The sequence below is a fragment of the Paenibacillus sp. S-38 genome, assembly GCF_049942825.1.
In the GTDB taxonomy this organism is placed as follows: domain Bacteria; phylum Bacillota; class Bacilli; order Paenibacillales; family NBRC-103111; genus Paenibacillus_G.
The window spans coordinates 3,435,093-3,492,763 of sequence record NZ_CP187970.1 but is presented as its reverse complement, the minus strand read 5'-3'; the positions used below and the strand labels follow the sequence as shown (position 1 = coordinate 3,492,763).

The following is a 57,671-nucleotide window of genomic DNA, read 5'->3' as shown; positions in this document are numbered from 1 at the left end:
TCTCCTCCGCTCCGCTGCGGACGCGCACCGGGATCGTATTGATGAACAGTCCGATCATCGTTTCGATACCCGGGATGTTCGCCGATCGGCCCGACACGACGCTGCCGAATACGACGTCGTCCGTGCGGTTATACCGCTGCAGCAGCACACCCCAAGCCGTTTGAAGCATCGTATTCATTGTCACCTGAAGCCGGTTCGCGGTGCGCTTCAGATTCTCGGTCAGCGGCTTCCCGAGGCTGCTGACCAGCTTCTCTGGCGTATATCCGTCCGTTTTCCCCTCTTCATGAGACTTCGCCGGCGGGAGCTCCGTCTGGCTGTCATACCCGGCAAGGTACGCCTTCCAATAACCGGACGCGGCTTCGCTGTCCTGACGCTCCAGCCACTCGATATAGCGGCCGTACGATCCGGCGGTTCCGAACTCCGGTGCGCTCTCTTTCCGGAAGGCGGCATAAGCGTCGAACGCTTCCTGGATCATCAACGGCAGGCACCAGCCGTCCATCACGATATGATGGAAGCTCCAGAGGAATTGGTATTCCTCATCGGCAAGGCGCACAATCGTTACCCGCAGGAGCGGATCCCGCTCCAGATCAAACCCTCTGGCCTTATCGGCTTGGACCCGTGCGTCCACCTGTGCTTGACGTTCCCCCGGCTGCAGTCCGCGAAGATCCTCATAGGCAAAACCGGGCTTCCGGCTCCGGTATACAACCTGCAGAGGCTGATCGCCCCGGCCGCTGTAGAAATTCGTCCGCAAAGCATCATGCCGCCGGGTCAGATGGTCGAGGCTCTGCCGGAAGGTGTCCGGATCTAAGTCGCCGTTCAAGGTAAAGGTAACCTGCTCGAAGTACGCATGAGACCCCTCATCCAGCCTGCGGTGGAACCACATGCCCTTCTGCATCGGCGTCAGCGCGTATACATTCTCCATCTCACCGATCTGCTGCGTCTGCTCCTGAAGGCGGTCCAGCTCTTCTACCGTGAGCCCCTTGAACAAGACATCGCTCGGCGTCAGCTCCGACCGTTCTTTCGCGGTGCAGTGTGCGATAATCTCCTGCAGAGCGGCCTGGAAGCATTCGCCCAGCCGCTCCACGCTTTCCCGCCGATATTGAGTGGTGCTGTAGCTGACCGTCATGACCAGTTCTCCGCCGGTTACCATGCCGTTCATATCCAGAACATAAGGCCTTGCGTTCCGTTCGCTCCGGTCGGCCCCGCCGGCATAAGGCGACAGCTTCAAGCCGCTGGTCTCCAGATCCCGGTCGAACTGCCCCAGATAGTTAAAGCTGATCTCCGGTTCAGCCTCAAAGCGGACGGCAGACGGCTTCTCCGCAGGTGCGGACAGATAACGAAGGATGCCGTATCCGATCCCCTTATGCGGAATGCGGCGCAGGCTTTCCTTGACCCGCTTGATCCGTGCACCAAGCTCTTCCGGCGCTTCGGTGTTTTCTTCGCCCGGCTCCAGCAGCACGGGGAATTGGCTCGTGAACCAGCCGACCGTTCGCGTCACGTCCACATCCGGAACAAGCGGTTCCCTGCCATGGCCTTCCAGATTGACAAGCACCCGCTTAAGGCCCGTCCAGCGGTGAATCGCCAGGCCCAGTGCCGTAAGCAGCAGATCGTTCATGTCCGTGTTGTAAGCACGATGCGCCTGTTTCTGTAAGCGCTCCGTATCCTCCTTCGACCAGCGGACGGTTACCAGCTCACTGTCCCGCAGGAGCGGACGCCCGCGTTCAGGCTCATGCGTACGCCCCGCATCGCCCCCCTGCCCGGAGAGCTTGCTTCCGGCTGCCTGATCCTGCTCCGGTGCTTCCGGGCTGTGGCCGCCGTAATCCAGAGGCAGGCGCTCGGTATGCGCCTGCTCGATTCCCTGCCAGTAGGCCCGCTGCGCTTCCATGGCCGGACTGTTCGCATAGGCGGCGAGACTCTCCGACCAAAACCGGAAGGAGTCGGTTTTGGCCGGAAGCCGGATAGGCTGTGCCTGTACCGCCTGCTCGTACCCTGCCGCCAGATCCTCGAACAGGATGCGCCACGACACCCCATCCACCACCATATGATGGATCGCGATCAGGAGATGATCCCCATCTGCGCAGCGGAACAGACCCAGCTTCAGCAGCGGGCCGTTCGTCAGGTCCATGCAGCTCTGGATTTCGTTCGCCTTCTCTGCCATCGCCTGTGCGATCCACGACGGCTCGGCGGTCTCGGCCGCAGCCTCCTCCCGGAGATCCACCGTCTCCAGACTGTACAGCTCCCCTTCATCCACACTCCGAATCCTTGCCCCATAACCGTCTTCACGGGGAACCATGACCATTCGCAGGGCATCATGATGCTCGGCGAGCTTTTGAACCGTCAACCGCAGTGCCGCTTCATCAAAACCCTCCTCGCGGTACAGCAGGAATGCCTGATTAAAGTGATGCGGAGCCGCAAATTCCCGTTCAACAAACCAGTGTTGAATAGGGATCAAAGGAGTTTCACCCGCGACTTCCCCTTGATCAGCCGTCCGCGTAAGCGGCTGAACGAACGTGCTCAGCTCGGCCACCGTCCGGTAGGTGAACAGGTGCTTCATGTCCAGCTTGTACCCCGCCTGCTGCAGCCGGGAAGAAACCTGCATCGCTTTGATCGAATCTCCCCCCAGCTCGAAGAAGTGATCGTGAATGCCGATCGTCTTCATGCCGAGAACCGATTCCCAAACCGAGACCAGCGCCATCTCCACCGGCGTGCGAGGAGCGGCGTATTCCGTGTCCGCATGCACGTTTCCTGTTACAGCCGGCAGCGCCTTGCGGTCGATCTTGCCATTCGGGCTCAGCGGCATCTTCGCCAGCTGGATGAAGTACGACGGGATCATGTACTCCGGCAGCTCCAGGGACAGCGCCTTTCTCAGCTCACTGACCGTAAGCTCCCGGTCGGCTACCAGATATGCGCAAAGATGCTTCTGTCCGTCCTCCTTCTCCCGAGCGATCACGACGGCTTCTTTCACGGCATCGATCTCCATGACCTTTGCCTCGACTTCGCCGAGCTCGATCCGGTACCCGCGGATCTTCACCTGGTGGTCGATCCGCCCCAGGTATTCGATCTGGCCGTCCGGCAGCCAGCGCGCCAAATCCCCGGTGCGGTACATTCGCCCGCCCGGCACAAACGGATTGTCCGTGAACTTCTCCGCCGTGAGCTCGGTCCGGTTCAAATACCCCCGCGCCACGCCGACTCCCGCAATGCACAGCTCTCCGGGCACACCGACCGGCTGCAGCTGCTTCGTTCCTGCTCCTGTTATGTATAGCTGAATATTCGAAATCGGTTTGCCGATCGGAACGGATGCATGCCCCGACAGATCCTCCGTGCACTCATAATACGACACGTCGACCGTAGCTTCCGTCGGACCGTACAGGTTGATGAGCTTTGCCCCCTGCACCGGCGCGATGAACCGCTGGAATCTGGACGCCTGCGGCAGCGTTAAGGCTTCACCGCTTGCGAAGACCTGCTTCAGCGAGATCAGCTTGCCGGCACGCTCCTGCCCGGGCAGACGCTCGATATGATCGAGGAAAGCCTGCAGCATCGCCGGCACAAAATGCATCGTGGTGATATCCTGCACCGCGATCGTATTCAGAATGAGGTCCGGGTCCTTCTCCCCTCCCGGCGGCAGCAGGTACACCTTCGCGCCCGCCAGCGCCCACCAGAACAGCTCCCATACGGAGACGTCGAAGGTAACCGGCGTCTTCTGCATGATGGTGTCCGACGAATCCAAAGGATACGCCTCCTGCATCCACAGCAGCCGGTTGATGACCGAGTGGTGCTCGACCATTACCCCTTTGGGGCTGCCTGTAGAGCCCGACGTATAAATAACGTAGGCCAAGTGATGAGGCCCCGCTGTCAATGACGGGTTCGAACGGTTGTCCGCATAGACCGACTCGTCATCCAATTCAACGAGCTCTCCGGCAAAAGCTATAGGGACGCTGTAGCGCAAATGGCTCTTCAGCAGGAGCTGCCCTGCGCCGGAATCCTCCAGAATATACCGGATGCGTTCTTCCGGAAAAGAAGGGTCAATCGGCACATAGGCGGCACCGGCTTTCAGAATGCCGTAGATGCCCACGATCATTTCGAGAGAGCGCTCGGCCATGACACCTACGAGACTATCCGGCCCCACTCCCTTGGCCCTCAGCGTATACGCCAATTGATTCGCACGTTCGTTAAGCTCGCGGTAGGTCAGACGCTCGCTGCCGAACGTTACGGCTGTCCTCTCCGGAGTTCGCGCAGCTTGTTCCTCGAACAGCTCATGAATCGTTTTCTCCTTCGGATACGAAGCCGCCGTGTCCGCCCATTCGGTCAGGATCAGCCTTCGCTCTTCTTCACTGATGAGCGAAATCTCCGCTATCGTTGAATGCGGACTGCGGATCAGCCAGTCCACAGTAAGAAGAAGCCTCCGAATCAAACCTTCGATCTCGCTCTCCTGAAAGACATGGATCCGGTAATCCACATCGAGATCAATCTGGTTCTCATTGATCGATTCCTTGATGTGAATCACAAAATCATTCATTTCATGGCCGCAAAAATCGGGCTTGGTCAGCAGCTTGAGGTGGTCGACTTCAGGAAAGCTGAGCACCTGGTATTCCATTACAATCCCGAACAGCCGTTGAATCGAATGGTTGTGGTGCTGATCTCGGAGGTTCTGTATCAAGTGGTTATACGGATACTTCTGGTGACGGAGAATCGACTGCTGCTCCTTGGCGACTTGCTGAAGGAACGAAAGCAGATCCGTCTCGGGATCAACGTTCATCCGGGCCGCCACCGTACTGACGAACATCCCGACCATGTCCTTCTCCTGCCTCGCGGTCCGGTTGGCAAAGTTCGTTCCGACCGCCACGTCCTGCTCATTCGTTACTTTATGCAAGTAGATATATAAAGCCGCCAGGAAGATGCTAAAAACACTCACGTTATGCTGCTCACCGAACGCTTTGATGTGCGTAAAGAGCTCGCGGTCAAGTGTGAAGGTTTTCCGCTCCGCCGCCGTACTCGTTAAGAACGGATCATACGATTTCAGACCGGTCAGATCCGGGAGCGTGCTGAACTTCTCGAGCCAGAACGCCTGATCCTTCCGGTATCTCTCCGAACTCTCGTAAGCTTGGTCCGAAGGAATATAATCGACATAAGAACCCCGCTTGACATCCGCAGCAGCCGGGTCTCCGTTTACGATAGCGGCGTAATTGTCCGAGATTTGGTTGACAACCAGATTGAGGCCGATCCCGTCGGCGGCAATGTGATGCATGTGAACGTTATATTGAAAATAACCGTCCTTGATTTTGAGGATCACAAACCGGAATAAGTCCGATTCCAGAAAAACCAAAGGTTTGCGGTTATATTCATACAGCCACTGCTGAGCTTGACGCTCGTCCTCCGCATCCGAGAAATCGACATATTCAATTTCTTTATATGTATAAGGTTCGATATACTGCATCGGTAGGCCATCCTGCTGAGTCAGTCTAATCCGAAAAGCGTCGTTGTTCTTGATCGCGCATTGAATGGCCTGCTTGAGAATCTCCGGCTGAAACGGACCTTCGATGCTGACCGTCGCGGAGAGCAGACAGGCCGTGGTGTTAGGGTATAACATCTCTGTATACCAGATTCTTTGCTGTGCCTGGGTGAGAGGAAATAATTCGCGGGAATTCGTATTCAACACAAGTCACTCCTTGCATGAGTAGGATTGAGGTTAGGTGTGTTCACTCACTAACGGAGGCATGATTGCGTATGTGGTCACAAGGAAGGATAGGGAGTGCAGAGACTCTTTTGAGCGGATTTCAGCAGAGAAGAACTCTTTATCCGACGGTCAAAATCGCCCGGGTATGGACAAGGCCCGCATTCATCGTGTCAAGCTCATCACACGGTTTACGGGTGAAGATGAACAACGCCGGCCTCTGTATTTGTCATTGCAGAGCGTTTCACCCCCCTGCTCAACATTCGATTTTTAAGAAAATAATCAATAAATTATGACTTTATAATCTAAAAATATACATTATTGTACAATAAACGCTTGTTATAATCATACACCGATCCCTTAATTTAGTAAATAACAAATGAATTTGGATTATAACCCTTCTTTTTGAATGCACAAAAAAATCCCCTCCGGTGAGCAGTGAGGCAGTCCCTGGATCCCAAGAACTTCATCTTCCGCTCTACTCAAAGGGGATTTACTTTCCATTTATTTCCTATTCATTTCCATTTAATCCTTATCTTTTTCCATTTCTTCTCTTTATATTACCAATTAATCTCCGTATACCATTTTCGTGTAGTTCTTGCTGATGCCGATGTAAAAGGCGATCATCAGTACCGCGAACAGCCCAATGCCCAAAGCGATTTGCAGGAAAAAGCTTGCATTCATGATGTCTTCCAGCATGTCCATGGCTGCGACACTGTGGACGATGCCGACAACGACGGGCAGCAGAAAGGCCATTCCTACCTGAAGGTAGACGGAGCGCTGAATTTCCAGTTTGCTCATACCCACCTTTTTGAGAATTTCATACTGCTCCTGGTCCATGAGCGCATCGCTCAGAATTTTAAAATAAATCGTGCTGAACGTTGCCAAAACAAACACCAGCGACATGATCAGCCCCAAAAAGAAGAATGTATTCAGCGTGTAGTAATCCTGAACATACTGCGTGCTGAACCCGTTCACCCTGCCGCCGGGAACCAGGGAGGTCAGAGTCTTGACCAGCTGTTCGCTGTGTTCCTGATCGGTGATCCGCACTCCGTTCAGCGTAGTTTCGGAGGTGGCCGCGGCCATCTTGTTATACTGCTCATCCGGCAGTACGTAGATGTTTTTGCTGCCGAAGCCCAGCGCATTCCCCGTGACCGGAACCTGGCGGCTTTCTTTCACCGTATACGTTCCTCCGTTCAAGCGGATGGAATCGCCTTTCACACGGATAGGCGAAGCCAAGGAACGGGCGTTCAGGATGAACGAAACCTCATGGTCCTGAGGCTTCAGCTCCGCAAGCAGCGATTCCCGGTCTTCAACCTTCAAAAATTCCAGCGTCTTTACCAGTTCGGAATAACGGATGGCAAACGCTTCGTTGTTGATATCAATTTTCTTATTCCCCTCGTACTCGACTTTCACTGCCGCAAGCCGCACTTCGTTCCAGCCCGCAAGCTGATGTCCCGACGCCTCAATCGCTTCCGTTACCTCCTCTTTCACCCGATCATTCGCCGTCGCGTCACTGCTTACATAGCTCAGGCTGTACGGTACCTCAATGACCTTGTGATCCTCTGCATACTGTTTGAAAGAAAGACTGACGCTGAAGGCCGTCACCGTAGCCGCGGCCAGAATCGCCGTCATGGCAAGACTGCGGTAATTGGCTTTTAACCGGAAGAAAATGTTGCTGATGCTCACCAGCCGGACACTTCTGTAAATCATGCGCTTCGACTGAATCAGCTTACTGAACACAATCGTCAGGAAGCTGCCGAAGAACAGGTACGTCCCCAGGCTGACCAGAACCAGCGTCGCCATCGAGGAGAGCAGCAGATCCCAGCGCCAGTCCGCGAAACCCGTCGCCACGACATAGCCGACCAAGATAAAGACCACCCCTGAGAAGCCTTTGAAGTAATTGGACTGGGGCACGGTGGGCTTGACTTTCGTTGCATTCAGCATATCGATCAGCTGGCTTTTCTTCACTTCCCTGTAATTCTTAAACCCGAGGACGATGAAGATGAGACCGAACACAATCACGAGCTGAATAATCGCCTTTATCGAGACCGAGAACGCAATATCCACGTCCAGATACATCGCTTTGCCCAGGAACATGAAGAACAGCTTGGAAAACAGAATCCCCGCCGCCAGTCCGAGAAGCAGAGACAGGACACCGAGCAGAATGCTCTCAAATGCAAACACTCTTCCAATCTTGGACGTACTGATGCCGGCCAGCATGTAGATTCCGGTTTCCTTCTGCCGCCGCTTGAAAAAAAATCCGTTGGCATGCCACATGAAGAAGACCACCGTACACAGCAGCACAAACCCGCAGGTCATGCTGGCAACCGAGGCAGACTGAATCCGCTCCGCAATCTGCTCGAAGGTTTCATTGTATTGAATCGCAGCAAAATTATAGTAAGTGGCCACGGTGACCACGAGGACGATCAAATAAAACTCATAAATCTGGAGATTGTTTCTTAACAGCTTGTAGGCGATTTTAATGGAATTCATGATTCGTTCCCCCCATCACCGCGAGCATGTTCAGCACTTTCTTGAACAGCTCCTGCTTGTTGCCGTCGCTGTCGATCCGGCCGTGAATCGAGCCGTCCTTCAAGAACATGATCCGGTCGCAGTAGCTTGCGGCAGCCGCGTCGTGGGTGACCATAATGATGGTCGTTCGCAGCTGTTTATTTACATTTTTGAAGCATTCCAGCACCTCCGAGGACGACTTCGAATCGAGCGCTCCTGTCGGTTCGTCCGCAAAAATGACACTCGGCGATGTGATCAGCGCCCTGCAGATGGCCGCCCGCTGTTTCTGGCCTCCCGACAGCTCATACGGATATTTGTCCAAATGCCCGGAAATGCCAAGCATCTGCGTGAGCTCTTGAATCTTACTCAAAATCACCTCCAGCTTTACATTGTTCAGCGTAAGCGGCAGGGCGATATTGTCGCGTACCGTCATATTATCGAGCAGGTTGAAGGCCTGAAACACAAAGCCGATGGTATCTCTGCGGAACCGCGCCAGCCCCTCGTTCCTAATGGACGTAATATCGATACCGTTGATCGTGATGTTCCCGGAGGAAGCTTTGTCGATCGTGGACATGATGTTTAAGAGCGTGGTTTTGCCCGATCCGGAAGGCCCCATGATCCCGACAAATTCACCTTCCTGAATGTCCAGGCTGATTCCCTTCAAGACCTGGAAGGCATTGGTCTTTTCACCGTACTGCTTCGTGACGTTCGTTACTTCTACCATTTTCATTTCCAGCTCCTTCTCCATCCATTCCGATGTGGCAATTGAGATACTTTCATTATAAGTGAATTGATTTTTGCCTTTCCATGGCTCCAGGTTACATTTCAGGGCCCCAAAGTGACATTCTTGTCACATCAGAAAAAATCGCCGCCCCCCGGCGGCTCTTTGCATAGAAAAAAGAACCCCCGCCGCCTTCACGGCAAACGGGGGTCCTTGTCTGAATAGTGCTTCAGGCCAGTCCTTGATGGCATCCTATCTCGATTCCACGAGGTCCGCCAGCTCTTTCACCACATGCGGCGGCCGGCCCCCGGTAAGGGCCTCCACCAGGTTGCGGGCGGCGAGCATCGCCATGTCGAAGCGCGTCTTCTCCGTCGCCGAGCCGATATGCGGCAGCGTGACGACGTTCGGCATCGACAGCAGCGGGTTGTCCGGCTGCGGCGGCTCGGGGTCGAAGACATCGAGTCCCGCCCCGCGGATGCGGCCGCTGTGCAGCGCCTCGATCAGCGCTGCCTCGTCCACCGTCTGCCCGCGCGATGCATTAATGAAGAACGCTGTCGGCTTCATGAGCTCGAAGTGCTCCTTACGGAAATACAGCTTCGTCTCCGCCGTCAGCGGTGTCATCAGCACGACAAAATCGGAGCGGCGCAGGAGCTCCTCCACAGTGACGTACTGCGCCCCGAAGCGCTCTTCCGCCTCCGGCTTGCGCGTGCGGTTATAATACAGCAGCTCCATATCGAACCCATGCACCGCCCGCTTCGCGATCGCTTCCCCGATGCGGCCCATGCCGATGATCCCGATCGTGGCATGATGCACGTCCATGCCGAAGAAGTCCTCCTCCTTCAGCCCGCGCCCCCGCTGCCACCTGCCTTCCTTGACGAAGGCATCCAGCTCGGGAACACGCCGGGCGGACGCCAGCATCAGCGCCAGCACGAGGTCGGCCACGGTATCATCCAGCACATACGGGGTGTGCATCCCTAGAACCCCGCGAGTCCGCATCGCATCCAGGTCGAAGTGGTTATAGCCCACCGAAATGCTGCTCACAGCACGCAGCTTCGGCGCATGCTGGAGCAGCTCGGCGTCGATCGGACCGCCGGTGGTCAGCAGTCCCTCCACGTCCCCCAGCTCGGCCAGGAGCCCCTGGCGGGAAGCCCCGCCGCTCCCGTCCCACATCCGGCATTCGCAGTGCTCCTCGAGATAACTCAGCACGGGCGCCGGTATTTGTTTGGATATGTACACCTTCGGTTTGGCCACTGCTTCCACCGCTCCTCTCATCGGTCGCTTAAGGTTGTTAGTTCGCCGCGCCTGCGCCGGCCTGTACCGCCTGCTGATCGGCCGGCAGCACCTCGTTCAGGGAACCGGAACGGTAGCCCTTGAGATCGAGCGTCACGTAGGCATAGCCGATCTCCTTGAGCTTGGCATGCACGGTCTCCGCGACCGGCAGCAGCTCGCCGAGTTCCGACGCCGGCACCTCGATGCGCGCCAGATTCTCATGCTGGCGGACGCGCACTTGGCGGAAGCCGAGCTGTATCAGGAAGTCCTCCGCCTGGTCGATCATCGACAGCTTCTGGGCCGTGATCGCTTCGCCGTAAGGAATCCGCGAGGAGAGGCAGGCGAACGACGGCTTATCCCAGGTCTTCAGCCCGAACTTACGGGAGAGATGCCGGATCTCCGACTTCTTGATGCCCGCTTCAAGCAGCGGCGCACGGACGCCTTGTTCATGAGCCGCCTGCAGCCCCGGACGGTGCTCGCCGAGGTCGTCGGCGATGGCGCCGAACACGACATGCGCGTACCCGCGTTCACGGGCGATCGGGATGAGGTGGTCGAACAGCGAGTTTTTGCAAAAATAGCACCGGTTCGTCGGATTCTCCGCATAGCCCGGGATGTTGAGCTCGCTCGTATGGATCACTTCATGGGGAGCGTTCAGGTCCTTCGCCAGCTCAATCGCCTCGAGCTTCTCCCGGACGGGATACGTCTCGGAATCCGCGGTAATGGCCAGTACGTTCTCCGGCCCCATGAACTGGAGGGCCGCCTTCAGCAGGAAGGCGCTGTCCACGCCTCCCGAGAATGCGACGACCACCTTGCCCATCGAACGGAGAATCTCCCCGAGACGCTCGTACTTCTGCTCTATCAATAGCTCCATGGATTCCATGTGCATTCCTCCTGGTCTGTTATCTTCCGTTGTAGGATGTGTAAAAGTTCGAGGACCGCGCCGGTTCACGCGGCTGCCCTGCGAAAGGCCGGTTACGGCAAAGCGCTTTTCCCCATGCCGGAGGACGGCTGTTCCAGGCCAAAGCCTGATAGGTAAGTGCACACGTTTGCAATAAGTATGCCGCCCCCCTTCCCGCTTATTATAGTCGCTTTTTCCCGGGAGCACTAGGGGGCATTGCAGAAAAGCTGCGTCAGGGCGTCCAAAGTCTTAGCTCCGGATCACATTTCATGATAAAAAGAGCGTCTCCCAGGCCTGCTTTCATCCGGGCGAAAGCCGTGGGAGCTGCAATGGTGGCTCTCTTCCCGTCTGTCTTTGGCCTGCGGCTGAACAGGAGAGCTGCTTCCCCCTTTCGTTCTCCGGATGAAAAAAGGCAGCCCGCCCCCCTTCCGGGAAACGGACTGCCGCTGTCGGCTCGTCTTATGTATACCTTGTTACCCGAGCAGCTTCTCGATGTCCTCCCGCAGGGCCGACGGCTCGGTACGTGCGCTGAACTGCTTGACCGGTCTGCCTTCGCGGTCGACCAGGAACTTCACGAAGTTCCACTCGATGTCGCCTGTACGCGTGTCTTCCGGCACATTGCCGACCAGGTACGTAAAGAGCGGGTGTGCGTTCTCCCCCTTGACATCCACCTTGGAGAACATCGGGAAGGTCACGTTGTATTTCAGCTCGCAGAACTGCTTGATCTCTTCTTCAGTGCCCGGCTCCTGCCCGGCAAACTGGTTGCACGGGAAGCCCAGAACGACCAATCCCTGATCCTTGTAGTTCTCATACAGCTCTTGAAGACCCTGGTAATGCGGAGTCAGGCCGCAGGCGCTCGCCGTGTTGACGATCAGCAGCACCTTGCCTTTGTACTCGGCCAGCGTCTGCTCCTGGCCGTTGATCGTGCGGACCGTATAATCGTATACCGACATCGTCTTCATCTCTCCCTTGGGCTGGTATCGCCGCATCCCCTATGACGCAGTTGATCCTATTGTACCACGAAGCAGTTAAGGAAATAAAACCCACCGCAATGGCGAATCCTAGCATGACGGGACTCGGGTCTGTACAGCCCCCCGTTCGGTTAGAGAAAATACGGTAGGTCTGTTACAATATAGGAATGCATTCCATGCACGACACCTTTCGATGCCCGAGGAGGACTGCCGCTATGAACGATACCCAGACGATCCAAGAGAAGATGGAGCGGGCCATATCGCTGCTCGAAGCCCGTTTTTTTGAGCGCGAGGAGCTCATCCGCCTGCTTCTGCTCGGCCTGATGGCCGGAGAGAACGCCCTGCTGATCGGCCCTCCGGGCACCGCCAAATCCCAGCTCGCCCGCGCCGTTTCCCAGCTGTTCGGGAGCGGGCGTTGGTTCGACTACCTGCTCACCCGCTTTACCACGCCCGATGAAATGTTCGGTCCCGTTTCGCTCCAGCAGCTGAAGCAGGATCTCTATATACGGCAGACCGAGGGGTATCTGCCTTCGGCGGATTTTGCCTTCCTCGACGAAATCTTCAAGGCGAACAGCGCCATCCTGAATGCCCTGCTCTCCATTCTCAACGAGCGGATCTTCTTCAACGGCCAGGAGAAGCAGGAGGTGCCGCTGCTGTTCCTCATGGCGGCATCCAACGAACTGCCCGAGGAGAACGACCAGCTTGCCGCCCTGTACGACCGGTTCCTCATCCGCTACGAGGTCGGGTACCTCAAGCAAATGTCGAGCTACGAGCGGATGTTCCAGGTGCCGGAAGGACCGCTGCCGGAGCTCTTGTCGCTCTCGGACGTGCGCCGCATCCGGGAGGCTGCCGCATCGGTCACGATCCCCGAGTCTCTGATCTACATGCTGTACGGCGTCAAGAACGAGATGGAAGCCAAGGAATACTCGCTCTCCGACCGCCGCTGGCGCAAGATCGGACAGCTGTGGAAGACGTCGGCCGCCCTCAACGGCCGAACGGAAGTGAACGTGTGGGATACAGTATTTACACCGCATATGCTCTGGGATTTCCCCGAGGACTACAGCACGCTGCAGGAGATGTTCCAGAAGTCCTTCCAGGAAGCGCTGAAGGCCGAGACGGAGCGGGAGCTGCCGCTGAAGCGCTACGAGCAGACGGCGAAGCACTGGCTTCAGAAGGAGGACGAGCTGCACGCCTTCCAGTTCAAGAAGGAAGTCGGTGCGCGGATGAGCAAGGAGGATCTTGACAAAGCAAAGGCAAACCTCGAGGAGTGCCGTACGGAGCTTGAAGAGACAGCCCGGGAGCTGCGCGGCAAGCTGGTACAGTGGCTGCAGCGGGAGAAGGACCTGCCGGGCTTCATCCACAACCGCAATTTCCTGCTCCTGCACACGGCCCAGTACGCAGTCAAGTACACGCACCTGCGCATCCAGGGAGAGCGGACGCTCCAGAGTCTGCAGGGCCTCTACCGCACCCTGTTCGACCGGGAGATTCCCGGCCTGCAGTACGACTACACGCTGTAACCGCAGCGCCAGGAGGGGATCCCTTTGATCATTCGCGCCGCCAGGATCGACCGCTATGTGTTTGACGGCTATGTGCATTCCTCGCGAACGGCCCAGGAGTGGATCCGCCAGGCGCAGGCCCAGACCCCCTGGTTCTCCCTGGAGCTCTTTGCCGACTTTTTCATGTGCTTTTATCTTGCGAATCCCGAGACCGAGCGGGGCACGGACGCCACCCCGTTCCACCGCTGGCTCGTGGGGGCGCTGCAGAAGCAGTTCTTCTACCGGACGATTCACCCCCGGACCGCCGGCGAAGTCAACGCTTCGTTCAAGACCGCGCTGAAGGCGCTGATGTGGCTCACCGAGAGCTTCGAAGAGGAAGTGAAGCGCCGGCGCAAGGAGGAGCAGACGCTGCGCACGATCGGCCTGAACGACAAGCAGCGCCAGCAGGGACAGGATCAGTCCCAGATCCAGGAGCATCTCACGGAAAAGCAGGTCGAGCAGCTGCGCCTCGTCGGCTATACGCTGCAGCGCGGCAAGCGCAATGTGGAGGAAAAGCAGGCCGCCCTCGACAGCCGCCCCCTCGCCGCCTCGGAGATTGCCGAACTGAAGGAACGGGTGCGCTCGCTGCAGGAGGAGATGCGCACGGACTTCGTGCGGCGGGACAAGCTGCGCCAGAAGCTGCAGAAGGCCGAGAGCGAGCTCGCCGAGCGGGAGAAGCAGCTCGAACGCCTCACGAAGCGCGAGCAGGAATCGGTCCGCCAGCTCGAGGAGCAGCTCGGCGGCTGGCTGAATAAGGCGCTGCAGGAGTCGCTCGGCCGCGAGGAGTCCGAGACGCTCAGCGTGCACGAGCTCGTGCAGGCGAGCCAGCGGGTCGCGAACCGCCTCTGGGGCAGCGATCTCGGCCGGCTGCAGCGGCAGGCGTTCTCGAACTACCAGGCGTGGGTCGAGAAGCTCAAGAAGCAGCCGCAGCTGCTCGCCTTCCTGCAGGAGGTCGGCCGCAGCGTGCAGCATCTCAAGGCGCAGCGGCGCAAGCTCCGCTCGCCCCGCGTGCCGGAGAGCTACGACGACCTGCGGCAGTCCGGCGACATCTCGCATCTGCTGCCCAGTGAAGCCAGCCTGCTGGCAGACCCGGATTATGAAGCCTTTTTCATGGTAAAGTGGCTTGAGCGCAAGCTCCTCACCTACAACATCAGGGGCTGGACGCAGGAGCCTCAGAAGGGCCCCGTCGTCTGCATGCTCGACACCTCGCACTCGATGCGCGGCAGCAAGCTGCAACTCGCCCAGGTATTCGTCGGCACGTTCGCCGCGTTCTCCCTGCTCGAACAGCGCGACTTCCTGCTGATGCTCTTCGGCGCGAAGGGCGAGCTCATCGAGCGGCCGCTCTACTGGCGCAAGCCGGACTGGCCGTCGTTCCATGCCCTCTCGCAGCTTGCCTTCGGCGGCGGCACGCATTTCGACGCCCCGCTGAAGCGCGGCATCGAGATCGTCCGCACCGAGAAGCGATACGGGGACGCCGACCTCGTCATGGTCACCGACGGCGTCGGCACCGTGTCGCCGCCCGTGCGCGATGCACTTGCCGAACTCGGCCGCGAGAAGGACGTGCGGCTGCACACGCTCGTCATCGGCACGGCGCGGCAGCATCTCGTGGGCCGCTACGAGATGCTCGGCGTCTCGCACAACGTGCGCTTCGCCTCCACGTGGGAGGCGCAGTCCGGCAGCGAGCTGCTGCTCGACGTGTTCAAAGACAGCCGCTCGCGGCGCGGCTGAGCCTGCACGGCCGTGGCCGGGCGTGAGTGCCCGGGCCGGGCGAGCGGGATCAGCCCCACCTCCCATTTGGTATGGAGGTGGGGCTGATTTGTGCTGCCGCGGGGTGTGACGCAGACGCGGGGTGTGACGCAGCCGCGGAGTGACGCAGCCGCGGGGTGACGCAGCCGCGGGGTGACGCAGCCGCGGGGTGACGCAGCCGCGGAGTGACGCAGCCGCGGGGTGACGCAGCCGCGGGGCGGGACGCAGCCGCGGGGCGGGACGCAGCTGCGGGACGGGACGGGGGCCGCGGGGCGGGACGCAGACGCGGGACGTGGTGGCAGCTGGCGCGCGTATAGGCTGCTGAAAAAGCGAACGCGTGACCCGCTGCGAGAGCGCTATGACAGCATAGCGGCTCACTGAGCCCCTGCCATCAATAGCAGAATCCATAAGCGCTGCAATCACCGGCGCCGAATCTCCTCAGGGGAACCATCTTGTAATCACTGCCGTTTTGCTGAAGCCCAAGTACCTATAGCGCACTGTAACCCTTGTGATCGGAGCCTCATCCAACCGCAGCCGCAGGCCGTATGATATCGGTGTATTGAATTTTAATTCCAGTGCCTCTCTCATTTGTTCAGGCGTAAGCTTGGGGTTTATTGGAGCCGCGTTGAGCTCCATAAACCGGATCGCAGGCTCAGGTTCAGGCATCACCTGGACCAGGTGGGCTGAGTCATACGAGATGCCCAATTGGGCGAGATCCGGAGCTTCTGTTCCATTTACCGTCACACTCAGCAGCTCAATTGCCCCGACCCCTGCATTCTCCAGCCCGATCACATACTCTGTATACCCTTCTTCCCGATGTTCGACCGTATCAAGGCCTGTGCTTTGCAGAGGTTCTGTCACTGCCAGCCACATCAGGAAAGCGGCGATCAGACAGGTCATTCCGATGAGCGAACCGTAGATTCCTGCCCTTTTGCCTCTCATCCCGAAACCCCTCCTCCTGATCTTATGCAGTCTGCAGCGGCGATACTTGAACCTTTGCATTCACAACCTTCAGACGCAGGGATGCCCTGTGTTGTTGCTCCGGCTTCTCTTCCTTGTAACTATGCGGCCACTAATGCGCTTGTACCTCTGATCAAGTGTGTCTTTACGGCCCTGTATTCATCAAATTCAAGTGAAGATTCCTCGAACAAACGGCTCCGGAGCCACGCCTATTCCATGCCTCAACCTTGTCACCGGATACGCTTCATGGTATGATGAGAGCAGCAAAAAGACCAAGTGCTGCGAACACTTGGCCTTATGACAATTGGCTTGGATGGGCTCTTCCCTTCCTGGTCATACATGGAGTGAAGAAAACCCACCTGGGCGGTAACCTTAGGGTGGGTTTTTACTTTCTCTTGGAGTTATTGATGTAGGTCAGAAGTGCTACGAGAAAGGAGCCGAACGTCAGCATCATGGCAATGGCGTCTTTGACTTCCATGGACTCACCCCCCCTCTGCACCGGCTAAACAAACGCTTACAAGCCTTGCAGCAAGAAGGGAACCACGCCCCACCCAAGATTCAATTGTATCCTTATTGTACCATATAACGAAACGACGAACAAGTGTTCCTATTTTTTGAATAGTAGAGAATTGATAGCGGAACTCAGATGCGTTAAACCGCCGATTCTCAGGGTAGAAAATATAATAACGGAACTGAAATATCTTATTCATCTCTTTTCAGCGCTGAAAGCCTGGAAACAGGTGAATAAGTGATCGTAGTTCCGTTATTTTTATTTTGAACGCCTTTTTTAGGCCATTAAGGCATCTGAGTTCCGTTATTGGCTGAACTGCCCCAGATGTCATGGTTGCGGCTTGCGCCGCTAGCCGCTCGGCCTGCGGTGACCGAGTCACCCACGCTGTCGCGCACACACAGCTCGCCGCTTTGCGCGTAGCCCGCTCATCTCTGCAGCAAGCTGCTGCTCGCCCTGCCGCACGGGCCAGCACCGCCACCCAACTACACTCGTGCAGCCAGCCGCTTGCTCGGACAGGTACGGGGCCTGCGGGGTCACGGCTGCTTGATGGCGCCCCAAGCGCACCGTTCTGTCGCTCGGCACCTCAACATGTGCTCCTTCCAAGCGGGCCGGTGCTCGGCCTGAGGTGCCCGAATCACCCGCGCTGTCGCGCCCACACACAGCTCGCCGCTTTGCGCGTAGCCCGCTCATCTCTGCAGCAAGCTGCTGCTCGCCCTGCCGCACGGGCCAGCACCGCCACCCTCCGACACTCGTGCAGCCAGCCGCTTGCTCGGACAGGTACGGGGCCTGCGGGGTCACGGCTGCTTGATGGCGCCCCAAACGCACCGATCTGACGCTCGGCACCGTAGCCCACGCACCTCTGCATCTAGCCGCTGATCGGCCAGCGAACAGGCCGCCAGCACCGCCTCCACCTGCACTTGCTGCCTCCCGCCGCTCTCGGCTCAGCCCACGAGCCACCGGCACAAGCCTCGCCGGCCCTACGCTCCAGGCTTCGCCCGGCAGCGCGCCTTCCCCGGCTTCGCCTACGCGAAGACGCCGATCCCGCTGCGTTCGTGCTCCTCCTCGAACGCCTTCTGCTTCAGCCGCTCGATCACGACGTCGAGCGGCTCCGGCGAAAGCAGCTCGACCGGCGAGATGCCGCGGTCGAACTGCAGGGCGTCGCCTTCGAGCACGAGGACATAGCGGTCGCCGTGGCGCGCGATGTGCAGCCGGTCGCCGAAGTCGGCGAGCAGCGCGCGCACGGTCATGCTGCCGACCTTCACCTTCATCTCGATGTCCGGCTTCTGCTCGATGAGCACCGACGCGGCTTCCATCACCTGGGCCGGCTCCCACTTCTCCTGCAGCTCCCGCTGGTCGCTGTGCGCCCACAGGTCCATGGCCTCGAGCTCCTGCTGCTTCTGCTCCTCATTATGCTCGTATACCTGTTCCACATATTGGTGGACGAAGTCCATCACCTGTTCGTTCACAAGCTCCGGCATCGACTTCTCGTACTCCACGAACCTGAGGAAATCCTCGAAGTAATTCGCATGCGAGGACTGGTGAATTTTGAGTTCCCAGTTGTCGACCATTCCCGGCTCCGGCATATGCGGGTACATAATCGATTTCATGTTCTTGGCGGAGATCGCCATCTCCACCTGGTTGAGCAGCGAGCGCTCGTCCGTAATGCGGGCGATCTTCTGCTCAAAATCGCATTTGAACACGAACAGGAACGGCTCGTCGAAGTACTGGTTGAGCCTCGCGCGCACGACGAACATGGCCCCGCCTCGGATCGCGCTGGTGTCCATATAGGTAGTCACGATCTCGTCGGCATGACCCATAAACTGATCGATATTCTCCGCGGTCTTCAGTCTGGCGAACATGTTGTAGTTCGGGTTGCTGTCAAGATCGTAGCCCGGTTCGGCGATGAAGCGCCCGATCTTGGTCGGCACCTGCTCCGCCTTCGGATTGCGCTCGGCCTTGCGCTTCGCCGTCTTTGCGAACTCACCATCCAGGAAGCTGCTCAGCTCGCTCTCGGCATAAGACTCACCGTCCATCGTCTGATAATGCTTGCTCCGCTTGCCGCTCTCCTCCCCATCCACCTGGATGACGAAGAACGATATATAATCAACATCGAATTTCACTTGAGTTCAGCTCCCTATGCGTACCAAGGATTGCCGGCCGCCGCCCTCATGGAATCCACCATACCATAAGACCGAGGGAGAAGCCGGACCCCTAGTATACTATAGGCACTGAGAGGTTCATAGAGGAAAAACTTCGAACATCTGATCCCGGTGCGGCCCGACGGAAATCCAGCGGACCGGCGTGCCGATCAGCTCCTGCAGCCGTAGCACATACCGCCGGGCCGCCTCCGGCAGCTCGCCGAACGATCTAGCCCCGCTCACGTCACACTGCCAGCCCGGCAGCCTCTCGAGGACCGGCTCCGCCGCTTCCAGCTCCCGGTTCAGCGGGAACCGGTTCGTCACCCCGCCGCCGATGTGGTAGCCCGTGCAGACCGGAATCTCATCCAGATAGCCTAGCACATCGAGGTTGGTCAGCACGACCTCCGTCGCCCCCTGCACCATGCAGCCGTACCGGGTGGCGACGGCGTCGAACCAGCCGACCCGGCGCGGCCGGCCGGTCACCACGCCGTACTCGCCGGCCGAGCCTCCGCGCCGGCGCAGCTCTTCGGCCTCCCCGCCTGCTAGCTCCGTGACGAACGGCCCCGTCCCGACGCAGGAGGAATACGCCTTCGTCACAGCCGCGATCCGGCGGATCTCATGCGGCGGCACGCCTGCGCCGACAGCGGCAAACCCGGCCAGCGTCGACGACGACGTGGAGTACGGGTAGATGCCGTGGTCGGGGTCGCGTAGCGCGCCCAGCTGGCCTTCGACGAGCACGGAGGCGCCGGTGCGCAATGCCTCGTGGAGCAGCTCGGTCGTATCGCACAGGAGAGGCAGCAGCCGCTCCGCCGAGGCCATCAGCTCCTCCGTCAGGGCCACGGCATCCAATGGCTCCCGGCCGTACAGGTGGCCGAGCAGCACGTTTTTGCCTGCGAGCGAAGCTTCGATCCGCTCCTGAACCCGCGCCCGGTCCGCCAGGTCGCCGGCCTGCAGCCCGAGCTTGGCGTATTTGTCCGCATAGAACGGGGCGATACCCTTGCGCGTCGAACCGAACCCGCTCGCGCCGAGCCGGTCCTCCTCCAGGTTGTCGAGCAGCGCATGATACGGCAGCACCAGCTGTGCCCGCTCCGACACCTTGAGCTGCGGCTCCGGCAATCCGGCCGCCCGAAGCGCATCCAGCTCCGCCAGCAGCGCCCAGGCGTTCAGCGCTACGCCCGGCCCGATCACATTGATGATATGGATGTGGAACACGCCTGAAGGCAGCAGATTCAGTGAAAACTTGCCGTGCTCATTGATGATCGTGTGCCCAGCGTTGTTGCCGCCCTGAAAGCGCACGACTACATCGGCCTCCGCTGCAAAACGGTCCGTTACCTTCCCTTTGCCCTCGTCTCCCCAATTTGCTCCTACTACTGCCGTTACACTCATCACCGATCCGCTCCTTTGATTCATTTGGAGGGCACCCGGCAGGTTGCCCTCTTCCCCGCCACTCGATTATAATCCGGAGGAAGGGCATAAAAAAAATGAATAATACTCATACCCACCATAAACGGAGTTGATACCCAAATGATCGTGAACATGGAATGGTACCGGGTATTTTATACCGTGGCGCGGACCGGCAGCCTGTCCAAAGCGGCGGAAGAGCTGTACATCACCCAGCCCGCGGTCTCGCATTCGATCAAGCAGCTTGAAGCGAAGCTCGCCGGCCAGCTCTTCTTCCGTTCCTCCAAGGGCGTCCGGCTGACGGGTGAAGGCGAAGTTCTCTTCTCCTACATCGAACAGGCTTACCATCTCATGGAGGCCGGCGAACGCAGGATCGGCGAGATGCATGACCTGGAAGCCGGAGAGGTGCATATCGGGGCGGGGGATACGCTGTGCAGGCACGTCCTGCTCCCCCGTATGGAGACGTTCCGGGAAGCGTATCCCCGCATCAAGGTATCCGTGACCAACCGCACTACGGCAGAGACGGCCGCTCTGCTACGGGAAGGAAGCATCGACTTCGGCGTCGTCCATCTGCCTCTCGAGGATCCACGGCTCGCCGTCCGGCCTCTTCTACGCATTCACGACTGCTTTGTGGCCGGCAGACGGTTTGCTGCAGAGCTCGGGAGCCCCATCACTCCCCTGCCGCTTGAGCGGCTGCTTGCTTACCCGATCATCCTGCTGGAGCAGGGAACAAGCACGCGGCGCCATCTCGACCGCTATGCTGCGGATCAGGGCCTCTCCCTGCAGCCGGAGCTCGAGCTCGGGAGCATGGATCTGCTGCTGCAGTTCGCCCGCAGCGGGATGGGCATCGCCTGCGTGGTCCGCGAATTCGCCCGGGAAGAGATGCAGCGAGGGGGCCTTGTCGAAGTCCCGCTCGCCGTGCCGATTCCGCCCCGGGAGGTCGGTCTCGTCACGCTGCAGGGTGTGCCGCTGTCGGCGGCGGCCCGCCGGTTCATGGATGGGCTGGCGGAGGGGCCCCCAGCACCCGGCATGCCGTCTTGAAGGCGGGCCGGGCCGCGGAAATAGGCAGCAGGCACCGCAGCGCCCCATTTCGATCCGGTCTCGCTTCTTTCTCTGCACAACGAATAAGCCTTCATGCCGCGAGGAGCGGAATGAAGGCTTACAGAAGCTGGGACGGTGAATCCCAATTATTTTACTTCACCGCAGGCGATGCGCGCACCCGAATTGCCGGACGGATCGGTCTTGTAGTCGTCGGCCTTCTCATGAATGACCAGCGACGTGCCGCCTTCTTTGAGCAGCGAATTCGGTTGACCCTTCTCCAGGGTCAGCCCCTTCATGACGAAGTCGGCTTTGGCTATCCCCTTGCTGTCCGCTTCAATGTTCGGCAGATCGCCCGCGTGCGGGCCCTCCGGGTTCTCCGTGCCGTGCTTGCGCCCGGCCGGATTGAAGTGCGCTCCCGCCGTCTTGAAGTCCGGCGCCTCACACCGGCCGCTTTCATGGAAATGAAAGCCGTGCAGGCCCGGCGGCAGGTGGGCCCCCTCGAGCTGGATGCGGACGCCGTCCGGTGCCTGGCTCAGCTTTGCTTTGCCGATAGATGTGCCCCGAATCCCTATGATATCGATCTCACGGACGTCCTTGGACTCATAAGCCATGACGGCTTCGCTGCCGCTTTTTTGCAGAGGCTCGTGCTGGTGCTCCGTCTTGCCGCTGAGCCCGAACCAGGTCGACGGACCGCTGCACGCACTCAGCAGAAGCATACCGGAGAGCAGAACCCCCATGCTTTTATACCCTTTCACTCATCTTCCTCCTTCGGCTTCAGGCAGTACACCCACCATTGTTACCAAATTTGGAAGAGCTAAACCCGCATCCCTGTCCCTTACCCTCTCCTAACCTCCATGGCCCCCCGCTCGCTCCTGCACCCGCTTCAGACGGGTGACAATCCACCAGACCGTGCTGCTTGTCAAGAGATAGTATATCAGTGAATAGAGAAGCTTCCAGGTATACAGCTCATAGTAATTCAGCAGGATGAACAGAGGCTCGCATACATAGGCCATGAATACACCTAGAACCAGATTCGCCAGGAGAAAAGCACTCCACATCCCCGAGAACAGCTGGTAAACCAGCATGGAAAAGATAGGAACCAGCACCAAGTCGGCAGGAAGCAGCGGTGGCAGCACGTTAAGCAGCTTATCGGGATAGCCCCACCACAACCGGTCCGTTCCTATATTATCAAAGGTTATGGCAAAGAGGGCTATCAGCATGCCGTACAGCAGAATCTCTTGCAGACGCCTGCGGTCAACCAGCTTCCACCATATGTAAAAGGGCAGCAAAGTAAGAATAACAAGCAGCCACCAGGTCCACTTGTGAAGGTCGTCATGCACCCAGTGGGCTTCGGCTAGGTCGGACAGGTGCTTCCTGGCTTTGAGAATGTCCTCATAGGAAGGATACGGCATGAGAGAGCCTCCTTGGCATTCATCTCCTTGTTCTTATCAGGTTGCCCATTGGCTTGGAACAATATGCCGCCGCTCTCCTTGTCTCCTTCACCCATCCCAAGATCAATGGGATCAGCCCCTTGTCGAAGCGTCATGCCACAAAAAAGGCCCCGCCCCCTAAGGACGAAGCCTCCCTGCCGAATTTCTACTCATGAGTCCCGAACGCTTGCCTGCCCATGCTCAACCCCGGAAAAGAAACGGATTGCGCCACTCCATCAGCATGGCATAGTTCAGGGACTCCTCATCCTCCAGATAGCCGGACACGAGTTTGACCGGCGTGCGCCCGCAGCGCAGCAGGAAGGTCATGACCGGGTCCTTCAACGCCCCCTCCAGCACCTTCTCCACATATGCCTCCGGTGACAGCGTATCTGCATGCCGGTGATAGCCGGGCAGCCGTCCCCCGCCGAGCAGCCGCTCTACTCCAAGCTTGACCACGACCTCGTACATGGACAGCATCATCCAACGTCCGAGACCCAGCTTGCGGTAAGCAGGCCTTGCACAGATATCGACGATGTACAGCGTGTTCCCGTCCGGCCGGTGATTGCGGATCCAGCCGCCGTCCGTGATCTCCTCCCACGTATGGTCCTCGTCCTGCGGATCGTAGTCCACTCGCAGCCCGGTGATCGAGGCGGCCAGCTCGCCGCCGATCTCCACGCACAGCGCCCCCTCGGGGAACAGGGTGATGTGATTGCGGAGCTGCTCCTCATTCCACCACAGCTCGGAGGGGAACGGCGGCGGGAAGCTCTCCTGCTGGATGCGGATCAGTCCGTCGAAGTCCTCCTCCGTATAGGAGCGGATTACCGCGCGCACCGGCTTGTCGCCGTCGAATACATACATTTCCTTGCGGTACAGTGCGGTTGTCATCTGCGCTCGCCTCCTCCGCTGCTTGTTCCTTAGGACCAGTCGGTGTACAGGTCGGTTCGGCGGTCCCGCCACGTGGTGACCGAGCCCTTCTCCCGAACCTGGTGAAGCAGCGACAGATCGAGATCCCCCGTGATGACCATATCCCCGTTAATCTCTCCTGCCGTCATGATGCCCGCCGGAGGGAACGGCACGTCGTTCGGCGTGATGATGGCCGCCTGGCCGTAGTTCCCCCGCATGAAGTCCACGGTGGGCAGCGAGCCTACGGTTCCGGTCGTGACCACATAGATCTGGTTCTCGATCGTCCTCGCGTGACAGGTATAGCGCACCCGGTGGAAACCGTGCTTATCGTCCGTGCACGACGGACAGAAGATGACGTCGGCCCCTCGGGCACGGGCCATCCGCACGATCTCCGGGAATTCCATGTCGTAGCAGATCAGCATGGCGATCCGACCTTTGTCCGTATCGAACACCTGAAGGGTATCCCCCGCGGCCATATTCCACTCTTTGACTTCGGTGGGGGTGATATGTACCTTTCGCTGTTCCCCTACGCGCCCGTCAGGGTAGAACAGGAATGCCGTATTATAAAGACGGCCGTTCTCCGATACGATATGCGTGCCGCCTATGAGATGCATCCCTGTCTCCGCGGCCAGCGCTTTGAACAAGGCCATATACCGTTCCGTAAACTGGGGAAGCTCGTCGATCGTCAAGGCCTCTCCGCTGCCGTCCCCTCTTCCGACAGACATCAGCTGGGTGGTGAACAGCTCGGGGAACAGGACAAAATCGGCCTCGAACTCCGCGGCCGTCTTCACATAATGAGTTACCTGGGCGGCAAACTCCTCAAAGCTGCCGATCGTATGCAGGTGGTACTGCACGGCAGATACGCGTATTTTCATCATTCCCTCTCCTTTTCTCTGGGCGGCTCCCCGGTATGGTCCTCTCCCGCCCCTTCTTCGATCGGATCGAAGAAAAGAATGTGCGGCTTCTTGAGGCACCAGGTCGTCATGCTCCGCAGTCCTTCCACCTGGACGGTCTTCAGCGGCTCGAGGAACTGGCCGTGAAGCTTCTCCGTCAGCCGGTGCAGGAGGGCCGCATCAGCCAGGTAGCGCTCCGTACCGTCAGGCAGCAGGTGGCGGCCTCCACCGAGCGGGCGTACCTGCGACTCCATCCCGATGCTTGACGCAAGCCGGGTGAAGAGCATGCCGCCGGGCCTCAGTACCCGCCAGAGCTCACCGACCATCTCGGCGAAATGCTTGTCATCCTCGGCAAAATGCAGCACCGCGCTGCAAATCACAAGGTCGAAGGTATCGTTGGCGAAGCTGAGCTTCTCGATTCCTTCAGCGCGAAAGCGTTCTTCCTGCAGCCGGGGACGAATCCCCGCACCCAGCTTCCGGACCTCCTCGACCGCTTCCGCGCTCCGGTCCACGGCAAAGACATCATAGCCTTCCCGGAGGAAGAAAACCAGATTCCGCCCTCTTCCGCATCCCGCATCCAGAATCCGCATGCCGGGCCCGATGCGCCCCTTGAGCAGCTGGTCAAACAAATAGATGTCGATCTCTCCAAAATGCTCACGCACGTCCATGCAGCGGCTCACTCTCCAACCCTTGGCAGTTATCCCGATTATTATACCATCCATCGGGCCCGAACACCATGAGTGGCGCGGGAGATCAACTGTTGGGCGGGAAGTGTCTGCACATCGGAACAGCATGCGGAATAAGGGACCGGCCGCAGCCTTTCCCTATCGTCAGAACACGTTGAAACAGAGTCCAAAAGGGGGCTTCCGTCACCCGTCCTTCCACAGTCCCTCTCCCGTCTCGATCAGTGTCTTCAGGCCCGCGAGCCTGCCCGGCCAGCCGCCGTCCGCCGAGCGGATTGAGTCCTCTGTCCGGATCTCGGCGGTCAGGACCACGATGACCCGGGATAAGCCCGGATGCAGAGGCAGGGGCTCCAGCTCCAGGGCGAGCCTCCCTTCCGGTAAGCCGGCCTGGGTTTCCTCCTCGGGTCCCCATGTCAGCTCCAGCCTGCGGTGGGTTTCCAGGCTCATCACCAGCCCCCGCGCTTCCTCAGTGCCGTCCGCCCGTTCCAGACGGTAAGGGGAGAGTTCCCCGCCCTCCAAGACCAGCCGGCCTCCCCGCCAGAACCCGGCCCGCTGCTCCGAAGAGAACACTTCTTCCCAGATGCGGGCGGCGGACGAGCGGATCAGCGTCCCGTAGGTCTGTCTCGGCAGCATTCGCACGCTGCGCCGCTTCTCCTCCGAAAGCAGCCGCTTCAGTTCCCCGAGCCGGCTTCCGTTCGGTTCCTCCGGCCGGCCGAGCAGGCGCTCCATCAGCCCCCGGAGCAGTTCCCTGTCCGCATAATAGAGCTTTTCCCGTCCTATCCGGCGGGAGGTGGCCAGTTCCGCTTCTTCCAGCGCCTTGAGGTGCTTCAGCACGGCGGCACGCGGCAGCTCGAGATCGTCCGACAAGCCGCTGACACTGAGGCCTGGGGAAGCTGTCAGCCGTTGGAGCAGCTCCCTGCACTTCGGTTCCGCCAAGATCAGGTAAAGCGTGCTGTCCTTGCTCCGTACTGTCGTCATGCCGATGCCTCCTCTTTTTCCGATGGGAACAGGCCCCGATGCCCATCCCTGCTGAATCTAGGATGCGCATCAGCATCATTTTCCATGAATGCAGCTTGGCGGACAGAGCGTATGCGCCACAGGAATGCCTCCAGCAAAGATTACGAATAGGGCAAAAGCCTAAGCCTCCGCGCGTTCTTCTCCGTCTGTCCGCCTAGCCTGCGCGTCGAACCGTTCACGCGAGCTCAGCACTTCTTCATGATGGGCCCTCGCCCATACATGCAGAGCCTGGAGCGGCACGATCAGCGTGCGCCCCAGCGGAGTCAGCGTATATTCGACAGCGGGGGGAACGGCGGGATACACCTTCCGCTCGACGAGACCGTCCCGCTCCATTCCCTTCAGCGTCTCGGTCAGCATTTTCTGCGACACGCCCTCAATGCGGCGCTTCATCTCCCCATACCGCTGGCTGCCGTTCTCGAGCGCATAGATCACCAGCGGCTTCCATTTGTTCGCGATCACATCCAAAGCAAGGCTGTAGCTGCACAGCGTGACGGAGATATCCTTCTCCGGGCGGCCGTCCTTTGTCATGCTCATCCCTCCATAACGCACGTTAAAGTGGCTATCCCACTTTCAAGTGCCTGCTTACTTTAATTTAGTGAATGAGGTATCGTTTGTCTAGAGGCATTTTCCAATGCGGATAATATCAGACGAAGGAGTGGCCAATCATGAAAGCATTTGAAATTCAGGGTGGATTCGGACTCGAGAGGGTTGCGGCGGTCGAGCGGGCGAAGCCGGTTCCCGGACCGGGAGAGGTGCTGCTGCGCATGCGGGCGGCCTCGCTTAACGCGAGGGACCTCGGGGTCGTAGGAGGATTCTACGTCGGAGGGGAAGCGCTGCCCCTCATTCCGGTGTCGGACGGCGTCGGCATCGTGGAGGTGCTCGGCGCAGGTGTGACGCGGGTGAAGCCGGGCGACCGGGTCTGCCCGATCTTCGTACAGGATTGGCTCGCCGGAACGCCGACGGAACCGATGCTCCACTCGACCTTGGGCGGACCGAGGAACGGTGTGCTTGCCGAGTATGCCGTCTTCCCGCAGGAGTCGCTCGTCCACGTGCCGGAGCATCTGACCGATGAAGAAGCGGCCTCGCTGCCCATCGCCGCTCTGACAGCCTGGCAGGCGGTTGTGACGGAGGGCCGCGTTCGCGCCGGCGACACGGTCGTCGTGCAGGGAACCGGCGGCGTCGCCTTGTCCGCCCTGCAGTTCGCGAAGCTGCATGGAGCCCGGGTGATCATGACCTCCAGCAGTGACGAGAAGCTGGAGCGGGCGGCGGCGCTCGGTGCCGATCTCGGGATCAATTACGTCACTACGCCGCAGTGGGAGCAGGAGGTGCTCCGCCTTACGGACGGACGCGGAGCCGACCATGTCGTTGATCTGGGCGGAGCCGCGACGCTGAACGCTTCGCTGACTGCTGTCCGCCCCGGCGGCCGCGTCAGCATTGTCGGCGTGCTCTCGGGCGTAACCGCCGGCGGGCTTGACCTGATCCCGGCCATCCGCAAGAAGGTTACGCTGCAGGGGGTCAACGTGGGCAGCCGCGAGATGTTCGAGGACATGAACCGCGCCCTCGCGAGGAGCGGATTGCGACCTGTGGTTGACCGCGTATTCCCTTTTGCCGAGGCTGTCCAGGCGCTTCAGTACATGGGGGAAGGCGTTCACTTCGGCAAAATCTGCATCCGGTTCTGAGGAGGCTCCCTCCTGCCGGCTCCATTGCCTGCAATTGCTGCGAGCAAGCCACTCTTTCTTTTTGAGATAACTAAGACATGATGTGTCACGGTAGCCTGGTACGCTGAACCTGTTAGCAATCTGCCATGTCGGCATTTCAAAACCAGGAGGCCAGGAACATGAATCCAAGAATCGAAGCACATGGCGAGTTCAAAGCCATAGGAACCAAAGGGCAGCACCGGCTGACCGAAGGAGTCATCCCCACGATTGCCGCGCAGTGGGACGCATTCATGCCGCGCGCCGCCGAAATCACCGGACGGGCATCCGTCACGCTCGGCATCTGCTGGGGGATCGACGCCGCCTCCGGCGAGCCCTTCGACTACCTTACGGGTGCCTTGGTTGAGCAGATCCCGCGGGAGCTGCCTTCCGGCATGACGGCGGTCACGCTGAAACCAAGCCTGTATGCCGTGTTCACCCACCGGGGACCTGTCGCCCGGCTAGACACGACCTATGCGTCCATCCACGAGTGGCTGGAGGCAAACGGAACGTACCGCAGGGCGGATGCCCCCGACTTCGAATACTACGACCACCGGTACTCCTCCACCGAGCCGGAGAGGAGCGAGTTCGACATCTACATTCCGGTTACCGAATCGGTTGGATGAGGCACGCCGGTTCCCCCTGCTCCATAGGCCTCATACAGCTTGCGTACGGCCTCCCGCAGCCGGGAGACCAGCTCCGGAGGCTGAACGACGACTGCATCGGCACCCAGAGAGAGGAAGTAGCCGGTATAGTAATCCATCTCATCGTGCCGGATGCTCAGACGCAGGAGGCCTTCACCGGCCTCTCCCACGACGAGCTCTTCCTGGAACCAGGACTCCCAGCGGCAGCGGCGCACCCCTTCCCTCGTCAGGCGGACCTTCAGCTGGAGCAGTCCTTGGGCTTCCCCGCCCATGCCGCCAGGCTGCTGCGGCGGCGGGAGGAACCAGTCCGTGATCGTGAACTCGCTGAGGTCGACCGCCGGGTGCTCTTCTCCCGCCGGTTCCGCCTGCAGCACACGATCTACACGGAACAGAAGATAGCGCTCCTTGCGAAAGCAGTAGGCAGGACAGTACCAATGCCCGTTGTACGAATAGACGCCGATCGGCTGCATCGTACGCTCCCCGGGGCCTTCACGCGAATCATACGTGATCCGCAGCGGCCGGCCCTGCAGGGAAGCATCCAGCAGCAGCTTCAGGTGAGGCACCGCCGCCCTGCGCTTCGGTGTCCAGAATACGACCCGCTCCTGGAGCCGGTCGATTTTCTGCTTCGTATCGTCCGGCAGGTAATAGTAGAACTTCTTCAGCGCCGTCACCGACTCCTCGCTGAACGGCAGCGCCCCATAATGCTGCAGCGACTGGTAGGCGAAGAACATCGCCAGCGCCTCCTGCTCCGAGAACATGATCGGCGGCAGCAGCCGCTCATTCAGCACCCGATAGCCGCCATGCGGGCCATATTCGGCGTACAGAGGCAGACCGAGCTCGTCGAGCACCTGCAGGTCGCGCATGATCGTGCGGGTGGAGACGCCGAATTCTTCGGCGAGCTCCCTCACCGTGAAGCGTCGCCGCTTGTTCACCGCAATCATGAGCTCCATCAGCCGCTTGGACTTGGTCATGCGCAATGCCCCTTCCTTCTATAGCAATAGTAAAGGTATTTTACCACAAGACTAAGACGGAATTTGTCATAGTTACATAGGTGAAGACGAAGAAGGAGCCATTGCGCGCTTCTCCTCCTCCCGGCAGCGATCTACCTACGGTACCCCGCACTAACAAGCCGCCGGGCGTGCGGCAGCTTCTTGGGGTGGTTTTGGATCACACATATATAGCAGGCTTGTCCACCATTGTACCCGCTCAGTTGAAGCAGGTGCACACCATGATGTACGGCCGTCGGGTCTTTGAACGAGAATTCCGTGATATCCCGATACGTCACAACTCCGCTCACGATCTCGGCCCCAAGCTCCGTTATGTGCCGGTATGCTTTGTGAATATCGGAGGCACTCACGTTGAACAGCGGCTGGTTGGACGGCGTAAATACATAGTTATCGTCAAAACAGTGATTATCCAGCGTAATGCCAGGACCTCCCTGCCCCATATCCAGGGGATATGGATCGGTCTCTCATACCGGCCTCCCCTCACGTCCAAGCCGAGCAGACGGCTGTGCCAGCGTATGGAACGCTCCAGATCCGTCACATGCACCATAATCGTATCCACCCGATTCACAATCGGAAGCCCTAATATACTCAACCTCCCAAGTATGATGAAAGCGCTATATTTTCGGAGTGTCGGGCGTTTTCTTCTACACCGGTACATCGCCCCCTCCTTTAGGGCAGCTATTTTTTCCGGGCAGGGAAACCGGATATCCATCCTCAGACTCGGGTCCCCGGTGCCGTTCATCATAGACTTCGATATTGTACGGAGCGGCCACCTTGGCCAGGAGGTTCTTATAAAAGAAAACAGCAGAATCCCCTCACGAAAGGGTTTCCTGCTGTTTGGTTTCCTTCCTTCCTTCCATGCGTCCCCTCTTGGAAGATGAGGTGATGCTCCTTGATGCCTTATGCCCGCACCGGCGTGCCGTGCTCCAGCCACTCGAGCTCCTCGCGCGTCAGCACGATCTCCGCCCCTTGGCGGCACGACTCCAGCTCCTCGGGCGTCTGCGCCCCGATGAGCGCGCACGCCGGGAACGGCTGGTTGAGCACATAGGCAAGGGCGATCTGGATCGCCGTCATACCGCGCTCGGCCGCCAGCTGCTCCGCCCGCCGCAGCCGGTCCCAGTTCGCGTCGCTGTAGAAGACGCGGACGAGGTCGGCGTTGTCCCGCACCTCGGGCGTGAAACGGCCCGTGAAGAAGCCGCGCGCCTGCGAGGACCAGGAGAGCAGCGGAAGCTGGTGCTGCTCGTGCCAGGCGCAGTCGCTGCTGTCCGCGGACACGCAGCCGGACCAGAACGGCTCGTTCGCCTTGGCGAGCGACAGGTTCGGCGACGAGAAGGTGAACGGCACGAGCCCGTGCTGTGCGGCGTATTCATTGGCCTCCTGCAAGCGGGCGGTCGTCCAGTTGGAGCCGCCGATGGCGCGGATGCGCCCCGCCCTGATGTGCTCATTGAGCGCGTCCATAATGATGCCGACCGGTACGGACGGATCGTCGCGGTGCAGGGCATACAGGTCCACATAGTCCGTTCCGAGACGCTGCAGGCTCTCCTGGAGGTCCGCCTCGATCGCTTCCGAGTTCACCCGGGGCCCATCCTTGTTGTGATGCGCGCCCTTCGTCAGGATGATGACCTGTTCCCGGTTGCCCCGCTCCGCCATCCAGCGTCCGATCGTCTTCTCGCTTTCTCCCCCGCAGTAGATATAAGCCGTGTCGATCGTATTGCCGCCAATCGCGAAGTAGGCATCAAGGTTGCGGGCCGCCTTGTCATACACATCCTCACGGAAATAGTCGGATCCTTTGATTAAGCAGGATACGGGCTTATCCAATCCCTGAATCGTAATCGTTCTCATGGCTACTGTTCCTCCCTCGTATCATTCGGATATATCGTTTTGCGTTCCGTTGTGCTTCGCACAAAGGTCACTTTCAAAACGATATATCCTCATTCGGCAGATGAAAAACATAGGTCGTGCACCGCATTCGGACATATCGTTTGGCGTTCCTTTTGCTTCGCACAAAGGTCTCTTTCAAATCGATAGTTCCTCATTGCCGGCTGGACTTCCCTGCTTCCTTTAACCGGATTACAGCTCGACCCGCCGGCGTTCGCGCGCCGAAGTCAGGCAGGCGTCAACGACGCGCATTCCGTTCACCGCATCCTGCGAACCGAACGGCAGCGGCTCCCCGTACAGCACGCTGCGTCCGATTGCATCCGCCTGGAGCGCGTATTGGTTGTGGTAAGGCACTTCGACTTCACGGTGTTCGCCCTTCGCATGCACGAAGAAGTGATCCCTTTCGGTTCCATTGGTAACGAAGGCGGAAGGCACTTCGATCCGGCCTTCCGTACCGAGGATCTCGAGCACATTGCGTCCGGCAGCCCACATGCCGCAGTCGAAGGTCAGCGCGACGCTGTCCGGAAACTCCAGCAGGCCGGAGGCCATCATGTCCACCCCGTCATGCTCCGGGGAGAAGAAGCCGTGGACGGTCGCCGCTTCCGGCTCCTGCCCGAGAATATAGCGTGCGGCACTAATCGGGTACACGCCTACATCGTAGATCGATCCGCCGCCCATATGCTGCTTGTAGCGCACGTTCTCCGTATCCCTCGCGTTGTTGAACGTGAAGGCGCCGTGAATACCGCGGAGCTCGCCGATCTCACCGGAGGCAATGATGTCGCGGATCATCTTGTAGCGCGGGTGATACCGGTACATGAACGCTTCCGCAAAAATCACCCCGGCCTTCTCCGAGGCCGCCGCCATCTCGCGTGTCTCCTCCGCATTCAGCGCAGCCGGCTTCTCGCACAGCACATGCTTGCCCGCTTCGGCCGCTTTGATCGTCCACTCCTTGTGAAGATGGTTCGGCAGCGGGATGTAAACGGCATCAATGCTCTCGTCGGCGAGCAGTTCTTCGTAGCTCCCGTATGCGGTGGGGATGCCCATTTTCTCCGCCGTTTCCTGCGCCTTGCCGATCCCCCGGCTCGCGATGGCCGCGACCACGCCCGTCTCCGATTGCTGTGTGCCCGGAATGACCGCGCGTACAGCAATATTGGCGCAGCCCAGAATACCCCATCTGATCTTCTTCTCGCTCATTATGTTTCTCGCTCCCTCACCAGAATCTTAGTACGATATTGCTATTATAAAGAAGCCTCTTTAAAATGAAAATAACAGCTTTTTGCAGTACCCTAAAACAATATTGTCCTTAGGCGGTGACCCATGAAGCGGCAGTCGATGCTTCCCACCCTGAGCCGTACCGAGCTCATGATCCTACCTGAGTCCGTCGGCTGGTACAGCCGGATGCCCGACCACGAGGTGAGCCGCAAGGCGGGCGTGCTCAATAACTTCAGCATTCATATTGTGCTCGGCGGCCGGGGCTGTGTGGAATACGAACGGAGCGTCTACACCCTGCAGCGGGGTGACGCATTTCTCTACTTCCCGCTGACCGAGCAGCGGTATTACTCCAGTCTTGATGACCCGTGGGAGGTCCGGTGGATGCACTTCTACGGCAGCGGCCTGCGGGAGTATCTCCTGGAGCGGGGCTTCGGGCGCTCGCCGCTTTGGAAGCTGCGGCAGACGAAGCCGGTCGAGGAAGCGATGGATGCGCTCCTCGTGGAAGCGGAGACGCACGGCTTCCTTCAGCTGACGCGGCTCTCCACGCTGACTTATGCTGTGCTGGCCGAGTTTGTCAGTGAAGCGGCCCCTTGGTCCGATCCCCGCAGCGCCGAGCCGGGCAGCCGCGTACTGGATCTGCTCCCCGCCATGCGGACTGAGGCCTGCCTTCCGTTCGACTTGCAGGAGTGGGCGGACCGGGCGGGCGTGAGCACCTACTATTTTTGCCGGCTGTTCAAAAAGGCTACCTCGATGACGCCCATGACCTTCATCACGCTGAGCCGGCTGCAAAGGGGCAAGCAGCTGCTCCTCGAGCAGCCGGATCTGACCGTGAAGGATATCGCGGAGCAGACCGGGTATCCGAGCGTAAGTTATTTTAATAAGCGGTTCCTGGAGCAGGAAGGGATGACGCCGACGGATTATCGGCTCCTGTACCGCAAGGAGTAGCCCCGGTCGGGCCGGCTTGACAAACGAATTCCCAGCGTCAATAATGCCAAAGAAGCAGAAAAGCCCCATTTTTTGTCCCGAGAGGAGCACCACTCTAATGAAATCACTCGTTCTGGCCGAAAAGCCCAGCGTAGCCAAGGAAATAGCCCGCGTGCTCGGCTGCCAGCAAAAGCATAAACACTATATGGAAGGCCCGCAGTATGTCGTGACCTGGGCGCTCGGCCACCTCGTTACACTCGCGGAGCCTGAAGAATACGATCCGAAGTACAAAACCTGGAACCTCGAGGACCTCCCCCTTCTCCCCTCCAAAATGAAGCTGAAGATCATCCGCGAGACGACGCCCCAGTTCAAGGCGATCTCCCAGCTCGCCCAGCGCGGCGATCTGAAGGAGCTCATCATCGCCACGGACGCCGGCCGGGAAGGCGAGCTCGTCGCCCGCTGGATCATGGAGCTTGTCAGGTGGCGCAAACCTTACAAGCGCCTCTGGATTTCGTCGCAGACCGACAAGGCGATCCGCGACGGGTTCGCCCAGCTGAAGCCTGGTCCGGCGTACGACCCACTCTACCGCTCCGCGGTCTGCCGGGCCGAAGCCGACTGGCTGATCGGCCTCAACATCACGCGGGCGCTGACCTGCAAGCACAATGCCCAACTCGCCGCCGGCCGGGTACAGACGCCGACGCTGGCCGCGATGATGGACCGCGAAGCGCAGATCCGCGCTTTCCAGGCGAAGGACTTCTGGATGCTCCGCGCCCAGCTCGGCTCGTTCCAGGCCCTCTGGCGCAGCCAGGCTCACCCGGATGGACGGCTGTTCGACAAGGCGGCGGCCGATGCGCTGCTCGAGAAGCTGAAGACCGCCCGCTCCGCGAAGGTATCTGCACTGAAGGTGTCGGAGAAGAGCGAGCCGCACCCGCTCGCCTACGACCTCACCGAGCTGCAGCGCGACGCGAACAAGCGGCTCGGCTTCACGGCCAAGCAGACGTCGAACGTGCTGCAGCGGCTCTACGAGCAGCATAAGCTCGTGACGTACCCGCGGACTGACTCGCGCTACCTGAGCTCCGACATGGTCTCCACGCTGCCTGACCGGCTGAAGTCGCTGCTGGGCACACCGTACGGCGCTTCGGCGAAGGGACTGCTTGCGAAGCCGCTGCAGGTGACGAAGCGCATCGTCGATGACAGCAAGGTGTCAGACCACCACGCAATCATCCCGACGGACGAGCGGCCGCAGCTGCAGGCGCTTGGAGCCGACGAGCGACGGCTCTATGATCTGATCGTGCGCCGGTTTCTCTCGCTCTTCTATCCTGCGTTCCGCTATGACGAGACGGCGGTAACGCTCGATATAGCCGGTGAATCCTTCCATGCGAAGGGCCGCATCGTCAAAGACCAGGGCTGGAAGGCCGCCTATGACGGAAACAGCGCCCCATCGGAGTCGGACGATGACGACGCGCCGGAGGAGGAGCCTTCCTCCCTGCAGACGCTGCCGGCCCTGCAGCTGGGCACGGAGCTGAAGGATCTGCGGCTCAGCCAGCAGAAGGGCACGACGAAGCCGCCGGGCCGCTACACGGAGGCCGGCCTGCTCTCCGTGATGGAGAAGCAGGGCCTCGGCACGCCGGCCACCCGCGCCGACATTATCGAGAAGCTGCTGTCGACCGACACGATCGAGCGGCGGATGAACACGCTGCAGCCGACCGGCAAGGGCGTTCAGCTCATGGAGCTCGTCGTGCCGGAGCTGCGCTCCTCCGAGCTCACCGCTTCCTGGGAGCGCGAGCTTGAACGCATCGCGAAGGGTCAGGGTGACCCCGACGCCTTCATGGCCGGGATCCGCAGGCAGACCGAGGCGATCGTGCGGGACGTCAAGAACTCCTCGGCGGAGTACAAACCGCACAATCTGACACACTCGAAGTGTCCGGACTGCGGCTCCCCGCTGCAGGACATCAAGGGCAAGCGCGGCCGCATGCTCGCCTGCTCCTCGCGCGAGTGCAACTACAAGCGGGCAGCGGAAGCGCAGCTGTCGAACAAGCGCTGCCCGCAGTGCCGCAAGAAGATGGAGATCCACACCGGCAAGGCCGGCAAGTACGCGCAGTGCCGTCCGTGCAACGTCGTCGAGATGCTGAACGACACTGGGGGCGCGGGCGGCCGCGGCCGGGCGGGCAAGCGGGAGCAGAGCCGGCTCGCCGAGCAGTTCAGCGACAATGCGAAGATGCCTTCCGCACTCGAAGAGGCACTGAAGGCGGCGCTTGGCAAGGGGCTCGGCGGCCCGGAGGGCGAGTAAGTGCGGGTTCCGAGGCTGCTGTATTGATGAATTAACGGAACTACGATGCCTTATCTCGTTATTTCCCTTTATTTCCCAAATGATAGCGGAACTCAGATGTCTTATCTGCCTGAGATTCACCGCTATACCTCCTCATTCGCTAGGATAACGAACTTCAGTTTTACTTCAGTTCCGCTATTTCGAAAATCATCATGTGAAACTAGCACATAGCGAACCTCAGTACCGCTATTTTGCAAAAAGTCCCTCAACGCCCCAGCTGAGGAACACTAACATCACAAAGAAGGCCGGTTTCCCCACAGGAACCGGCCTTCTCTTTGTTCGTGCCCGCACAGGGGAAGTTCAATGCACACAGCAGCAGGCAAGGTGCGCAGCTAGGACTGGGTAAGACACTTGAGGGTCTGCCCCTGTTCCTCGTGCCTCCTACAGCGATTCTCATGGGCTCGAACGACCTCCGTTACAGACAGACCGATCCGCGGCACTGGCATCACACTACTCGTCACAGACCGTCCGATCCGCGTCACGCTAGCCACGCACACCACTCCGTCACAAACCGTCCGATCAGCATCGCTAGCTCGCACACTGCCCCATCGCAATCCCATTAGCCCGTGTCACCGCCAGACCACTACTGCTCCATCCCATTACACAGCCTCACAAACTCTACTCCCGTCCGGCCGCCGCCTGCAGCACCTGCTGCCTCACTTCCCGCTCGTAGAACTCGCGGAGCTGCGCCTTCTCGCTCTCCGTGAACTGGTACTCGCAGTCCCGGCCCTCATCCTGCGGGGCGATCTCAGCGATGTCCCCTCGGCTTGTGACGACGAGCAGTGCGCCCAGCTCGGTAATGCCCTCCGGCACCGCATCCGGGCCGGCCACGCGGAACTCGACCTCGACGTCGATCCACTGCTCGTCCCGTGACTCCACGCGGGCCCTCAGCTCCTCGAACCGGAGCTCATGAATATCCGTGCTTCCATAGATCAGCATAAGTGCAGCATTATCCTCCTTTGGCCTGCCGTTCCAAACGGCGAAGCGCTTCTTCGATTGTCGGATAGGTAAAGCGGAATCCCCGGCTGAGCGCCGCCTGCGGCAGCACCTTCTGCCCTTCGAGCAGCAGCATGGACATCTCGCCGAACAAAAGCTTCATGACCAGCCCCGGCACGGGAAACAGATAGGGTCTGCCCATGACCTTCGCCAGACTGCGCCCAAAAGCGTCGTTAGTAACCGGCTCCGGCGCCGTTGCGTTCACGGGCCCCTCCATTTCCTCGTGCGTCACGCAGTAGTCGATGAGCCGGATGATGTCGTCCACATGGATCCACGAGAGCCACTGGCGTCCGCTCCCGATCCGTCCGCCGGCGCCGAAGACGAACGGCAGACGCATCTTCGGGTAGGCCCCGCCGTCCCGTCCGAGCACGACGCCCACGCGCAGCATCACCGTCCGTGCGGCGGGCACCCGGCGGATCTCCGCCTCCCATTTCTCCACGACCTCGGCAAGGAAATGGTCCAGCCGGTGGGGGCTTTCTTCCGTGAAGGTCTCGGTATCCGACAAGCCGTAGACCGACATGCCTGAGGCACTCACAAGAACCGGCTTCTCACCCAGCCGCTCCATGATGCCCGCTACCCTCCTAACGGATTCAAGCCGGGAGCCCAGAATCCGCTCTTTAGCCGCATCCGACCATCGCTGGTTGATGGACTCGCCGGCCAGGTTGATGACCGCCCCCACGCCCTCCAAAGCCGATACGTCTTGTTCAAGTTCATGCCAAGAAACGTACTTTACCAGGTCATGGTCCGAAGACCGGGCCGACCTCGAGATCAGGACGACTTCCCATCCCCGCTCCGTATAATACCGGGTCAGATGCCCGCCGATAAATCCGGTACCTCCAGCAATCGCGACTTTCATCAGGCCTTCCTCCGATCTTTCCCTTCCGTCTTCCCCTCCATTATATCGGATCGGCCGGCGCCAAACCAACCCGGGCCGTACACCGTAACCCCTCCGGCACCGTAGAGATCGCCAACCAGAATCGGAAGGTTTCACGGTTGCTTCTCCTACGCAGTGAAAGTACAATATAAGGAAATGAAGCGCGCTGAAATCGGAGGAATTCTCTTGGTTTTACAATTGAACGAAGGCGCCGCAGAGCGGCTGGACGATACGGCGTCCGCCACATGGTTCCGCACGGAAGACAGCGGCGGACGCCGGCGGCTCGTCAAAGCATTGAAAGCGGAATACGGGACGCCGGGTGAAGTTCAGCAGCTGCACCTGGAGCTGGAGAAGGGCCGGCGGCTCGGCTTTCCCGGGCTGCTGCGGCCTCTTGGCATCGTCTCCTTCCGCGGCCAGCCCGCCCTGGTGACCGAGGAGGCGGACGGAGCCCTTCTCTCCTCCGTGGTCGGCCCCCTGCCCGCCGAGCAATTTCTGCCGCTGGCCCTGTCGATGACGGAGGCGGTACGCCAGCTGCATAAGCATAAATTCGCCCATACGGCCCTCTCGCCGTATGCCTTTTTCACAGAACCGGCCGGCGGACGGGTCCGCTTGACCGAGCTTCACAGCCTGGCGCCCCTCGGCAGCCAGTTTGACAGCACTGGGCCGCCCCATTCGGCCATTGCACCACCACCGGAGCTGAGCCCGTATCTGGCGCCGGAGCAGCAGCCGAACGGTGACAGCAGCGCGCGGACCGACCACCGTGCCGATCTCTTTGCGCTCGGCGTTCTCTTCTATCGGCTGCTGACCGGCATCCTTCCCTCACCTGCGAGCGGTGTCTCCGTTCAGGGGGATGCGCCAAATCCGCCGGCGCAGCTTACCGCTTCGGTACCGGAGGTCCTCTCGGCCATCGTGATGAAGCTTCTTGCCAAGCGGCCCGAGCAGCGCTATCCGAGTGCATTCGCTCTCCGCTTGGACCTTGCGAGGTGCCTTGAGCAGTGGACCGCCTCCGGAAGGATTGAAGCGTTCGGGCTCGGAACGGCTGCCGGATCGGATCACTTCGCGATCTCCGAGACGATCTACGGACGGGAATCGGAGCTGCAAGAGCTGCGGGACGCTTACGACCGATGCTTATCCGGCAGCCACCAGATCGCTTTCGTCTCCGGCCTCTCCGGCATCGGCAAGTCTTATCTCATCCATGAATTCCAAAAAGCGCTTCCGCCCGGCTGCGCCCTGTATGTCCATGGAAAATTCGACCAGTACAAACGCGAATCGCCGTATTACGCCATCCGCCAGATCGGCCGCCAGCTGATGCAGCACCTCCTCCTTCAGTCGCCGGAGGAGCTCGAGCGGCTGAAGGAGCGGATTACCGGCGCCGTCGGACCGAACGGGCAGATCCTTGTTGAGATGAATCCGGATCTGGAGGCTGTCCTCGGCAAGCAGCCGGCGCTGCCGAAGCTGCCGCCGGCCGAGATGCACAACCGCTTTATTCTGACGATCCGGCAGTATACCTCCGTCTTCGCCTCACAGGAGCATCCGCTTGTGCTTTTCCTGGATGATCTGCAGTGGGCCGATCCGGCCTCCCTTCAGCTCGTCACCGAACTGCTGCTGGAGTTGCCGATCCCGCACATGCTCTTCGTCGGTGCGTACCGCGAGCGCGAAGTCACCGATGCCCATCCGCTCCGCCTCCTGCTGGGCAAGCTCAGCTGCAGCCGGCCGGTGCCTTCGGAGATCCGGCTCGAGCCGCTGCAGGAGGAGCATATCGCCCGGCTGCTCGAAGATACACTGCAGCCTGCGGACCAGGATCCGCGGGAACTTGCAGGGCTGATCATGAGCAAGACCAAGGGCAACCCGTTCTTTACAAAGCAGTTCTTCCGCTCGCTGTATGACCAGCACCTGCTCCGCTTCGATGACCGCAGCGGCTGCTGGGCATGGGATACCGACCGCATCAAGGAGCTGCACATCACCGATAATGTCGTGGACTTCATGATCTCCAAAATCCGCCGGCTCAGCGAATCGATGCAGCATCTGCTCATGCATGCAGCCTGCCTCGGCCAGCAGTTCACGCCGGAGGTACTCTCCCTTGTGAGCGGCTGTGATGACGACAGTACGGCCTTGCTGCTCAAGAAGGCGGTTGACGACAGCCTCCTGCTGAGGGTGGTCGGCGGCCGCCGGGGCCTCTCCGCCGACGCGGGCATTTCGTACAAATTCATGCACGACCGCGTGTACCAAGCCGTCTATTCCCTGCTTCCCGAACCGGACAAAAAGCGGATCCATCTCCACATCGGCCGGAAGCTGCAGGCCTATTATTCGGAGGAGGAGCCTGACCTGACGGTCTTCGAGGTGGCCGACCAGCTCAATCTCGGAGCGGAAGGCATCACCTCTTCCCAGGAGAGGGAGGATCTGGCTCAGCTGAACCTGCGGGCTGCCCGCAAGGCGAAGGGCAATTCCGCTTTTGACACGGCTTACCGATACGCGTCCCAGGGCTTCCTTCTGCTCAATGAGGAGGCAAGAACCTCCCGCTTCGAGCTCGCTTATGCGCTGCGGCTGGAGATGGCCGAGCTCGAGTACTTGTGCGGTTACTTCGATGAGGCCAAAGCGTCCTTCGAAACCGTCCTCCGGCTCTCCCGGACGAAGCTGGAGAAAGCCGATGTATACAATCTCCTAATCATTCTTCATACCCACATCGGGGAGCACGAGGAAGCCGTCAGGCTGGGGCTTGCGGGCCTTAAGCTGTTCGGCCTGTCGATGCGTCCGAAGATCGGCAAAGGCAGCATTATGTGGGAGATGCTCAAATCCCGGATTCATCTCGGGCTGCGTTCGCAGGACGACCTGCTTGATCATTACCCGATGTCGGAGCCGGAGCATGAAGCGGTCATGCGCTTCCTGGTCAACCTGATCCCGTCGGCCTATTTTCTCAACGCAGACCTGTATGTGTACCTCATGCTCCGCATGTTCAATTATTCCCTGATGCACGGGCACTCGGACGGTTCCGCCTACGCTTACTCCACCTATGGAGTCATCGTCAGCGCGGTGTTCGGCAGGCTCCGGGCCGGCTGGGAGTACGGTCGGCTGAGCGTGCAGCTCAGTGATGTCTACCCGAACCCGGCGATCAAGAGCAAGGTGTATTTCGCTTACGGCGGGTTCTCGAATAATATCCGCGAGCATATCGAGGCCAATGTCGGGCATCTTCGCAAAGCGTACCAGTACGGCGTGGAATCCGGTGACCTTGTCTATGCCGGGTATTCGATCGCTTTCTCCTTTTTCATGCAGGTGCTCAAGGGCGATCCGCTTCCGGAGATCCTCCAGGAGTCGGAGAAGTACCGGCAGTTCGTTCATCAGGCGCAGGACCGGGACGTCATCTGGATCTATACGGTGATCCAGCGGTTCATCCACTCCCTGAAGGATATGGCCGGATCGGCGAAACCACAGCATCAAGAACCCCTGCTGCAGCCGGAGGAAGCCCAGGTCGTCCGCGGTCTGAGCAACAAAGCGGTAGTCCATACGTTCTATGCACTCCAGGTGCAGTCGTTCTATCTCATGAACAACCTGGAGGAGGCCCTGCGGATCTGTGAAGAAACCGATGCGAATCTCGGCCAGATGTTCGGGTTTCCGCACATTGAACTGCACCACTTCCAATACGGCATGGTCCTCGCGGCTCTGTACGACGGAGCAGGGAGTGCCCTGCAGCAGAAGTACCGCAAGCGAATCCGTAAGAGCCTTCGAATCCTGAAAAAATGGGCGGCCCATTCGCCCAGCAACTATCTGCATCTGCATCTGCTGCTCCAGGCGGAATATGACCGGATTCTCGACAAGCGCATGCAGGCCGGGGAAAAGTATGATCTGTCCATCCAGGCAGCAGCACGTTCCCGCTTTCTCCCGCAGGAGGCCCTGGCCAACGAACGGGCAGCGATGTTCTACCTGAGGGCCGGACGGCTGAAGATCGCCAAGGCCTACCTGCTCGATGCACGCAGCCTGTACGAGCGCTGGGGATCGGCCTGCAAGGTGGCACAGCTGGAAGCCCTCTATCCCGGCCTGCTCGGCTGGTCTTCGCCTGCCGACACGCATCCTGCGGCGGGCGGCTCGCTCCGAGTCGTCCCGCCCGTCACCTACCGTACGGTCTTCCACCACATGCTCGACCGCATGATGACTCTGGTGCTCGAGCACTCCGGAGCCGACAAGGGAGTGCTGATGCTGGAGCAGAACGGGCAGCTTCGAATTGAAGCCGAAGCATCGGCCAAGGAACCGCTGCGCTTCCTGCATTCCGTCCTGGTGGAAGAAGGAGCGGCGGCCGCGGTTACGGCCGTGGAATATGCCTGGCAGACCAGGGAACCCCTGCTGCTGAACGATGCGCCGGCGGCAGGCCTGTTCGGCAAGGATACGTACATCCGGGAACTCCGGCCGCAGACCCTGCTCTGTCTTCCATTCTCAAAGGGCGGGAAAATCACCGGACTCCTGTATTTGGAGAGCCGTACATCCCCCCCCGGGTTCCGCGAGGATCACTACGGCAGGCTGAAGCTGCTCGCCGCCGCAGCTGCCGGACTGATCGACAAGGCGCAGATCACAGCTCCGCTGGAAGCGAAGGAGGATCTGCTCCCGCAGGTGGAGGAGCTGGGCCTGGAGCCCCGTCTCCAAACGGTAGGCAGGACGTCCGGAGAGCGCACCGCCCTGGCTCAGCAGCTGTCCCGCCAGCAGTTCATGCGGAAGCTGCAGGCGATGCATGCGCTGCTTACCCTGCAGAAGACCGATACGGCGCTCGAAGGCATCGCAGTCTGGTGCGAGGAGCTGCTGCAGCAGGCCCTTGTAGACTCGGTCGCCTTCCCCGCTCTTCGGAGCCTGCTCCTTCCTCTGCTTCCGGCTTGCGCTGCAGCCGGGATCGAGCTGCAGGTGGACGGCAGGCTGGACTGCCTGTTCGAGAGGCTGAATCTGCCCCCCTCTTCCTTCACCGGCGCGCTCCTCCCCCTGCTGCAGTATACCGTGGATACTGCAGCGGCCGCAGACGCACGGCGGATCGTGCGTCTCACCTTGGGCGAGAGCGAGACACAGTACAGTCTCACTCTCTTCTATTCCGGCTCGGCGGCCGCACAAGAACCCCGGGAGCGTCCGTTCGAGAAGGGCTTCCCGCTCAGAGCCGAGGACTCCCCGGTGGTTCCCCTGCTCCAATCCCTGCAGAGCCATCTCCACCCCTATGGCGGAGAGGTCCAATGCAGGTACGAGGCAGGCAGGGGCATGATCTTCACTCTTCGTCTGCGCAAGCAGTCCGCCGGCGAACGGGCCCACAGGGAGGCGGCAGCTTCAGGGCTCGATCATTATTAATCCTGCTGCCTGGGCATCCTTCCGATATAAAAACAACAGCCCGCCGCGGTACCGGATCGCAAGAAAGATCCGGAAGCCGCGGCGGGCTGTTGCTTATCCTTTTAGCTGTGCGGGGCTCAGCCGATCTCCGCCGGCGCCTCACCGGCCGCAGAGCCGGCGAAGGAGCGCTCAATGAACGCCAGCGCCTCTGCCAAGTGGCCGCCGAAGTAGTCCCAATTGTGCTCCCCTTCGTATTCGGCATATTCATGCGGATAGCTGAGCTGATCCAGCAGGGCTTTGAAGGCGGAGTTGAGCGGGTACAGATAGTCGGAGAATCCGCAGTTGAAGTGAAGCTCAGGCCGCTGCTCCTCCCGCAGCCTGCGGGCTGCCAGCACATGCAGATCCAGCTCCCGGGCGAACGGGCCGTGCACCGGACCGACCAGACGGCTGACCTCGGAGCGCAGGAACTGCTCGGTCATCAGTCCGGTGGACATCAGCGCCCCGGCGATCGATGATGCGGAGCCGAAGAGCTCGGGATTGCGCAGGGCGAGCACGAAAGCGCCGTAGCCACCCATGGAAAGTCCGCAGAGCGCCCGCGAAGAACGGTCGGCAACCGTCCGGAACTCCCGGTCGATCGACGGCATCAGATCATATAAGAAATAGTCCTCGAAGCGGCCGGTGCCGTCGTACCAGTTGACATAGAACGTGCCGTGGCCGTAGCCTCCGTCGCTCGGCATGACTACAATGCTTTCCCGAAGCGTGCCGTCCCTCATCAGACGGTCGAGCTGAGCTTCCGCTCCGCCCTTGACAAGCCAGGACGTCTCATCCCCATTGAGACCGTGAAGCAGGTAGATCACCGGATAACGGGTATCCTCCGAAGCGTCATAGCTTGGTGGCAAATAGACCTGGCATACTTTACGGGCGTATAAGGCCCCGGAGAAAAACGAAAACGATTGAACGGCCATGGGCTCACTCTCCCTTGTTGGCTGCCGCCGGCTTTAATTCAGTACGGCAGTCAGATGCTCTTCGGTGATGGACCAGTGCGAGGTGTTCCATACCGTTTCCTTGTTCTTGATGTACAGCACCTGCGGAGAAGCGTGCTTCACGCCGGTTTCTTCGGCGATCTGGTTCGACACCGGACGGGATTCGATGACCTTCACGAGAATATAGTCCACTTCCTCGTTCGGCGTCTTGCCGAGATAAGCCTCGTATTCCTGCAGCGCATTGAAGCTCACCGGGCAGGCGGTGCTGTGCTTCAGCACAACGAACGGCTTGCTGCCGCTGCCCCCATAATACTGCTCCCATTCTTCCTTCGTCGTAATTTCCTTCCATTTCGACATCTTAGTTTCCTCCGTCTCATTTCTTATAGTTTATAGTATGTTCTGATGCGCAAGCCATCCGGGTTTACGGAGACTTGTCTTCGTAAGTAAAAAGCTCTGCGCTGACGCTCTCCCCAAGCGTCAGAATCCCGTAGGAGTACATCGGCTGCTTCCGTTTGTCCGTCGGGGAGCCCGGATTGAACAGCAGCTGCCCGCCGCGGATTTCATGAAAGGGGGTATGTGAGTGGCCGAAGAGAATCACATCCGCCAGTGACTCCCCCTCTTTGGTGCGAAATGCCGCGTAGGCGGTCTCCGGCGTGGACCGGCCCCCGTCCCCGTGAACGAGCCCGATGCGGTATCCTGCCAGCTCCACCACCTTGCGGCGGCCGAAGCGGCGGACAATCTCGGGTCCGTCGTTGTTGCCGGCCACACCGTCCACCGGGGCGATCGCCTCGAACAGCGCGGCCACGCGTTCATCCATCCAGTCGCCCGCATGCAGAATAAGATCGGTGCCCTGCAGGCCCCTCACCAGGGCTGCCGGAAGAGCCGCACCGCGGCCGAACATGTGGGTATCGGATACAACGCCAATCCGCATGGGAAGATCCGCTCCTTTGGGTTCAGATTCATTCTCTTATTTTACCATAGTCTCCGCCAAAAGAAAAAAGACCGTCCCTGCCCCTAGGGTTCCGGTCTTCTCCTGCCCGAAAGCGCGACGTCCGCCGCTGCCTTCCAGGGAAGTCAATAGGTTTGTCCGCGTCTTCGATCCTGCGGCTGCCTATTCATGCGTTTCGGGTTCGGCAAACATCTCGCTGTCTTCCTTGTTATCCCTTACCGTCTTCTGAAGAACGAAGGAGGACATAGTAAGGAACAGCGCGGTAACAGCGTAGTAGCCCTGCACGGAGAGCGGCTGCTCCAGGTTGACGATGCCGATGAACATGGCAAGAAGAGCGGTGGAAAAGGCGGTCCAGGACAGGAACGTAAAAGCGCCGGTGTTGCGCCGTCTGGCCTGTGCTCCGTCCTCCTGGTTGTCGCGGACGGTCTTCTGGAGAACGAAGGATGCCATGGTGAGATACAAAGCGCTTACCGCATAGTAGCCTTTGACCGACAAGGACTCCTCCAGGGTCGAGATCCCGATGAACATGGCGAGCAGCGCGGAGGCGAAGGAAGTCCAGGCCAGGAATGTGAATGCGGATGTGTTTCTTTTTCTCATGATGACAGCACCTCTGGTTTCGTTGGGCAGGAGCCTTGTTCCAGGTCCTGCTTCTTGATTCCTATTATAAAAGCGGCCGGACGTACCGGTAAGTACTATCTTAATATAGTACCTGGTCATAGCTTCAACTCCCGTATATGAGCCCCTTACCGCCCCTCCACGCCTGCTTTTTTTTCACATCCCGCAAAATAAGAAAACCCATGAGCTCTTATGCTCATGGGTGGTTCGCTGCCGCCGATGGGACTACAGTGAATCCCGCCGATTCGCGGCCTCCGGGGCAGGTTAGGCCGTCGGCACGCCGGTATGCTCCAGCGCCTGCGCCGAGATATTCTCTTTGAACTTGTCCATGCAGTTGCACAGGAAGTCCTTGCGGCAGATCGGGCACGGCTCCTGCAGCAGACGGGAGATGTGCGTCGCTCTCGCGCCGCCCGCCTCATCGGTCTCATACGTGAGACGACAGACCGTCCGGTCCTTCAGGCTCGCAACGATCTCGAACAATCCGTTCTTCGGATTGTGACTGACAACCTTGGCATCGGTGACTTGAGGATTGTATGCCATATACTTTCAGCACCTCTTTCAGGTATGTAATTCAACCGGCATGCGCCTCGCAAATTCCGTACACTAGATAATATCGTTTTTTAGCGGTCTCCGTCAAGCAGGTTGCCGAGCCCCCCGAGAATGCTGCCCTCTTCCTTGCGGCCGCCCGGTCCCGCTGCCGTGAGCACGCGGTCCGCCAGACGGCTGAACGGCAGGGATTGGATCCATACGCGTCCCGGTCCTCTCAGCGTGGCGAAGAACAGACCTTCCCCGCCGAAGATGGCGGTCTTGACGCCCTTAACGAACTCGATGTCATAACACACACCCTGTGTCATGGCTACCAAACATCCCGTATCGACACGGATCATCTCGCCCGGACGAAGCTCACGCTCGCAGATCGCGCCGCCGGCATGGACGAACGCCAGCCCGTCGCCTTCGATCTTCTGCATGATAAAGCCCTCTCCACCGAAGAAGCCGGCCCCCAGCTTGCGCTGGAAATCGATGCCGACCGACACTCCCTTGGCCGCACAGAGGAACGAATCCTTCTGGCAGATGATCTTGCCGCCGAGCACCGACAGGTCCATCGGCAGGATCCGGCCCGGATACGGGGAAGCGAAGCTGGCGCGCTCCTTGCCGTGGCCGCGGTTCGTGAAGAGCGTCATAAAGAGGCTCTCGCCGGTCAGCAGCCGCTTGCCTGCCCCGAACAGCTTGCCCATGAGCCCTTTGCCCTGGTCGCTGCCGTCCCCGAAGATCGTCTCCATGTGGATGTTCTGGTCCATCATCATGAGGCTGCCCGCTTCGGCGATCACGCTCTCACCCGGATCAAGCTCAATCTCGACGTACTGCATCTCGGAACCGTGTATCGCATAATCGATTTCATGTGCGTTCATTTTGATTTCTCCTCCTGCGCCCTTGGCTTGTGGAAGTCAATACGCACCTTGGGCCCCATGGTTTCCGAAGGGCTTTCCCAAAAACTCCCCTACGTCGTACATCCTTCCCCTTACGAGTACTCGATCCGCAGATGGCCCGCCGCTTCCTTGGCCAGCCCCCGTGCCTCTTCCACCGTCTCGCCCGTGCTGAGCGCAACCGCCATCCGGCGTCCGGGCTTCGTCTCCGGCTTGCCGAAGACGCGAACCTGCGTGTTAGGCAGCGAGAGAGCCTCGGGAAGTCCGCCGATGCGGAACGTCTCCGCGTCCCGGTCCGCCTTCAGCGTGTACGACGCAGCCGGCGTGAGCAGGCGGATCGTCGGCACCGGGAAGCCGAGAATGGCACGGACATGCAGCGCGAATTCGGAGAGGTCCTGGGACGCCATCGTCACCATGCCGGTGTCGTGCGGCCGCGGGCTGACTTCGCTGAAATACACCTTGTCCGGGGCGAGGAACAGCTCGACGCCATAGAGGCCCGCGCCTCCCAGCGCATCCGTAATCTTCGCAGCGATCTCCTGCGCCTCTTCCAGCTGCGCGGCGCTCATATAGTGAGGCTGCCACGATTCGATGTAGTCGCCGTCCTTCTGCACATGTCCGATCGGTGCACAGAACGAGGTGCCCGAGGCGGAGCGCACGGTCAGCAGCGTAATTTCGGAATCGAAGCGGATGAATTCTTCTACAATCACACGGGCCTTCTTCGCCCGTCCGCCTTCCATCGCCAGATTCCACGAGGTCTCGATATCCTCCGGCGTGCGGCAGACGCTCTGCCCTTTGCCCGAGGAGCTCATGATCGGCTTGATGACACAGGGAGTCCCGATCTCGGCCACCGCCGCTCTCAGCTCTTCGAGCGTATCCGCGAACGCATAGCGGGCGGTCGGCAGCCCCAGCGTCTCCGACGCGAGCCGACGGATTCCTTCGCGATCCATCGTCAGCCGCGCGGCCGTAGCGGTGGGGATCACCCGATAGCCTTCGGCTTCGAGTTCGACCAGCGTCTGCGTGGCGATCGCTTCAATCTCCGGCACGATTAGATCCGGCTTCTCCTTCTCGATCAGCTCTCTAAGCGCTTCCCCGTCCAGCATAGAGATCACATAGGACCTATGTGCTACCTGCATGGCCGGCGCATTCGCATAGCGGTCCACCGCCACCGTCTCCACGCCGAGACGCTGCGCTTCGATGATCACTTCCTTGCCGAGCTCTCCCGAGCCGAGAAGCATGATTTTATGGGCTCCCGCCGATAATGGTGCTCCGTACATGTAACTGTTCCCTCCATAAGCATCCCGCCAAAATTTGTTGCTATCGCAGTTATACTGCACTTATCCAACTTTTTCAAGGATAACTTCACGGTCTAGCCCGGGAGGCCTATGTATACTTACTAATTACAAGTATATAATAAGAAAAAAGCTAACATTCAAAGTGTGTTTTATGGTAAAATAGAGGCAGAAGAGGTGAAGTACGATGGCAGATCAACAACCGCATACCATGTGTCCCAAATTTGAAGCTGCTTTCGAGATCCTGGGCAAGCGCTGGACCGGCTTGATCCTCTGTGCACTGCTTGGAGGGCCGCGCCGCTTTAAGGATATATCCGAAATGATTCCCGGAATGAGCGACAGAATGCTGGCTGAGCGGTTTAAGGAGCTGGAGGCTGCGGGCTTGATTGCGCGGCACGTGTATCCCGAGACCCCGGTACGGATCGAATATGAGCTGACCGGCAAGGGGAAGGCGCTGAAGCCGGTCATGGATGCAGTACACCAGTGGGGGGAAGCGTGGGTCAATTGACACACGTTTCTTTTAAAATCCCGGTTTTCGGGGAGTTTGTAGGACCTAGGATATTTTGACTTTACGGACAAGGAGTTTATAATTAGAGGAGTTATGCATAATGATCCGGTTCGCTTATACAGGATATCGGATAATAATACATACGGCCCCCGCAGCCGGGACAAGTCAACCGCTCTTGGGACTTCTCTGCGCTATTCATCCAGAGGGCAAAAGAAAAAGACGATGCATGGTCGATCGTCCGGATGACATCCTTATGCTGACCGCTTCTGCAGCCGTATGCTTGACAGTACGCACGCACCTTATAGACATTAGGCATTCGTGACGAAGCACCTTTTCCGGAGCCGTGTTTCGCTGCCCTGCCGCTTGGACGGCAATGGGAAGCGGGAGCTCCCTCCTTCTTTTATTTCCGGCCTTACCGCGGTTTATACTTACAGTTTGTCCCAATCGCATCAAATATCGGAAGCCTTCCGGGGACAATTAATGAACTTTTTTCGTGGCAGCACGCTGATTCCGCATGACTTCTAGGATCAATTCGTCAAGCTCCATGCTCTTCCGGACGACATCCGGGTCGGTCAATGCGAAGCCATGGCCGGTCACCATATCGCTCAGATCATTGATACAACTTTGAATGCGGCGCTCGAGCTGCAGTTTCATTTCCATAAATAGATTCCCCCTGAGGTGGCATAATGGTTGCCTCGGGCTGACGTTCGTCATTGCGAACCACTATATAAGGCGCCTCCACCCGAAGGACTTTGGATACTTTGTATTATGAGGGGTAATCATTTAGAAAGTATGTTTTTCCGGACGGAGCGACTATGAATTTTTCTAACACTATTCTAAATATTTCAACCAGTTGAGGTGGCATGTCATGTCTAAAGTATTACTCGTGGAAGATGATCATAGTATTGCAGATATGATATCCATATACCTGAGCGAAGAGAATTACCATGTTTCCTGTGCGTTCGACGGCAAGCAGGCTCAGGACCTCTTCACTGAAGAAAGTCCCGACGTGGTCATCCTTGACCTGATGCTGCCGGATACCAACGGCATCGAGCTCTGCAAACATTTTCGCACGCTGTCGAATGTTCCGATTATGATCGTCTCCGCCAAGAACGAAGTCTCCGAGCGTGTCAATGCGCTGACGGTGGGGGCGGACGATTATTTGTGCAAACCGTTTAGCATGCGGGAACTGGCCGCCCGCACCTCCGCCCTGCTCCGGCGTTCAGCCTTCAATCAGTCGGTGAAGGCTGCTGCCGTAGAGGCCCCTGTTCCGGAAGAAAAGGATATTACCCTCGACCTCGAAAAGCGCTGCATTTATCTGCGCAGCCAGCCGATCGATACGACGTACTCCGAATTTGAAATTATGCGCAATTTCTGGCTTCATCCCGGTAAAGTATTCTCCCGCGAAGAGCTTCTGAACAAGATCCGCGGCATCGATTCGTTCGTTACGGAGCGTTCCGTTGACGTCCACATCACCAACCTTCGAAAGAAAGTCGAATCCGATCCGAAGGACCCTAAGTACATCAAGACCGTCTGGGGCGTCGGCTACAAATTCGAATTAAAATAGACGATAAACCTTCACCAAAGTGTATAGGGTCCCTTGCGCAAACAACGGACCGCCTTCCCATGCCGCAGAGTACGGCTGGAGGGCGGTCCGTTGTTTGGTTATGTCCCGGAATATTGCCCACGGAACAGCATCCTATCGTCTCGTATTGACGTTATCCGGGAATACGTGCTGCACCATGGTGCCGAACTCATTGATATATTGGGAGAATGTGCCCTTCTCCTGCTCTTCCTTGGCATAGAAGCGGATGCGCTGCACATAATTAGGGTTCGCAGTAACGAACACCTGCTGAATGGTAGGCGCGGCCCCCAGCACGGTCTTACGGATCTCATCCGTTTTGCTTGCGGAGAGACCTCCATCCTCAGTCCAAGAGAATTTGAGCGCGCTGCCGCCCTTGCCGAATAAGCCCGTCCCGCCTTGGGGCGCTATGGCATTCTTCATCATCTCGGGATTCGCCTCGGCATCCGGGCTGTGTCCCTGCAGCACAACCGACACATAGGCGTTCACCTCGGTCAGCAGCACCTGAGCCTCCTGCACGCCGTTCACGCTCTTCACGCGGGAGGCCAGATCAGGGGAGAAGCCCATCGACTTCGCTTCATGGCGGTTAGTCATATCGAGCTGCTGGCGGCCGGTGTAAGCCTCTCCTTTGCCGCCCGCCTCCGGATCTTCGTAGCGCTTCTTCACGCCCAGCGTAGGATCCTCATTGTTACGGCTGTCCCGGTCAAAAAGCTGCTGCTGCCGGTAATCCTGCAGCCCGCCGCCGGAACGGGAAGCTTCAGGCTTGTTGCCTCCGCAGCCGGAGGCGCTTAGCACGCAGGCCGTCAGCAGAGCAAGCAGCGCCGGTCTGCGGTTCATTGCGATGGTCATAGAGGTGTCCTCCTAAGGTTAATGCACGGACGCGCAAGGGCGGCCATCTTTCCCCATTAGGATGAATCACCAGCCGGAAACTATGCAAAAAAGTGAAGCATGCTGCGGTAAGCCCTTACCGGGAATCCCCGGATCCTTTGTCGAGCTCCTCCAGGAAACGCTTCACCGCTTCCTCGCTCACATTGCCCTGCCGCTTGAATTCGGCCAGCCGGCTCGCCAGATCAAGGCCGTAGGCTTCGTTCTCCGCTTCCTCCTCGGCATAGGCCGGATCAAACCAGACATAATGCCCTTCCGGGCCATTGCGCAGAAAGGCGCGCTTCCAGTGCTGCGGATACGCATACGGCTGTTCACTGAACAAGACCCCCAGCACATCGTCGGAATCCAGCGGCAGCAGCTGATGAAACACCTCTTCCCCGCCGGCCCCGGCTCCCGGAGCCCCGGCAAGGTTCCGGTGAAGATACGAATAGTGCAGATAATGCTCGCCGGTGAGCTTGTCCTTCGCAATCTCGTACATCTCCAGCTCATTCTCCTGCAGGGTACGGACTGTCTCCAGCCGCTCCTGAAGCTCCTGGCTTGACACCTGCCGGCTCTCGCTCCACGAGCGGTTTTCTTCCCTTGTCATGCCACTCTCTCCTTCCTTCAAACGCCCGACTTCGGCTCCCTCGGCTCCTGCTGCAGCTGAATCGTCCGCCGCGGCAGCCGCCATTTGTACGTCACGGACAGCATCCGCATGATGACTACGAGGGCGAACAGCAGCAGCAGCGCCCAGGAGCCCTGGAACCACCCCAACCCGATCATGAGTCCGGCGAGCAGCGCCCAGACGGCATAGATCTCATCACGAAGCACCAGCGGCTTGCGTCCTGCGAGCACGTCACGGATGATGCCGCCGCCGATACCGGTCATCATGGCAGCCACCATCACCGCACTGAGCGGCACGCCGTTCTTCGTTGCGTACAAGGCGCCCTGAATGGCGAACGCGGCGAGTCCGATCGCGTCGAACAACGATTCCCACGTTTTCCATCGCAGAATCCACGATACCGGGACAAGAAACACAAGAAAAGCCGATACTACGGCGGTCTTCAGAAACATGCCCTGCTCCCAGAGTGTCGTTACAGGCACGCCAATGAGCAGGTTGCGAATCACCCCGCCGCCGAAAGCGGTGACGAGGGCCAGCACGAACACGCCGAGAATATCGTATTCTTCCTCCATAGCAACGACCGCCCCCGAGATTGCGAAGGCGATCGTGCCGATAACGCTGAATAATTGAAGGTTAATCTCAAGCAGTGTGTCCATAAGTGATCAGTCCAGGTTCCAATCCAGTTGTACGACATTGCCGGTCCGGGAGGACTCGTAGATCGCCTCGAGCACCAGCGAGTTGGTCAGGCCCGACATCGCCGATGTGATCGGTTCGCGGCTCTCTCGCACACAGTCGACGAAATGGCGGCTCATCCGCACTCTCGCGCCTTCATCGTTCTGCGGGATGACAAGATCCACATCCGCCGTGCGGTCGAACAGCTCGGTATGCAGGGTGCCTTTGTCTCCTTGGAGTGATGCGCCGCCGTCCGAGCCCATGAGGTAGATATAAGGGCCGTTGTTGATAAAGCTCGTGTTGGCCGCCCAGGACACATCCAGAGACAGCGTGCTTCCGTTGTCGAGCTTGATCAGCGCGGTAGCCAGGTCTTCCACGTCGTAGAAGCCGTTCCAGTCCGGCTTGCCCCACGTGCCGATCCCCTTCTTCTTCGGTCCGAACTCCGCGTAGGTCGTGCCGAACACCGATACCGGCTTCGGGGAACCCATGAGATGCAAAGACAGATCGAGCATATGCACGCCGATATCGATCAGCGGACCGCCGCCGGCCTTGTGCATCTGGGTGAACCAGGTGCCCCAGCCGGGAATGCCTTTGCGGCGCAGCCAGCCGGTCTTCACGTTATAGATTTTGCCCAGCGCGCCCTTGTCGATCTGCTCCTTCACCTGCAGATTCAGCGGCTCCCAGCGCATTTGGTGCGCCATCATCAGCACCTTGCCGCTCTTCAGGTGGGCCTTCACGATCTCCTTGGCTGACGCCGCGTTCACCGCCATCGGCTTCTCGAGCAGCACGTGCTTGCCCGCGCGCAGCGCCTCGATCGCGATCGGGGCATGCGCTTCGTTCGGAACGGCCACCACGACCGCATCCACGTTCGGATCCTGCAGCAGATCCTGATAGGTCACGTGCACGGTAGGGATGCCGTACTCCTTCGCCCGGGCGATCGCCATAGGCTGATAGACGTCCGTAACGGCCGTGATGACGACGTCGGGCAGCTTCTGGAATTCCTGGATATGTACGTTACCGATATTGCCGGCGCCGATGACGCCGATGTGCAGTTTGTCGTTAGGGCTCATGGTTTTGCTTACTCCTCCGTTTGCCTGTGGGTTGTGGCGTTGGACCTGCCAGCGTGCTTCCTGCTTGTGCCAAAAACTGCTTATAACTATACCACAGCTTCTACAAGATGCCCATATCTTTGGCCTTCTGGGCCGCTTCCTTTGAGCTCTTGCCGCCGAGCTTTTTGAGTATGTTGCCGACGTGCACCTTGATGGTGCGGATCGACACGACGAACTTGTCGGCGATCTGCGTCTGCGTATGTCCCTTCTCGATTAGATCGAGTACCTGGATCTCGGTCGGCGTCAGCAGATTCTTGAGCTCCCTCACCCGCACCTCGTGCTCCAGCTGCTTCAGCCGCCGGAACTCTTCACGCATCTGCGCCGCTACACTCGGATGAATCGCGCTGCGGTTCGCATACGCACTGCGGATCGTTGCCGGAATTTCGGTGAAATTCGATTTCACCATATAATCGACGGCTCCCGCTTTGAACGCCTCGAAGATCATCTCCTTCTCTTCCATCGAAGAGAGCATGACGACGCGGGCGCCGCTGCACTTGACGATCTCTGCGGCCGCCCACAAGCCCTCCGGGCTATCGGACATCATGATGTCCATGAGCACGACATCGGCTTCCACCCGCTCGAGCAGCTCGACGCCCGCCTCCCCGGAGGAAGCGGTTCCGACGACCTCGATGTCCCCTTCTTTCTGCAGATAGCTCTGCAGCCCGCGCAGCCAATCCGGATCGTCCTCCACGATGACCACGCGAATGCGGTTATTGTCCATTCTCACTCGCTCCCTTCCGGCCTTCCGCAGCCCCCCGTCTCGGAAACTGCATGAACACGCTCGTTCCCTGACCCGGTTTGCTGTGGATATTCATGGTGCCTTTATGCTTCATGACAATAGTATAACAGTAGGACAGGCCCAAGCCGAAATTTAATTTTTTGCCGCTCTTCGTCGTGTAGAACGGATCGAACACCCGCTTGAGCTGATGCTTCTCCATCCCGGTCCCGCTGTCCTTGATCTCCACAACGAGCTTACGTTTCGTCTCGCTGAGCCGCACCGTCAGCTGGCCGCCGCCGGGCATCGCTTCCATCGCATTGGTGAGCACATTGGTCCAGACCTCCGTGAGCTGCGCCCGGTCCCCGGTCATCGTCCCTTGGTACAAGTACTGCTCCTGGACCAACACCCCCTGCGTCTCAGGTGCCAGCATGTCCAGGCACTGCCTGAGAATGCGGCTCGGTTCGAATTCCTCCATGACGAGCTCCACTTCCTGCGTCTGTCCCTGGATGCGGTAGATCATGTCGTAGATGTGCTGGGAGGCGGCGAGGATAACCTCCACGTCACGCACGAGATTCTCCGGGTCCGTCGCTTCGCTCTCCGCATCCGATTTGATCTTGTCCCCGAAGAGGCGGATTTTGCCCACATCGTTCTTGATGGCATGGTTGAGAATCGACGTTCCGGAAGTAATCGCACGCAGCGTATAATCGAGCTTCTGGTTCTGGATCGAAATTTGCAGGCCCATGAAGCCGTAACGGAACGATGAGCCGACGATGACGGCAATCGTGAACGCGATAATTCCGGGGTTGTACCTCCACCATTCATACTCCCCGAAGAGTGCTGGAAGCACATACAGCGTGAATAAGGCAAAAAAGAGCGTCGGCGCCGCCGCGGCGGTGGTGAGCAGCCGGCTGCGCCTCAGGAATGAATTGCGTTCCTTCCACGTCCCGGCGATCAGCAGGTAGATTCCGCCCAGGATATAGGGCACCGCCCAGAACAGTACGTAGCTGTAAGGGATCGGGGCATCCGGAGGCGCATCGAAGGCGAAGGAAAGCACCGGAGGCAGCAGCAGCACATAAGGCAGCCAGCGCCTGCGCTGCCAGGACCAGTACGGATAGTCCGGGAAATACACGATACTGAACATGACGAAGGTATACGGCAGGCCGTAGTAACACGTCAAGGATGAGAAAATCTCGGCCTGCGTAAGGAGCGGCGCCACATTCGAGGTCAGCCACCCTTTCGCGTAGAACAGCGGGAACAGGTCGTCCGCAATGACGGCCGACAGCCCGCCGCAGCCTCCGGTGAATGCGATCGAGGAGATCCAGCGCGTTGTGATACGCTTCGGATCCGTCACGATAAGCAGCAGGCCGATCGTCCAGAGGCCGATAAGCACGAACAGCATGGAACCACTTCCGTTTCTAAGGGCGAACCCGGTCTCCGGACAGCAAGACCATCGGGCCAAGCTTCTCCAGCCGGGCCGGGAACACCCGGATCAATATTCCCGGGCCAGTGCTTCCAGCTCCTGGAGGCAGCGCTGGGCCCACCGGACCGTGCCCTGCAGCTCCTCGCGCTGGGCCTCCAGCGCAGTGAGCAGCGAGTCGCGGTATTCCGGCACCGTACCGGTGTATGGCTTCACCGTGTGGGCCGGCATCAGCGCGATCTCCTGGTAGGCCAGCGCCCGGCGCTGGTGGAAGAACGCCACATCCGCTTCCATCGGATTGTGCAGGTCGCCCTGCGTCGGGTGCTTCACAACGGCCAGAATTTTCACCGCAATCTTGCCGCTTGGCGATACCTCCACGGTTTCGCCGATATACTCCCCCGTCTTGTACGAGGCTCTGACCAGCGTTCCCGCTGTCGCTGCATCCCATTGCTCCATGTTTGGTTTCGCTCCTTCTCTGTAGGGTTGTCCCCTATTCTCATGCTCGGCTCGGCTTAGGCACCGCTTCGGATCCATCCCAGCAGGTCGGCGACCGAGCCGAGACGGTACAGCTTGCGCTGCACCTGTCCTCCTTCAAGGTGGACAAGACACGGAACGCTCTCGATCTGCCAGCGTCCCGCCAGCTCCCGCGTCAGGTTGATGTTGCAGATCCCGATGATCCGGCCCGGGTCGGCCGCCGCAGCCACCTCCAGCATCCGCATGCCGACACGGCAGGTGCCGCAGAGCGGCGAGTAGACATAGACATACCTCGGCCCCTTTCCGAAGGGCGTGTTACTGAGCAGCAGGGTTTCGGACCACTCCGGCAGCCCCATCCGCATCCCTTCCTTTCGAGCCTTCGATTGTTTGGCTGTCCCTGTTGCTTCTCTATGGACAAATCCGGTAAAATGGTACTATTCAAGCATAGGGCAGGTGGAAATAGACATGACAGAACAAAACAACGAATCCGTTCAGGCAGGTGCAGGCGAATCTTCGGAGCCGCGTAAGGTCTCCCTCGCTGATGCGATCAAGAACAAGCTCGCCCAGAAGAAGCAGGACCAGAAGGACGGCAAGCTCGGCGGAGGCATGCGCGCAGGCAACGACGCCGTCATGCGCAGCCAGAACAACAAGAAGCCGAACAACCAGCGTCGTCGTACCGGCGGCAGCTAGGACTCAACCGGGCTTCTCAGCGGTCAGTTCTGCTTGAACGAAAAAGCCATCGTAACAAAAGAAGGATGAGCGTAAGCCCCAGGGGCTGCGGCTCATCCTTTTTTTATCATGATATTCATGCGCGCAAGCGCACAGGCGGCGGAAACCGGAGAAAGAGGGCAACCCCGTCCTCCCTCCTGCCCCAATCCGTTCTTAAGCATAAGCCGCTTCGCGCTGCTTCTTGATGTCTTCGTTCTCGAGGTACTCGTCATAGGAAATCACTTTATCGATCAAGCCGTTCGGCGTAATCTCCATGATCCGGTTGGCCACCGTCTGGATGAACTGATGGTCATGGGAGACGAACAGCATCGTGCCGTCGAAATCAATCATGCCGTTGTTGAGCGCCGTGATGGATTCGAGGTCCAAGTGGTTCGTCGGCTCGTCAAGCAGCAGGACGTTCGCGCCGCTCATCATCATCTTGGAGAGCATGCAGCGGACCTTCTCGCCCCCGGAGAGAACGCTGGCTTTCTTCAGCGCTTCTTCGCCGGAGAACAGCATACGGCCGAGGAAGCCGCGGAGGTACGATTCGTCCTGGTCCTTCGAATATTTGCGGAGCCAGTCGAC

The 57,671-nt window shown here is 59.3% G+C and carries 51 protein-coding genes and 1 pseudogene (2 of these 52 cut by a window edge); 11 read left to right on the top strand and 41 right to left on the bottom strand.

Annotation, left to right across the window (positions count from 1 at the left end):
• The 6 genes from ACP26L_RS16175 to ACP26L_RS16150 form a co-directional block, all read right to left on the bottom strand.
• Positions 1-5,656, bottom strand: partial view of a non-ribosomal peptide synthase/polyketide synthase gene (locus tag ACP26L_RS16175; RefSeq protein ID WP_426454011.1) — the 5' end (the start) only. Its footprint begins 14,543 nt before the window's first position; the window shows 5,656 of its 20,199 coding nt (coding positions 1-5,656); it begins with the start codon at positions 5,654-5,656; the stop codon falls past the left edge of the window.
• A gap of 582 nt (positions 5,657-6,238) precedes the next feature.
• Positions 6,239-8,167 (bottom strand): FtsX-like permease family protein, encoded by a 1,929-nt coding sequence (locus ACP26L_RS16170; RefSeq protein ID WP_426454010.1) that lies wholly within the window; start codon positions 8,165-8,167, stop codon positions 6,239-6,241.
• Positions 8,154-8,933, bottom strand: coding sequence for an ABC transporter ATP-binding protein (locus ACP26L_RS16165; protein ID WP_426454008.1), 780 nt, complete (start codon positions 8,931-8,933; stop codon positions 8,154-8,156). The genes ACP26L_RS16170 and ACP26L_RS16165 overlap by 14 nt, the downstream gene beginning before the upstream one ends.
• A gap of 225 nt (positions 8,934-9,158) precedes the next feature.
• Positions 9,159-10,157, bottom strand: a complete 999-nt coding sequence (locus ACP26L_RS16160; RefSeq protein WP_426454006.1) for a 2-hydroxyacid dehydrogenase — start codon at positions 10,155-10,157, stop codon at positions 9,159-9,161.
• A 37-nt stretch (positions 10,158-10,194) separates the two neighbouring features.
• Positions 10,195-11,055, bottom strand: coding sequence for an ATP-dependent sacrificial sulfur transferase LarE (gene larE, locus ACP26L_RS16155; RefSeq protein ID WP_426454004.1), 861 nt, complete (start codon positions 11,053-11,055; stop codon positions 10,195-10,197).
• Between the two features lie 491 nt (positions 11,056-11,546).
• Complete coding sequence (locus ACP26L_RS16150) at positions 11,547-12,026, bottom strand: glutathione peroxidase (protein WP_426454975.1); 480 nt, start codon at positions 12,024-12,026, stop codon at positions 11,547-11,549.
• A 233-nt stretch (positions 12,027-12,259) separates the two neighbouring features.
• Here ACP26L_RS16150 and ACP26L_RS16145 point away from each other — a divergent pair, with 233 nt between their 5' ends.
• Both ACP26L_RS16145 and ACP26L_RS16140 read left to right on the top strand, forming a co-directional pair.
• Positions 12,260-13,561, top strand: a complete 1,302-nt coding sequence (locus tag ACP26L_RS16145) for an AAA family ATPase (RefSeq protein ID WP_426454003.1) — start codon at positions 12,260-12,262, stop codon at positions 13,559-13,561.
• A 24-nt stretch (positions 13,562-13,585) separates the two neighbouring features.
• Positions 13,586-15,307, top strand: a complete 1,722-nt coding sequence (locus ACP26L_RS16140) for a hypothetical protein (RefSeq protein WP_426454001.1) — start codon at positions 13,586-13,588, stop codon at positions 15,305-15,307.
• A gap of 456 nt (positions 15,308-15,763) precedes the next feature.
• Here the strand turns inward: ACP26L_RS16140 and ACP26L_RS16135 are convergent, their stop codons facing one another.
• From ACP26L_RS16135 to ACP26L_RS16120, 4 genes are all read right to left on the bottom strand, one after another.
• Positions 15,764-16,267 carry a hypothetical protein gene (locus tag ACP26L_RS16135; protein WP_426454000.1) on the bottom strand — a complete coding sequence of 168 codons (504 nt, stop codon included), beginning with the start codon at positions 16,265-16,267 and terminating at the stop codon, positions 15,764-15,766.
• 403 nt (positions 16,268-16,670) lie between these two features.
• Positions 16,671-16,763, bottom strand: a complete 93-nt coding sequence (locus ACP26L_RS16130; protein WP_269867690.1) for a putative holin-like toxin — start codon at positions 16,761-16,763, stop codon at positions 16,671-16,673.
• A gap of 1,055 nt (positions 16,764-17,818) precedes the next feature.
• A complete protein-coding gene (locus tag ACP26L_RS16125; RefSeq protein WP_426453998.1) occupies positions 17,819-18,916 on the bottom strand; it encodes a DUF3900 domain-containing protein in 1,098 nt (365 codons plus the stop codon).
• A 117-nt stretch (positions 18,917-19,033) separates the two neighbouring features.
• Positions 19,034-20,320 (bottom strand): adenylosuccinate synthase, encoded by a 1,287-nt coding sequence (locus ACP26L_RS16120; protein WP_426453996.1) that lies wholly within the window; start codon positions 20,318-20,320, stop codon positions 19,034-19,036.
• 138 nt (positions 20,321-20,458) lie between these two features.
• Between ACP26L_RS16120 and ACP26L_RS16115 the strand changes: the two genes are divergently transcribed.
• Positions 20,459-21,376, top strand: a complete 918-nt coding sequence (locus ACP26L_RS16115; RefSeq protein ID WP_426453994.1) for a LysR family transcriptional regulator — start codon at positions 20,459-20,461, stop codon at positions 21,374-21,376.
• Between the two features lie 146 nt (positions 21,377-21,522).
• Here the strand turns inward: ACP26L_RS16115 and ACP26L_RS16110 are convergent, their stop codons facing one another.
• The 7 genes from ACP26L_RS16110 to ACP26L_RS16080 all read right to left on the bottom strand — a co-directional run bounded on the left by ACP26L_RS16110 (position 21,523) and on the right by ACP26L_RS16080 (position 26,830).
• The gene (locus ACP26L_RS16110; RefSeq protein ID WP_426453992.1) at positions 21,523-22,131 is read right to left on the bottom strand and encodes a superoxide dismutase family protein; all 609 of its coding nucleotides are present in this window, start codon (positions 22,129-22,131) and stop codon (positions 21,523-21,525) included.
• 90 nt (positions 22,132-22,221) lie between these two features.
• On the bottom strand, positions 22,222-22,788 hold the full coding sequence (locus ACP26L_RS16105) for a CBO0543 family protein (RefSeq protein ID WP_426453990.1): 567 nt from the start codon (positions 22,786-22,788) through the stop codon (positions 22,222-22,224).
• Between the two features lie 219 nt (positions 22,789-23,007).
• Positions 23,008-23,691 (bottom strand): GNAT family N-acetyltransferase, encoded by a 684-nt coding sequence (locus tag ACP26L_RS16100; protein WP_426453988.1) that lies wholly within the window; start codon positions 23,689-23,691, stop codon positions 23,008-23,010.
• 29 nt (positions 23,692-23,720) lie between these two features.
• Positions 23,721-24,584 carry a carbon-nitrogen hydrolase family protein gene (locus ACP26L_RS16095; protein ID WP_426453986.1) on the bottom strand — a complete coding sequence of 288 codons (864 nt, stop codon included), beginning with the start codon at positions 24,582-24,584 and terminating at the stop codon, positions 23,721-23,723.
• Entirely contained in the window at positions 24,584-25,270 is a 687-nt protein-coding gene (locus ACP26L_RS16090; RefSeq protein ID WP_426453984.1) for a class I SAM-dependent methyltransferase, read from the bottom strand. The genes ACP26L_RS16095 and ACP26L_RS16090 overlap by 1 nt, the downstream gene beginning before the upstream one ends.
• A 201-nt stretch (positions 25,271-25,471) precedes the next feature.
• Positions 25,472-26,263 carry an ArsR/SmtB family transcription factor gene (locus tag ACP26L_RS16085; protein WP_426453982.1) on the bottom strand — a complete coding sequence of 264 codons (792 nt, stop codon included), beginning with the start codon at positions 26,261-26,263 and terminating at the stop codon, positions 25,472-25,474.
• A 159-nt stretch (positions 26,264-26,422) separates the two neighbouring features.
• Positions 26,423-26,830: a winged helix-turn-helix transcriptional regulator gene (locus ACP26L_RS16080; protein WP_426453980.1), complete on the bottom strand. Its 408-nt coding sequence runs from the start codon at positions 26,828-26,830 to the stop codon at positions 26,423-26,425.
• Positions 26,831-26,967: 137 nt separating this feature from the next.
• Between ACP26L_RS16080 and ACP26L_RS16075 the strand changes: the two genes are divergently transcribed.
• The gene (locus ACP26L_RS16075) at positions 26,968-27,981 is read left to right on the top strand and encodes a zinc-dependent alcohol dehydrogenase family protein (RefSeq protein WP_426453978.1); all 1,014 of its coding nucleotides are present in this window, start codon (positions 26,968-26,970) and stop codon (positions 27,979-27,981) included.
• A 158-nt stretch (positions 27,982-28,139) separates the two neighbouring features.
• Positions 28,140-28,622, top strand: a complete 483-nt coding sequence (locus ACP26L_RS16070; RefSeq protein ID WP_426453976.1) for a GyrI-like domain-containing protein — start codon at positions 28,140-28,142, stop codon at positions 28,620-28,622.
• Here ACP26L_RS16070 and ACP26L_RS16065 read toward each other — a convergent pair.
• The 4 genes from ACP26L_RS16065 to ACP26L_RS16050 form a co-directional block, all read right to left on the bottom strand.
• On the bottom strand, positions 28,592-29,611 hold the full coding sequence (locus ACP26L_RS16065; protein ID WP_426453975.1) for a helix-turn-helix transcriptional regulator: 1,020 nt from the start codon (positions 29,609-29,611) through the stop codon (positions 28,592-28,594). The genes ACP26L_RS16070 and ACP26L_RS16065 overlap by 31 nt on opposite strands.
• Before the next feature lie 131 nt (positions 29,612-29,742).
• The gene (locus tag ACP26L_RS16060) at positions 29,743-30,087 is read right to left on the bottom strand and encodes a hypothetical protein (RefSeq protein ID WP_426453973.1); all 345 of its coding nucleotides are present in this window, start codon (positions 30,085-30,087) and stop codon (positions 29,743-29,745) included.
• A 460-nt stretch (positions 30,088-30,547) separates the two neighbouring features.
• Positions 30,548-31,489 (bottom strand): aldo/keto reductase, encoded by a 942-nt coding sequence (locus ACP26L_RS16055; RefSeq protein WP_426453972.1) that lies wholly within the window; start codon positions 31,487-31,489, stop codon positions 30,548-30,550.
• 228 nt (positions 31,490-31,717) lie between these two features.
• Entirely contained in the window at positions 31,718-32,719 is a 1,002-nt protein-coding gene (locus tag ACP26L_RS16050; protein WP_426453970.1) for a Gfo/Idh/MocA family protein, read from the bottom strand.
• A 123-nt stretch (positions 32,720-32,842) separates the two neighbouring features.
• On the opposite strand from ACP26L_RS16050, the gene ACP26L_RS16045 reads away from it, so the two are divergent.
• Complete coding sequence (locus ACP26L_RS16045; protein WP_426453969.1) at positions 32,843-33,682, top strand: AraC family transcriptional regulator; 840 nt, start codon at positions 32,843-32,845, stop codon at positions 33,680-33,682.
• Between the two features lie 97 nt (positions 33,683-33,779).
• Complete coding sequence (locus ACP26L_RS16040) at positions 33,780-35,951, top strand: DNA topoisomerase III (RefSeq protein ID WP_426453967.1); 2,172 nt, start codon at positions 33,780-33,782, stop codon at positions 35,949-35,951.
• A 657-nt stretch (positions 35,952-36,608) separates the two neighbouring features.
• Here ACP26L_RS16040 and ACP26L_RS16035 read toward each other — a convergent pair.
• Both ACP26L_RS16035 and ACP26L_RS16030 read right to left on the bottom strand, forming a co-directional pair.
• Positions 36,609-36,929 (bottom strand): hypothetical protein, encoded by a 321-nt coding sequence (locus tag ACP26L_RS16035; protein ID WP_426453966.1) that lies wholly within the window; start codon positions 36,927-36,929, stop codon positions 36,609-36,611.
• A 10-nt stretch (positions 36,930-36,939) separates the two neighbouring features.
• On the bottom strand, positions 36,940-37,842 hold the full coding sequence (locus tag ACP26L_RS16030; protein ID WP_426453964.1) for a TIGR01777 family oxidoreductase: 903 nt from the start codon (positions 37,840-37,842) through the stop codon (positions 36,940-36,942).
• A gap of 204 nt (positions 37,843-38,046) precedes the next feature.
• Here ACP26L_RS16030 and ACP26L_RS16025 point away from each other — a divergent pair, with 204 nt between their 5' ends.
• A complete protein-coding gene (locus ACP26L_RS16025) occupies positions 38,047-43,173 on the top strand; it encodes an ATP-binding protein (RefSeq protein ID WP_426453962.1) in 5,127 nt (1,708 codons plus the stop codon).
• Between the two features lie 116 nt (positions 43,174-43,289).
• Here ACP26L_RS16025 and ACP26L_RS16020 read toward each other — a convergent pair whose 3' ends face one another.
• From ACP26L_RS16020 to purT, 8 genes and pseudogenes are all read right to left on the bottom strand, one after another.
• Positions 43,290-44,117, bottom strand: a complete 828-nt coding sequence (locus ACP26L_RS16020) for an alpha/beta hydrolase (protein WP_426453960.1) — start codon at positions 44,115-44,117, stop codon at positions 43,290-43,292.
• A 33-nt stretch (positions 44,118-44,150) separates the two neighbouring features.
• Positions 44,151-44,492, bottom strand: coding sequence for a bacillithiol system redox-active protein YtxJ (gene ytxJ, locus ACP26L_RS16015; protein WP_426453958.1), 342 nt, complete (start codon positions 44,490-44,492; stop codon positions 44,151-44,153).
• A 64-nt stretch (positions 44,493-44,556) separates the two neighbouring features.
• A complete protein-coding gene (locus ACP26L_RS16010; protein WP_426453957.1) occupies positions 44,557-45,066 on the bottom strand; it encodes a metallophosphoesterase family protein in 510 nt (169 codons plus the stop codon).
• 180 nt (positions 45,067-45,246) lie between these two features.
• Complete coding sequence (locus ACP26L_RS16005; RefSeq protein ID WP_426454973.1) at positions 45,247-45,444, bottom strand: YiaA/YiaB family inner membrane protein; 198 nt, start codon at positions 45,442-45,444, stop codon at positions 45,247-45,249.
• A gap of 42 nt (positions 45,445-45,486) precedes the next feature.
• Positions 45,487-45,681: pseudogene (locus ACP26L_RS16000) on the bottom strand (YiaA/YiaB family inner membrane protein); the annotation flags it as partial.
• 282 nt (positions 45,682-45,963) lie between these two features.
• Positions 45,964-46,239 (bottom strand): hypothetical protein, encoded by a 276-nt coding sequence (locus tag ACP26L_RS15995; RefSeq protein ID WP_426453955.1) that lies wholly within the window; start codon positions 46,237-46,239, stop codon positions 45,964-45,966.
• 80 nt (positions 46,240-46,319) lie between these two features.
• On the bottom strand, positions 46,320-47,108 hold the full coding sequence (locus ACP26L_RS15990; RefSeq protein WP_426453954.1) for a TIGR00266 family protein: 789 nt from the start codon (positions 47,106-47,108) through the stop codon (positions 46,320-46,322).
• Between the two features lie 110 nt (positions 47,109-47,218).
• On the bottom strand, positions 47,219-48,397 hold the full coding sequence (gene purT, locus ACP26L_RS15985) for a formate-dependent phosphoribosylglycinamide formyltransferase (protein ID WP_426453952.1): 1,179 nt from the start codon (positions 48,395-48,397) through the stop codon (positions 47,219-47,221).
• 202 nt (positions 48,398-48,599) lie between these two features.
• Here purT and ACP26L_RS15980 point away from each other — a divergent pair, with 202 nt between their 5' ends.
• Entirely contained in the window at positions 48,600-48,920 is a 321-nt protein-coding gene (locus tag ACP26L_RS15980) for a winged helix-turn-helix transcriptional regulator (RefSeq protein ID WP_426453950.1), read from the top strand.
• A gap of 477 nt (positions 48,921-49,397) precedes the next feature.
• On the opposite strand, the gene ACP26L_RS15975 is transcribed toward ACP26L_RS15980, so the two are convergent.
• Positions 49,398-49,580 carry a Spo0E family sporulation regulatory protein-aspartic acid phosphatase gene (locus tag ACP26L_RS15975; protein ID WP_426453949.1) on the bottom strand — a complete coding sequence of 61 codons (183 nt, stop codon included), beginning with the start codon at positions 49,578-49,580 and terminating at the stop codon, positions 49,398-49,400.
• 208 nt (positions 49,581-49,788) lie between these two features.
• Between ACP26L_RS15975 and ACP26L_RS15970 the strand changes: the two genes are divergently transcribed.
• Positions 49,789-50,487: a response regulator transcription factor gene (locus ACP26L_RS15970; protein ID WP_426453947.1), complete on the top strand. Its 699-nt coding sequence runs from the start codon at positions 49,789-49,791 to the stop codon at positions 50,485-50,487.
• Positions 50,488-50,619: 132 nt separating this feature from the next.
• Here ACP26L_RS15970 and ACP26L_RS15965 read toward each other — a convergent pair whose 3' ends face one another.
• The 8 genes from ACP26L_RS15965 to ACP26L_RS15930 form a co-directional block, all read right to left on the bottom strand.
• Complete coding sequence (locus ACP26L_RS15965; protein WP_426453945.1) at positions 50,620-51,351, bottom strand: YhcN/YlaJ family sporulation lipoprotein; 732 nt, start codon at positions 51,349-51,351, stop codon at positions 50,620-50,622.
• A 115-nt stretch (positions 51,352-51,466) separates the two neighbouring features.
• Positions 51,467-51,973: a hypothetical protein gene (locus ACP26L_RS15960; RefSeq protein WP_426453943.1), complete on the bottom strand. Its 507-nt coding sequence runs from the start codon at positions 51,971-51,973 to the stop codon at positions 51,467-51,469.
• 17 nt (positions 51,974-51,990) lie between these two features.
• The gene (locus tag ACP26L_RS15955) at positions 51,991-52,644 is read right to left on the bottom strand and encodes a trimeric intracellular cation channel family protein (RefSeq protein ID WP_426453941.1); all 654 of its coding nucleotides are present in this window, start codon (positions 52,642-52,644) and stop codon (positions 51,991-51,993) included.
• A gap of 6 nt (positions 52,645-52,650) precedes the next feature.
• A complete protein-coding gene (locus tag ACP26L_RS15950) occupies positions 52,651-53,730 on the bottom strand; it encodes a Gfo/Idh/MocA family protein (RefSeq protein ID WP_426453939.1) in 1,080 nt (359 codons plus the stop codon).
• Positions 53,731-53,830: 100 nt separating this feature from the next.
• Complete coding sequence (locus ACP26L_RS15945) at positions 53,831-54,490, bottom strand: response regulator transcription factor (protein WP_013916685.1); 660 nt, start codon at positions 54,488-54,490, stop codon at positions 53,831-53,833.
• Positions 54,480-55,886 (bottom strand): sensor histidine kinase, encoded by a 1,407-nt coding sequence (locus ACP26L_RS15940; RefSeq protein ID WP_426453937.1) that lies wholly within the window; start codon positions 55,884-55,886, stop codon positions 54,480-54,482. The genes ACP26L_RS15945 and ACP26L_RS15940 overlap by 11 nt, the downstream gene beginning before the upstream one ends.
• 90 nt (positions 55,887-55,976) lie before the next feature.
• Positions 55,977-56,360 carry a kinase-associated lipoprotein B gene (locus ACP26L_RS15935; RefSeq protein ID WP_426453935.1) on the bottom strand — a complete coding sequence of 128 codons (384 nt, stop codon included), beginning with the start codon at positions 56,358-56,360 and terminating at the stop codon, positions 55,977-55,979.
• A gap of 56 nt (positions 56,361-56,416) precedes the next feature.
• A complete protein-coding gene (locus ACP26L_RS15930; RefSeq protein WP_426453933.1) occupies positions 56,417-56,734 on the bottom strand; it encodes a thioredoxin family protein in 318 nt (105 codons plus the stop codon).
• Positions 56,735-56,843: 109 nt separating this feature from the next.
• On the opposite strand from ACP26L_RS15930, the gene ACP26L_RS15925 reads away from it, so the two are divergent.
• Complete coding sequence (locus tag ACP26L_RS15925) at positions 56,844-57,068, top strand: hypothetical protein (protein ID WP_426453931.1); 225 nt, start codon at positions 56,844-56,846, stop codon at positions 57,066-57,068.
• A gap of 192 nt (positions 57,069-57,260) precedes the next feature.
• Here ACP26L_RS15925 and ACP26L_RS15920 read toward each other — a convergent pair whose 3' ends face one another.
• Positions 57,261-57,671, bottom strand: the 3' portion of a protein-coding gene (locus ACP26L_RS15920; protein ID WP_426453929.1) for an ABC-F family ATP-binding cassette domain-containing protein. It continues 1,203 nt past the right edge of the window; 411 of the gene's 1,614 nt are visible here — the last part of the coding sequence; the start codon falls outside the window, past its right edge; the stop codon is at positions 57,261-57,263.

Bases quoted from the DNA above. Each gene is read 5' to 3' on its own strand.
- ACP26L_RS16170 (WP_426454010.1), bottom strand. From the start codon at position 8,167: ATGAATTCCATTAAAATCGCCTACAAGCTGTTAAGAAACAATCTCCAG.
- ACP26L_RS16165 (WP_426454008.1), bottom strand. From the start codon at position 8,933: ATGGAGAAGGAGCTGGAAATGAAAATGGTAGAAGTAACGAACGTCACG.
- larE (WP_426454004.1), bottom strand. From the start codon at position 11,055: ATGGAATCCATGGAGCTATTGATAGAGCAGAAGTACGAGCGTCTCGGG.
- ACP26L_RS16150 (WP_426454975.1), bottom strand. From the start codon at position 12,026: ATGTCGGTATACGATTATACGGTCCGCACGATCAACGGCCAGGAGCAG.
- ACP26L_RS16145 (WP_426454003.1), top strand. From the start codon at position 12,260: ATGAACGATACCCAGACGATCCAAGAGAAGATGGAGCGGGCCATATCG.
- ACP26L_RS16135 (WP_426454000.1), bottom strand. From the start codon at position 16,267: ATGAGAGGCAAAAGGGCAGGAATCTACGGTTCGCTCATCGGAATGACC.
- ACP26L_RS16130 (WP_269867690.1), bottom strand. From the start codon at position 16,763: ATGGAAGTCAAAGACGCCATTGCCATGATGCTGACGTTCGGCTCCTTT.
- ACP26L_RS16120 (WP_426453996.1), bottom strand. From the start codon at position 20,320: ATGAGTGTAACGGCAGTAGTAGGAGCAAATTGGGGAGACGAGGGCAAA.
- ACP26L_RS16115 (WP_426453994.1), top strand. From the start codon at position 20,459: ATGATCGTGAACATGGAATGGTACCGGGTATTTTATACCGTGGCGCGG.
- ACP26L_RS16105 (WP_426453990.1), bottom strand. From the start codon at position 22,788: ATGCCGTATCCTTCCTATGAGGACATTCTCAAAGCCAGGAAGCACCTG.
- ACP26L_RS16100 (WP_426453988.1), bottom strand. From the start codon at position 23,691: ATGACAACCGCACTGTACCGCAAGGAAATGTATGTATTCGACGGCGAC.
- ACP26L_RS16095 (WP_426453986.1), bottom strand. From the start codon at position 24,584: ATGAAAATACGCGTATCTGCCGTGCAGTACCACCTGCATACGATCGGC.
- ACP26L_RS16090 (WP_426453984.1), bottom strand. From the start codon at position 25,270: ATGGACGTGCGTGAGCATTTTGGAGAGATCGACATCTATTTGTTTGAC.
- ACP26L_RS16085 (WP_426453982.1), bottom strand. From the start codon at position 26,263: ATGACGACAGTACGGAGCAAGGACAGCACGCTTTACCTGATCTTGGCG.
- ACP26L_RS16080 (WP_426453980.1), bottom strand. From the start codon at position 26,830: ATGACAAAGGACGGCCGCCCGGAGAAGGATATCTCCGTCACGCTGTGC.
- ACP26L_RS16075 (WP_426453978.1), top strand. From the start codon at position 26,968: ATGAAAGCATTTGAAATTCAGGGTGGATTCGGACTCGAGAGGGTTGCG.
- ACP26L_RS16070 (WP_426453976.1), top strand. From the start codon at position 28,140: ATGAATCCAAGAATCGAAGCACATGGCGAGTTCAAAGCCATAGGAACC.
- ACP26L_RS16065 (WP_426453975.1), bottom strand. From the start codon at position 29,611: ATGACCAAGTCCAAGCGGCTGATGGAGCTCATGATTGCGGTGAACAAG.
- ACP26L_RS16060 (WP_426453973.1), bottom strand. From the start codon at position 30,087: ATGGGGCAGGGAGGTCCTGGCATTACGCTGGATAATCACTGTTTTGAC.
- ACP26L_RS16055 (WP_426453972.1), bottom strand. From the start codon at position 31,489: ATGAGAACGATTACGATTCAGGGATTGGATAAGCCCGTATCCTGCTTA.
- ACP26L_RS16050 (WP_426453970.1), bottom strand. From the start codon at position 32,719: ATGAGCGAGAAGAAGATCAGATGGGGTATTCTGGGCTGCGCCAATATT.
- ACP26L_RS16045 (WP_426453969.1), top strand. From the start codon at position 32,843: ATGAAGCGGCAGTCGATGCTTCCCACCCTGAGCCGTACCGAGCTCATG.
- ACP26L_RS16040 (WP_426453967.1), top strand. From the start codon at position 33,780: ATGAAATCACTCGTTCTGGCCGAAAAGCCCAGCGTAGCCAAGGAAATA.
- ACP26L_RS16035 (WP_426453966.1), bottom strand. From the start codon at position 36,929: ATGCTGATCTATGGAAGCACGGATATTCATGAGCTCCGGTTCGAGGAG.
- ACP26L_RS16030 (WP_426453964.1), bottom strand. From the start codon at position 37,842: ATGAAAGTCGCGATTGCTGGAGGTACCGGATTTATCGGCGGGCATCTG.
- ACP26L_RS16020 (WP_426453960.1), bottom strand. From the start codon at position 44,117: ATGGCCGTTCAATCGTTTTCGTTTTTCTCCGGGGCCTTATACGCCCGT.
- ytxJ (WP_426453958.1), bottom strand. From the start codon at position 44,492: ATGTCGAAATGGAAGGAAATTACGACGAAGGAAGAATGGGAGCAGTAT.
- ACP26L_RS16010 (WP_426453957.1), bottom strand. From the start codon at position 45,066: ATGCGGATTGGCGTTGTATCCGATACCCACATGTTCGGCCGCGGTGCG.
- ACP26L_RS15995 (WP_426453955.1), bottom strand. From the start codon at position 46,239: ATGGCATACAATCCTCAAGTCACCGATGCCAAGGTTGTCAGTCACAAT.
- ACP26L_RS15990 (WP_426453954.1), bottom strand. From the start codon at position 47,108: ATGAACGCACATGAAATCGATTATGCGATACACGGTTCCGAGATGCAG.
- purT (WP_426453952.1), bottom strand. From the start codon at position 48,397: ATGTACGGAGCACCATTATCGGCGGGAGCCCATAAAATCATGCTTCTC.
- ACP26L_RS15980 (WP_426453950.1), top strand. From the start codon at position 48,600: ATGGCAGATCAACAACCGCATACCATGTGTCCCAAATTTGAAGCTGCT.
- ACP26L_RS15975 (WP_426453949.1), bottom strand. From the start codon at position 49,580: ATGGAAATGAAACTGCAGCTCGAGCGCCGCATTCAAAGTTGTATCAAT.
- ACP26L_RS15970 (WP_426453947.1), top strand. From the start codon at position 49,789: ATGTCTAAAGTATTACTCGTGGAAGATGATCATAGTATTGCAGATATG.
- ACP26L_RS15965 (WP_426453945.1), bottom strand. From the start codon at position 51,351: ATGACCATCGCAATGAACCGCAGACCGGCGCTGCTTGCTCTGCTGACG.
- ACP26L_RS15960 (WP_426453943.1), bottom strand. From the start codon at position 51,973: ATGACAAGGGAAGAAAACCGCTCGTGGAGCGAGAGCCGGCAGGTGTCA.
- ACP26L_RS15955 (WP_426453941.1), bottom strand. From the start codon at position 52,644: ATGGACACACTGCTTGAGATTAACCTTCAATTATTCAGCGTTATCGGC.
- ACP26L_RS15950 (WP_426453939.1), bottom strand. From the start codon at position 53,730: ATGAGCCCTAACGACAAACTGCACATCGGCGTCATCGGCGCCGGCAAT.
- ACP26L_RS15945 (WP_013916685.1), bottom strand. From the start codon at position 54,490: ATGGACAATAACCGCATTCGCGTGGTCATCGTGGAGGACGATCCGGAT.
- ACP26L_RS15940 (WP_426453937.1), bottom strand. From the start codon at position 55,886: ATGCTGTTCGTGCTTATCGGCCTCTGGACGATCGGCCTGCTGCTTATC.
- ACP26L_RS15935 (WP_426453935.1), bottom strand. From the start codon at position 56,360: ATGGAGCAATGGGATGCAGCGACAGCGGGAACGCTGGTCAGAGCCTCG.
- ACP26L_RS15930 (WP_426453933.1), bottom strand. From the start codon at position 56,734: ATGGGGCTGCCGGAGTGGTCCGAAACCCTGCTGCTCAGTAACACGCCC.
- ACP26L_RS15925 (WP_426453931.1), top strand. From the start codon at position 56,844: ATGACAGAACAAAACAACGAATCCGTTCAGGCAGGTGCAGGCGAATCT.